54 protein-coding genes and 3 pseudogenes (2 of these 57 cut by a window edge) are annotated in these 56,495 nt (G+C 65.2%); 14 read left to right on the top strand and 43 right to left on the bottom strand.

The features are described 5' to 3' along the window. The 6 genes from ACO055_RS15485 to ACO055_RS15510 all read right to left on the bottom strand — a co-directional run. Positions 1-860 carry the 5' portion of an APC family permease gene (locus ACO055_RS15485; protein WP_422059734.1) on the bottom strand. 490 nt of this gene lie to the left of the window's left edge, so the window shows 860 of its 1,350 coding nt (coding positions 1-860); its start codon is at positions 858-860; the stop codon falls past the left edge of the window. Positions 861-864: 4 nt separating this feature from the next. After that, the gene (locus tag ACO055_RS15490; RefSeq protein ID WP_422059735.1) at positions 865-3,321 is read right to left on the bottom strand and encodes a TonB-dependent receptor; all 2,457 of its coding nucleotides are present in this window, start codon (positions 3,319-3,321) and stop codon (positions 865-867) included. Between the two features lie 152 nt (positions 3,322-3,473). After that, positions 3,474-5,069 (bottom strand): sulfotransferase, encoded by a 1,596-nt coding sequence (locus ACO055_RS15495; RefSeq protein WP_422059736.1) that lies wholly within the window; start codon positions 5,067-5,069, stop codon positions 3,474-3,476. Positions 5,070-5,071: 2 nt separating this feature from the next. Then, positions 5,072-6,652 (bottom strand): DsbA family protein, encoded by a 1,581-nt coding sequence (locus ACO055_RS15500; protein ID WP_422059737.1) that lies wholly within the window; start codon positions 6,650-6,652, stop codon positions 5,072-5,074. Between the two features lie 55 nt (positions 6,653-6,707). After that, the gene (locus ACO055_RS15505; protein WP_422062482.1) at positions 6,708-8,111 is read right to left on the bottom strand and encodes a M48 family metalloprotease; all 1,404 of its coding nucleotides are present in this window, start codon (positions 8,109-8,111) and stop codon (positions 6,708-6,710) included. A gap of 116 nt (positions 8,112-8,227) precedes the next feature. Continuing rightward, positions 8,228-10,882 carry an Rne/Rng family ribonuclease gene (locus ACO055_RS15510; protein ID WP_422059738.1) on the bottom strand — a complete coding sequence of 885 codons (2,655 nt, stop codon included), beginning with the start codon at positions 10,880-10,882 and terminating at the stop codon, positions 8,228-8,230. A 613-nt stretch (positions 10,883-11,495) separates the two neighbouring features. Here ACO055_RS15510 and ACO055_RS15515 point away from each other — a divergent pair. From ACO055_RS15515 to ACO055_RS15540, 6 genes are all read left to right on the top strand, one after another. Continuing rightward, entirely contained in the window at positions 11,496-12,500 is a 1,005-nt protein-coding gene (locus ACO055_RS15515) for an N-acetylmuramoyl-L-alanine amidase family protein (protein ID WP_422059739.1), read from the top strand. 55 nt (positions 12,501-12,555) lie between these two features. Continuing rightward, entirely contained in the window at positions 12,556-13,809 is a 1,254-nt protein-coding gene (locus ACO055_RS15520; RefSeq protein WP_422059740.1) for a D-arabinono-1,4-lactone oxidase, read from the top strand. Then, a complete protein-coding gene (locus tag ACO055_RS15525) occupies positions 13,806-14,951 on the top strand; it encodes a DSD1 family PLP-dependent enzyme (RefSeq protein WP_422059741.1) in 1,146 nt (381 codons plus the stop codon). The genes ACO055_RS15520 and ACO055_RS15525 overlap by 4 nt, the downstream gene beginning before the upstream one ends. A 59-nt stretch (positions 14,952-15,010) precedes the next feature. After that, positions 15,011-17,527 (top strand): penicillin-binding protein 1A, encoded by a 2,517-nt coding sequence (locus ACO055_RS15530; RefSeq protein ID WP_422059742.1) that lies wholly within the window; start codon positions 15,011-15,013, stop codon positions 17,525-17,527. Between the two features lie 76 nt (positions 17,528-17,603). Beyond that, positions 17,604-18,731: a peptide chain release factor 2 gene (gene prfB / locus ACO055_RS15535; protein WP_422059743.1), complete on the top strand. Its 1,128-nt coding sequence runs from the start codon at positions 17,604-17,606 to the stop codon at positions 18,729-18,731. Further along, positions 18,731-19,453: a class I SAM-dependent methyltransferase gene (locus ACO055_RS15540; RefSeq protein WP_422059744.1), complete on the top strand. Its 723-nt coding sequence runs from the start codon at positions 18,731-18,733 to the stop codon at positions 19,451-19,453. Before prfB ends, ACO055_RS15540 begins: the two co-directional genes overlap by 1 nt. Here the strand turns inward: ACO055_RS15540 and ACO055_RS15545 are convergent. The 8 genes and pseudogenes from ACO055_RS15545 to ACO055_RS15580 form a co-directional block, all read right to left on the bottom strand. Next, positions 19,450-19,824 carry a DsrE family protein gene (locus ACO055_RS15545; protein ID WP_422059745.1) on the bottom strand — a complete coding sequence of 125 codons (375 nt, stop codon included), beginning with the start codon at positions 19,822-19,824 and terminating at the stop codon, positions 19,450-19,452. The genes ACO055_RS15540 and ACO055_RS15545 overlap by 4 nt on opposite strands. Then, the gene (locus ACO055_RS15550; protein WP_422059746.1) at positions 19,803-20,552 is read right to left on the bottom strand and encodes a HesA/MoeB/ThiF family protein; all 750 of its coding nucleotides are present in this window, start codon (positions 20,550-20,552) and stop codon (positions 19,803-19,805) included. Before ACO055_RS15550 ends, ACO055_RS15545 begins: the two co-directional genes overlap by 22 nt. Before the next feature lie 102 nt (positions 20,553-20,654). Continuing rightward, a pseudogene (gene dut, locus ACO055_RS15555) lies at positions 20,655-21,116 on the bottom strand (dUTP diphosphatase); the annotation flags it as partial. Beyond that, positions 21,079-22,359 (bottom strand): bifunctional phosphopantothenoylcysteine decarboxylase/phosphopantothenate--cysteine ligase CoaBC, encoded by a 1,281-nt coding sequence (coaBC, locus tag ACO055_RS15560; RefSeq protein ID WP_422059747.1) that lies wholly within the window; start codon positions 22,357-22,359, stop codon positions 21,079-21,081. The gene coaBC and the pseudogene dut, both read right to left, overlap by 38 nt. Positions 22,360-22,410: 51 nt before the next feature. Further along, entirely contained in the window at positions 22,411-23,520 is a 1,110-nt protein-coding gene (locus ACO055_RS15565; protein ID WP_422059748.1) for a hypothetical protein, read from the bottom strand. Further along, positions 23,517-24,644 carry a glycosyltransferase gene (locus tag ACO055_RS15570; RefSeq protein WP_422059749.1) on the bottom strand — a complete coding sequence of 376 codons (1,128 nt, stop codon included), beginning with the start codon at positions 24,642-24,644 and terminating at the stop codon, positions 23,517-23,519. Before ACO055_RS15570 ends, ACO055_RS15565 begins: the two co-directional genes overlap by 4 nt. Positions 24,645-24,744: 100 nt before the next feature. After that, positions 24,745-26,289 carry a 2-polyprenylphenol 6-hydroxylase gene (gene ubiB / locus ACO055_RS15575; RefSeq protein ID WP_422059750.1) on the bottom strand — a complete coding sequence of 515 codons (1,545 nt, stop codon included), beginning with the start codon at positions 26,287-26,289 and terminating at the stop codon, positions 24,745-24,747. A gap of 109 nt (positions 26,290-26,398) precedes the next feature. Next, the gene (locus tag ACO055_RS15580; RefSeq protein ID WP_422062483.1) at positions 26,399-27,136 is read right to left on the bottom strand and encodes a class I SAM-dependent methyltransferase; all 738 of its coding nucleotides are present in this window, start codon (positions 27,134-27,136) and stop codon (positions 26,399-26,401) included. A gap of 93 nt (positions 27,137-27,229) precedes the next feature. Between ACO055_RS15580 and mutM the strand changes: the two genes are divergently transcribed. The 3 genes from mutM (at position 27,230) to dnaA (ending at position 30,355) form a co-directional block, all read left to right on the top strand. Further along, the gene (mutM, locus tag ACO055_RS15585) at positions 27,230-28,042 is read left to right on the top strand and encodes a bifunctional DNA-formamidopyrimidine glycosylase/DNA-(apurinic or apyrimidinic site) lyase (protein ID WP_422062484.1); all 813 of its coding nucleotides are present in this window, start codon (positions 27,230-27,232) and stop codon (positions 28,040-28,042) included. A gap of 188 nt (positions 28,043-28,230) precedes the next feature. Beyond that, positions 28,231-28,494, top strand: coding sequence for a 30S ribosomal protein S20 (gene rpsT / locus ACO055_RS15590; protein ID WP_422059751.1), 264 nt, complete (start codon positions 28,231-28,233; stop codon positions 28,492-28,494). A 502-nt stretch (positions 28,495-28,996) separates the two neighbouring features. Continuing rightward, positions 28,997-30,355: a chromosomal replication initiator protein DnaA gene (dnaA, locus tag ACO055_RS15595; protein WP_422059752.1), complete on the top strand. Its 1,359-nt coding sequence runs from the start codon at positions 28,997-28,999 to the stop codon at positions 30,353-30,355. 990 nt (positions 30,356-31,345) lie between these two features. On the opposite strand, the gene ACO055_RS15600 is transcribed toward dnaA, so the two are convergent. The 4 genes from ACO055_RS15600 to secB all read right to left on the bottom strand — a co-directional run bounded on the left by ACO055_RS15600 (position 31,346) and on the right by secB (position 35,347). After that, complete coding sequence (locus tag ACO055_RS15600; RefSeq protein ID WP_422059753.1) at positions 31,346-32,044, bottom strand: DUF4136 domain-containing protein; 699 nt, start codon at positions 32,042-32,044, stop codon at positions 31,346-31,348. A 165-nt stretch (positions 32,045-32,209) separates the two neighbouring features. Continuing rightward, positions 32,210-33,208, bottom strand: coding sequence for a tryptophan--tRNA ligase (gene trpS, locus ACO055_RS15605; RefSeq protein WP_422059754.1), 999 nt, complete (start codon positions 33,206-33,208; stop codon positions 32,210-32,212). 3 nt (positions 33,209-33,211) lie between these two features. Then, on the bottom strand, positions 33,212-34,759 hold the full coding sequence (murJ, locus tag ACO055_RS15610) for a murein biosynthesis integral membrane protein MurJ (RefSeq protein WP_422062485.1): 1,548 nt from the start codon (positions 34,757-34,759) through the stop codon (positions 33,212-33,214). A gap of 72 nt (positions 34,760-34,831) precedes the next feature. Beyond that, a complete protein-coding gene (secB, locus tag ACO055_RS15615) occupies positions 34,832-35,347 on the bottom strand; it encodes a protein-export chaperone SecB (protein WP_422059755.1) in 516 nt (171 codons plus the stop codon). A 229-nt stretch (positions 35,348-35,576) separates the two neighbouring features. On the opposite strand from secB, the gene ACO055_RS15620 reads away from it, so the two are divergent. The 3 genes from ACO055_RS15620 to ACO055_RS15630 are packed head-to-tail and all read left to right on the top strand — an operon-like array spanning position 35,577 to position 38,167. Next, positions 35,577-36,248, top strand: a complete 672-nt coding sequence (locus ACO055_RS15620; RefSeq protein ID WP_422059756.1) for a Tim44/TimA family putative adaptor protein — start codon at positions 35,577-35,579, stop codon at positions 36,246-36,248. A gap of 4 nt (positions 36,249-36,252) precedes the next feature. After that, a complete protein-coding gene (locus ACO055_RS15625) occupies positions 36,253-37,584 on the top strand; it encodes a murein transglycosylase A (protein WP_422059757.1) in 1,332 nt (443 codons plus the stop codon). A 4-nt stretch (positions 37,585-37,588) separates the two neighbouring features. Then, positions 37,589-38,167, top strand: coding sequence for a Smr/MutS family protein (locus ACO055_RS15630; protein ID WP_422059758.1), 579 nt, complete (start codon positions 37,589-37,591; stop codon positions 38,165-38,167). Here ACO055_RS15630 and dapE read toward each other — a convergent pair. Further along, positions 38,164-39,297: a succinyl-diaminopimelate desuccinylase gene (dapE, locus tag ACO055_RS15635; RefSeq protein WP_422059759.1), complete on the bottom strand. Its 1,134-nt coding sequence runs from the start codon at positions 39,295-39,297 to the stop codon at positions 38,164-38,166. The two genes, ACO055_RS15630 and dapE, sit on opposite strands and share 4 nt — an antisense overlap. Positions 39,298-39,480: 183 nt before the next feature. Here dapE and ACO055_RS15640 point away from each other — a divergent pair, with 183 nt between their 5' ends. After that, a complete protein-coding gene (locus ACO055_RS15640) occupies positions 39,481-39,948 on the top strand; it encodes a cupin domain-containing protein (protein ID WP_422059760.1) in 468 nt (155 codons plus the stop codon). Here the strand turns inward: ACO055_RS15640 and ACO055_RS15645 are convergent. The 22 genes and pseudogenes from ACO055_RS15645 to ACO055_RS15750 form a co-directional block, all read right to left on the bottom strand. Then, positions 39,945-40,619, bottom strand: coding sequence for a glutathione S-transferase family protein (locus tag ACO055_RS15645; RefSeq protein ID WP_422059761.1), 675 nt, complete (start codon positions 40,617-40,619; stop codon positions 39,945-39,947). The genes ACO055_RS15640 and ACO055_RS15645 overlap by 4 nt on opposite strands. Positions 40,620-40,662: 43 nt before the next feature. Then, positions 40,663-41,316: a ribosome biogenesis GTP-binding protein YihA/YsxC gene (gene yihA, locus ACO055_RS15650; protein ID WP_422059762.1), complete on the bottom strand. Its 654-nt coding sequence runs from the start codon at positions 41,314-41,316 to the stop codon at positions 40,663-40,665. Between the two features lie 103 nt (positions 41,317-41,419). After that, positions 41,420-43,156 (bottom strand): membrane protein insertase YidC, encoded by a 1,737-nt coding sequence (gene yidC / locus ACO055_RS15655; protein WP_422059763.1) that lies wholly within the window; start codon positions 43,154-43,156, stop codon positions 41,420-41,422. 44 nt (positions 43,157-43,200) lie between these two features. After that, on the bottom strand, positions 43,201-43,413 hold the full coding sequence (gene yidD / locus ACO055_RS15660) for a membrane protein insertion efficiency factor YidD (RefSeq protein ID WP_054586362.1): 213 nt from the start codon (positions 43,411-43,413) through the stop codon (positions 43,201-43,203). 142 nt (positions 43,414-43,555) lie between these two features. After that, positions 43,556-43,843: a ribonuclease P protein component gene (gene rnpA / locus ACO055_RS15665; protein WP_422059764.1), complete on the bottom strand. Its 288-nt coding sequence runs from the start codon at positions 43,841-43,843 to the stop codon at positions 43,556-43,558. 89 nt (positions 43,844-43,932) lie between these two features. Continuing rightward, entirely contained in the window at positions 43,933-44,067 is a 135-nt protein-coding gene (rpmH, locus tag ACO055_RS15670; RefSeq protein WP_058808820.1) for a 50S ribosomal protein L34, read from the bottom strand. Positions 44,068-44,195: 128 nt separating this feature from the next. Next, positions 44,196-44,504, bottom strand: a complete 309-nt coding sequence (locus ACO055_RS15675; RefSeq protein WP_422059765.1) for a hypothetical protein — start codon at positions 44,502-44,504, stop codon at positions 44,196-44,198. Positions 44,505-44,860: 356 nt separating this feature from the next. Then, positions 44,861-45,679, bottom strand: a complete 819-nt coding sequence (locus ACO055_RS15680) for an alpha/beta hydrolase (protein ID WP_422059766.1) — start codon at positions 45,677-45,679, stop codon at positions 44,861-44,863. Positions 45,680-45,812: 133 nt separating this feature from the next. After that, positions 45,813-46,274 (bottom strand): SRPBCC domain-containing protein, encoded by a 462-nt coding sequence (locus tag ACO055_RS15685; RefSeq protein ID WP_422059767.1) that lies wholly within the window; start codon positions 46,272-46,274, stop codon positions 45,813-45,815. Between the two features lie 17 nt (positions 46,275-46,291). Next, positions 46,292-46,945 (bottom strand): glutathione S-transferase family protein, encoded by a 654-nt coding sequence (locus tag ACO055_RS15690; RefSeq protein WP_422059768.1) that lies wholly within the window; start codon positions 46,943-46,945, stop codon positions 46,292-46,294. Then, positions 46,945-47,397: a hypothetical protein gene (locus ACO055_RS15695; protein ID WP_422059769.1), complete on the bottom strand. Its 453-nt coding sequence runs from the start codon at positions 47,395-47,397 to the stop codon at positions 46,945-46,947. Before ACO055_RS15695 ends, ACO055_RS15690 begins: the two co-directional genes overlap by 1 nt. Continuing rightward, positions 47,384-47,881: a VOC family protein gene (locus tag ACO055_RS15700; RefSeq protein WP_422059770.1), complete on the bottom strand. Its 498-nt coding sequence runs from the start codon at positions 47,879-47,881 to the stop codon at positions 47,384-47,386. The genes ACO055_RS15695 and ACO055_RS15700 overlap by 14 nt, the downstream gene beginning before the upstream one ends. Next, positions 47,881-48,303, bottom strand: a complete 423-nt coding sequence (locus tag ACO055_RS15705) for a VOC family protein (RefSeq protein ID WP_422059771.1) — start codon at positions 48,301-48,303, stop codon at positions 47,881-47,883. The genes ACO055_RS15700 and ACO055_RS15705 overlap by 1 nt, the downstream gene beginning before the upstream one ends. Positions 48,304-48,316: 13 nt before the next feature. Next, on the bottom strand, positions 48,317-49,105 hold the full coding sequence (locus ACO055_RS15710; protein ID WP_422059772.1) for a VOC family protein: 789 nt from the start codon (positions 49,103-49,105) through the stop codon (positions 48,317-48,319). Positions 49,106-49,148: 43 nt separating this feature from the next. After that, positions 49,149-49,502 (bottom strand): DUF1428 domain-containing protein, encoded by a 354-nt coding sequence (locus tag ACO055_RS15715; protein WP_422062486.1) that lies wholly within the window; start codon positions 49,500-49,502, stop codon positions 49,149-49,151. 117 nt (positions 49,503-49,619) lie between these two features. Continuing rightward, positions 49,620-49,868, bottom strand: a pseudogene (locus ACO055_RS15720) (DUF1428 domain-containing protein); the annotation flags it as partial. Between the two features lie 34 nt (positions 49,869-49,902). Beyond that, positions 49,903-50,577: a glutathione S-transferase family protein gene (locus ACO055_RS15725; RefSeq protein WP_422059773.1), complete on the bottom strand. Its 675-nt coding sequence runs from the start codon at positions 50,575-50,577 to the stop codon at positions 49,903-49,905. 3 nt (positions 50,578-50,580) lie between these two features. Continuing rightward, complete coding sequence (locus tag ACO055_RS15730) at positions 50,581-50,799, bottom strand: DUF4287 domain-containing protein (RefSeq protein WP_422059774.1); 219 nt, start codon at positions 50,797-50,799, stop codon at positions 50,581-50,583. Next, positions 50,796-51,212, bottom strand: a complete 417-nt coding sequence (locus ACO055_RS15735; RefSeq protein WP_422059775.1) for a DoxX family protein — start codon at positions 51,210-51,212, stop codon at positions 50,796-50,798. Before ACO055_RS15735 ends, ACO055_RS15730 begins: the two co-directional genes overlap by 4 nt. A 26-nt stretch (positions 51,213-51,238) precedes the next feature. After that, a complete protein-coding gene (locus ACO055_RS15740; RefSeq protein WP_422059776.1) occupies positions 51,239-51,670 on the bottom strand; it encodes a VOC family protein in 432 nt (143 codons plus the stop codon). A gap of 42 nt (positions 51,671-51,712) precedes the next feature. After that, entirely contained in the window at positions 51,713-52,153 is a 441-nt protein-coding gene (locus ACO055_RS15745; protein ID WP_422059777.1) for a VOC family protein, read from the bottom strand. A gap of 29 nt (positions 52,154-52,182) precedes the next feature. Further along, positions 52,183-52,821, bottom strand: coding sequence for a TetR/AcrR family transcriptional regulator (locus ACO055_RS15750; RefSeq protein WP_422059778.1), 639 nt, complete (start codon positions 52,819-52,821; stop codon positions 52,183-52,185). A 127-nt stretch (positions 52,822-52,948) separates the two neighbouring features. Between ACO055_RS15750 and ACO055_RS15755 the strand changes: the two are divergent. Beyond that, a pseudogene (locus ACO055_RS15755) lies at positions 52,949-53,587 on the top strand (magnesium chelatase domain-containing protein); the annotation flags it as partial. Between the two features lie 731 nt (positions 53,588-54,318). Here the strand turns inward: ACO055_RS15755 and istB are convergent. Both istB and istA read right to left on the bottom strand, forming a co-directional pair. Beyond that, the gene (gene istB / locus ACO055_RS15760; RefSeq protein ID WP_095385564.1) at positions 54,319-55,047 is read right to left on the bottom strand and encodes an IS21-like element helper ATPase IstB; all 729 of its coding nucleotides are present in this window, start codon (positions 55,045-55,047) and stop codon (positions 54,319-54,321) included. Beyond that, on the bottom strand, positions 55,034-56,495 hold the 3' portion of the coding sequence (gene istA, locus ACO055_RS15765; protein WP_422059577.1) for an IS21 family transposase. 53 nt of this gene lie beyond the right edge of the window; the window shows 1,462 of its 1,515 coding nt (coding positions 54-1,515); its start codon lies off the right edge, out of view; its stop codon occupies positions 55,034-55,036. Before istA ends, istB begins: the two co-directional genes overlap by 14 nt.

Genomic DNA, 56,495 nt, shown 5'->3' on the forward strand with positions numbered 1-56,495 from the left:
AGCGCGACGACCTGACCCGCCTCGGGGCTGACGAGCCGCGAAAAGAAGGTCGCATAGGCGGCGTTCGATGCCTGGAGCGTTTCGAGCGGCACCATCAGCGTCACCGTCGTGCACGACAGCAGATAGAGCAGCCCGACCGCTGCGGCGGCAATGACCGTCGCGCGCGGGATCGTGCGCTCGGGATCCTCGACGCGATCGCTGACGACGCAGGCGCTTTCAAAGCCGAGCAGCGCGAACAAGGTGAGGGTCGCCGCCGAACTGACGCCCGACAGGGTGACCGGCTCGGTGCCCGTCATCGTCGGCGGCGGTGCTGCGCCGGTGCCCAGCGCCCAGACGCCGACGATCACCGCGCCAATGACGGGGATCAGCTTGAGTCCGAGTGTCAGCAACTGCGCGCCGCCTGCGCGGCGAACGCCGGCGAGGTTGACGAGCGTGAAGAGCCAGATGCAACCGATCGCGATCCACGCGGGCAAGGAACCCGCATCGGCGAGCCAGGGCATCAGGATCGACAGATTGCTGATCGCTGCGACCGCGAGCGTCGCGACCACGGTCCAGCAGCTGATCCAGTAGCTCCACGCGACGATGAAGCCGGTGCCGGGGCCGAAGGCCGCGGCGCCATAGGTGAAGGCGGCGCAGCCTTCAGGCAATCGTTTGGCAAGTCGCGCGAACACGATGGCAAGACACAGGGTCCCCGCGATCGAGACGAACCAGCCGATCACCGCGTTCCAGCCGAGCGGAGCGAGGTCGCGCGGGAGCAGGAACACCCCCGACCCGATCATGTTGCCCATGCCGAGCGCGATGCACATCAAAAGGCCGAGCTTTTGGCCCGGCCTTTCGCTGTTGTTGACGATGTCGGTCACCCGATCAGAACTTGGCGCCCAGGCGCGCCCCGATCGTCTGGGGCTGGCTCACCAATATCTGGACGCGGTCGTTGCACTGTCCGCAGTTGGAGAAGCGCGACAATTGGCCGCGCTCGTCGAAGGCATTCTGCAGGAATATCTCGAAGCTGTAGCGGCTCCAGTCGAACCCGAGCGCAAAATCGACGGTCGTCGACCCCTTGATCATGCCGAGCTGGGTCGCCGTAACGGTGCGGATGTCCGCGCTGGCCGAGCTGCGATGCGCGATGACCGATTGCAGATGGAATTCGCCCGGCCCGATCGGGAAAGCATAGCGTACCGTCGCATTGCCGTTGAACTTGGGCGTCACCGGCAGTCGCGTCCCCTTGGCCGCGGCGACCGAATTGCCCGCACCGGTGCAGGTATAGGTCGGGTCGTCGATCGCGCAGAGGTTATTCTTGGTCTTGGCATCGGTATAGGACGCCGCCGCCGTAATCGTGAGGCCGTCGGTCGGCCGGATGTTCACGTCGGCCTCGATCCCGCGAATGCGGGCGTTCGGCCCGTTGTGGATCTCGGTAAAGCTGTTCGCGCCGAGGAACGAGAATTGGAAGCGTTTCCATTCCTGCTGATAGATGGCGGCGTTGAGCCGGACCATGCCGTCGGCAAGCGTCGTCTTGATCCCCAGTTCGTAGTTGGTGAGGAAATCGGCATCATAGGGCGCGATCGTCGCGCGCCGGTTGATGCCGCCGGGACGGAACCCGCGCGACCAGGTCGCATAGGTCAATATGTCGTCGCTCGGTTTCCAGGTCAGGTTCAGGCGGTGGGTAAAGCCCGAATCCTTTGTCCGCTTGGGAACCAGCCCGCCGCCCACGAAATCGGCCAGGTTGGTGCAAGGGCCGCCCGGTACCGCCGCGGGTAGCAGCGTGCCGCCCGGATTGTCGCGCAGGATGGCGCCCGTCGTCGTGTAACATCCCGCGACGCCGGTGCGCGAACTGCCCGCGCCGTTGAAGGGCGCGCCGGCAGGATTGCGGCCGAAGCCGAAGAAGCCGATCAGGCTGTTGTCATATTTATAATAGCGCCCGCCGCCGGTGACCGTGATGGTCGGGGTAATGTCGAAGCTCGCTTCGCCGAACGCGGCATAATCCTTGTCGATGCGCTTTTGCTCGGTCAGCCACAAGGTTCCGGGCAGGCCGTTGACCGATAGCGCGCCAGACAGGCCGGGAACGCGATAATCCTGGTGGATTTCATTGCTCTGGCGCTGGAAGAACAACCCGCCAACGACGCGGAAGCGCGAATCCTGCGGCGAAGAAATGCGCAGTTCCTGGCTCAGCTTGCGGAAATGGTCGGTGCCGATGATGAACTGGCGCGGGTCGATATCGTTGCCGGCATTGTCCTCGAGATAGAAATATCCGGCCAGTCCGCCGTAGGACGAATAGAGCGCGTCATACGCCTCGGCATAATCGGTATAGTCGCTGATCTGGTACGTCTTGCGATCGAGATAGGCGCCGGCATAGGTGAGGTCGAAATTGCCGATCTTGCCTTCGATCGTCAACGCCGCCTGGATGAACTTGTCGCTGCGATGATCGGGATAGAAGCGCTGGACCTGCAGGTCGCCGACCTTCGGATCCATCGCGAAGGTGCCGTTGCTCGTCTGCTTCTGATAGAGAACGGTCGGCGTGATCGTCCAATTGTCGTCGAGATCGACTTTCAGCGCGGCGCGGCCGCCATAGACTTCGGCATCGTTGAAATTGTTTTCGACGAAATCATCATTGTCGACGGTGATGCCGCCGGGGGTCGGCAGGAACGTGCGCGTGCCGGGGACATTGTCGATGTAGCCGGCATCCTTCTGATACCAGCCGACGAAGCGCACCGCCGCCATGTCGCTGATCGGCGCGTTGATCATGCCTTCGAGCCGGCCGCCCATGCCGCCATGCTTGATGCTGTTCAGTTCGCCGTCGACGCGGCCTTCGAACCCGGCCGTGCTTGGCTTGTTGGTGATGATGCGGATCGTGCCTGCCTGCGACGAGGCGCCATAAAGCGTGCCTTGCGGCCCGGCCAGCGATTCGATGCGGGCAATGTCATAGACATGGATGTCAAGCGTCCCGCCGATCGTGGTGACCGGCTGTTCGTCGAGATAGACGCCGACGCTGGGCAGCGATCCCGAATGGTTGCCGTCGCCGCCGCTCGCGACGCCGCGCATATAGACGGTGGTGACGCCCGGCTGGCTCGACTGGAACGAGACGCTGGGCAGCAGCTTGGAGAAGTCCTGGAAATTGGCGACGTTCAGCTGATCGAGCTTCCGCGTCCCGAGCGCCTGGATGCTGATCGGAACATCCTGCAGATTTTCCTCTCGCTTTTGGGCGGTGACGACAATCTCGTCATCGTTCTTGTCCGCAGCCTCCTGCGCCAGTGCAGCCCCCGACGACAGGATCGTCGAAGACAAGGATGCCAGAAGTAGCGCGCGGCGAGAAAATTGGACCCGCATGAAAGACCCCCCTTTTTATGCTGGCGCTGCCGTTGTTGCAGCGCAACGCGAAGGGTGTCGCAACTTGGGTGTGATCGTCAATCGGGGTACGCCAAATTGGCCCTTCCCGACCGCAGTTTCGGGAGCAGTATGACAAAATTGCAACAATCGGATCAGGCGCGCGCGGGATATTGCGTCAGGACCGGACCCAGCGCATCGACCAGCGGGCCGAGCCATGGTTCCATCGCGCGCCATTGATCGACACCGTCGCGGTTGATCGGTCGCCGCACCTGTTCGGAACTGGCGGTGCGAACCGCGCGGTCGTTGGCATGAAAATCGAGGCAGGCCTGCTCGAACGGCAGGCCGAGCCAGGCGAGCATCGCCCGCACTTCGCCTTCCAGATCCGCGATCACCCGTTCGTGGAAGACGCGGTGGACATGCGCCGGCACGACATGATCGAAATGGTCCATCAGATCGACATAGTCGGCATAATAGCGCCCCATGTCGGACAGGCTGTAGCTGAACGCCTGTCCGCGCGCGAAATGCTGTTTGAAATTGGAGAAACAGCAATCCATCGGATGGCGCCGGGCATCGATGATCCTGGCTTGCGGCAGGATCAGCCGGATGAAGCCGACGTGCAGCCAGTTGTTCGGCAGCTTGTCGATATAGAAGGGCTTGTCGCTTTTGCGCTGTACCCGGGTATCGCGCAGATATTGTTCGCCGAGTTCGCGGGCGTCGGCGGGCGACAGCTGGGCGATGCCGCCCATATTGCGCGCTTTCGCATAGAGCTTGGGAATATCGGGCAACTCCATCGTGCCCTCGACCATCGAGTGGCTCGACAGGATCTGTTCGATCAGCGTCGATCCCGCGCGCGGCATGCCGACGATGAAAATCGGATCGGGCGCGTCGGCGCCATGACCGGTTCGGGCGGCGAAAAAGTCGGGTGTGTACAGTGATTTGGCGTGATCGACGGCGGCCCGCGTCTGCTCTGCGTCATAGTCGAGCAGCGCCTTGCGCAGCGCGTTGCCCCGGTCGTAGTGCCCAAAGGCGACCTCGGCCTCGCGCCGGTCCTCATGCGCCTTGCCGAGCGCGAAATGGAGATGAAAGCGGTCTTCGGCCGAGATGTCGCCGCGATCGAGCGCCGCCTGCATCGCGGACAGATCGTCGTCGCCGAATTGCAGCGTCTTCAAATTGGCGAGGCTCCACCACACTTCGCCGAGCGCGGGATGGAGGTCGAGCGCTTTGCGATAGGCGGCGATCGCGTCGGCCTGACGCCCGACGGTCTTCAGCATATGCCCATAGGACATCCAGATTTTCGGCTGTTTGCCAAAGCTCTGCAGCACCTGTTCGTAGAGTTCGAGTGCTTCGTCGAATTCGCCGACGCGGCCAAGAGCTGCCGCTTTCAGATTGGCGTTCATCAGATTGTCGGGGTCGACCCGCTGGAGTTTGGCCAGCTCTTCGACGGCTTCGGCCGAGCGGCCCTGGCGATGCAGCACCGTCGCGAGGTTCGACCGTGCGGCCAGAAAGTCCGGCGCGAGTTCGAGCGCACGGCGCAGCAGCGTTTCGGCATCGCGGTACCGTTCGATCCGCGCGGCAAGTTCGGCGAGCATACGGATCGCCGCGACGTCGAACGGATCGCGCTTCAGATGGGCCTTGAGCACGGGCTCGGCGTCGTGGAGCCGTCCCTCGAACAGAGCAAGGGCGGCGGCCATCAGTTCGGGGTTGCGGACGCCCCGATCGATCGACAGCTGCGCGCGATCCGCCGTCATGCTCAGCCTTCCTTGCGCGCCTTGGCGATCGCCTGCTTCAGCGCGTCATAGCCAACCTGGCCCTGGAACATCTGATCGCCCACGACCCAGGTCGGCGTGGCGTTCAGTTGCAGCTGGGTCGCGAGCGCGAGGTTCGCGTCGAGTTCGCGCTGGAACACCGCCTCGTTCACGGTCGCATCGGCGCTGCCGTCGGTGACGACGCCTGCGCGTTCGGCGGCGGCGGCGATGGCCGACGGGTCGAGCGAGCTGGCCGCGAACATCGCATGATGGAAAGCGTCATACTTGCCCTGCCGCGCCGCTGCGAGCGCCATGATCGCGGCATCGCGGCTCTGCGGCGAAATGATCGGCAGCTCGCGGAAGACGACCTTCAGCCGCTTGTCTTCGCGGATCAGCCGATCGACGTCGGGCACGCTCGCGCGGCAGAAGCCGCAGGCATAATCGGTGAAGACGACGAGCGTAACGTCGCCGTCGGCGTTGCCGGCCCAGGCGCCGGCATAGGGTTTTTCGAGCGCCGGGCGTACCGCCGCGACGGCCTTTGCCATTTCCTTGTTGCGCTGCGCCTCGAACGCTTCGGGGACGATCTCGGGATGCGTGCGGATATAGTCGGCGACGATCGTTTCGACCTCGCTCTTGCTCATCCCGCCGCCGAAGCGGCCGCCGAGCCAGAAAGTCGCACCGAGCAGCAGGATAGCGCCGAGCGCGATCGTCCACAGCGGTGCCGGGAAGGCAGACCCAGCGGCACTGCGCGGCGCCGGCGCCGGGCGGTGCGGCATGCGGTCGTCGTCGGCAGGCGCCGAAACCGAAGGCGGCGGCGTCGCGCTCGCGGCTCTGGTTTTCGCGGGCTTGACGGTGGGCGCGGGCGCGGCGGCGGGCTCGCCTGCAAAGAGCGGCAGATCGGGCGTGGCGACCTGCGGCGGCGCAGCGCGTACTTCGGCCTCCTCGCGCGCCAGCAATTGCTCGAGCCCCGATGGCGGCGGTGCCGGCTCTTCGCGGGCGGCGGGGCGCAGCCTGGTTGCCGCTTCGCCGATGCTGTCCTTGCCTGCCTTGGCGGCGTTGCCGATGCCGGCTTTGGTCTTTCCTGCGACTTCGCCGATCCCGCGGCCGGCATCGCTCGACAGTTTCGAGACCTTCTCGGCGAGCGCCATTTTCTCCCAGGCGTCGCCGCTGGCTTTCGCCGCCGCACGGCCGGCTTTCGCCGAACCACGCCCGGCCGCGCGTGCGGCGAGTGCGGTCAGTGCGCCGGTCCGGGTCGCGAGGTCGCGCGAGCGGCGCGGAATTTCCATCGCTTCGACGCGCGCCGGAATATCGGCGCGTTCGCCGACGTCGATCGTCCAGTCGGCAAAGGCTTCGGCGCCGTCGCGGATGCGATCCCACAGATTTGCGGCGCCGGCCTTGATCGCTTCGGGTTTGACCAGCGGATCGCGCGGCGTTTCCGCCGCCTTGTAACGCGCCAGATCGATCCCGACCGGCGGCTCGTCCGCCGGCTTCGCCAGCCCCTCGTCGCGCGCAGGCGCGGACGCCGTGGGCGTCGGGGCCGTATCGCGCAGCCACGGCTGATAATAATCGTCTTTCTTGTCTGTCACTTGTCGCCCTTATGCATCGCGATCGCGATGCGTCCCCATCGTTATGCGCGTGAATCTAACGCCGTTTGCGTGTCTGTTCCACCTCGGCGCGAGCCACCAGCGCAATATCCTGTGCACGAATCCAGTCGGGCGAGCCTTCGGGCAGGCCCTGCATCGCCGTTTCGGCATTACGCAGCGCGAGCGCGGCCTGTCCACCCTCAAGGCTGTAGCGTTCCGCCGAGGCGAGCGAGGCGCGCGCCTGATCGCCCTTGTTCGCATAGACGATGCCGAGCTGGTACCAGGCAAAGGGATTTTCATTGTCGAGCGCGACGGCGGTCTTCAGCACCTTTTCGGCTTCGGCGAAATTGGCCTGGTCTTCGGTCGCGATCAGCGCGTGGCCCAGCGTCGCCGCGATCAGCGGCTGCGAGCGCGAATTGGTGACCGCTTCGCGCAGCGGCGGGATCGCTTCTGTCGGCCGTCCCGATTCGAGCAGCACCTGGCCTTCGAGTTCGAGGAAATAGGGGTCGTGCGGATTGGTCTTGAGCAGCCCCTCGACCTCGCCCAGCGCCTTTTCGGGATAGGCGCTCTTGTGCCAGGCATAAGCGCGGGCATAGCGCGCCGGAATGCTCGTGTCGCTTTCGGGATATTTGCGCAGCGTGCGGGCCGGGTCGGCAATATAGCCCGACAATTTGGCCTTGATGCGCTGAAAACGCGCTTCGATCGCCGGGTCGGCCGGCTTTTCCCACGCAGGATCGATGACATAGACTTCGCGCAGCGTCTGGATGCGGTCGCCCGACATCGGGTGCGTGCGGCCATAGGCCTGATCATCGTCCTGGTCGACGCCATAGCGGAATTCCAGATTCTGCAACTTCTTGAAGAAGGCCAGGCTGCCGCGCCCGCTGATCCCCGCTTTGGAAAGATATTGGGCGCCGGCGGCGTCGGCGGTCGATTCCTGCACGCGGTTGAAGGCCAGATATTTGCCGAGCGCGGCTTGCTGGCCCGCCATCAATATGCCCATGCCGGCGTCGCCGCCGCCCGCGGCAATCGCCGCCGCGCCAAGGAGCAGGCTGAGTATCGAAATGCCGGTCGCGGCCTTCGCGCCTTCGCTCGCGCGGATCGCGTGGCCGCCCATCACATGTCCGAGTTCGTGCGCGAGCACGCCCTGCACTTCTTCGGCGTTGTCGGCGGCCTCGATCAGCCCGCTGAACACATAAATGTCCTGGCTGCCCGCGACGAAGGCGTTGATGCTGCGGTCGCCGAGCAGATGGACGCGCACCTGCCCCGGCTGGAGTCCCGCCGCGACGAGCAGCGGGTCCATCATGTCCTGGAACAAGGCCTCGGTCTCGGCATCGCGCAGGATGGACTGCGCCGCGGCCGGACGCACCGTCACTGCGACCATCGCGATCAGCGTCAGCACGACACGAAAAAGGGCGCGCCAGCGATGCGCGCCGGACAGGCTGAACGGCGGGAAAGCGATCATCGCCGCCTGTCTTGCGCCGCGCGCCTGAACCTCGAGTGAAGCCATGGGGGCTTATTGGGGTTCGTCGCGCGCGGACGCAAGGTCAGGCTGCGGTTTCTGCGGCGAGTTGCCGCGGGTCAGTTGCCAAAGGTTCGCTGCCACCAGCCGCGGCGCGGTTCGCCGTCGGGGCCCACGCCTTCGCCGTCGGTATCGGCGTCGGCGGAAACCGGCTCGGCCTCGCCCGCGGTCGCGGGTTCGGAGGCCGCTTCAGCAGCGACGGCCTTTTTGGCACGGCTCGGACGCTTCTTCGGCGCCGGCTTGGCCGCTTCGGGTTCTGCAGGCGCTTCGGGGACGGGCGCTTCGACGGTCTCGGCAACTTCAGCGGCTTCGGCCTCGGCTGCCGCAGCGGCCTTGGTCTTGCGCGGAGCGCGGGCACGCTTCGGCTTTTCCTCGGCGGCAGGCGCTTCCTCGGCTACCGGCTCGGGAGCGACTTCGACGGGCGCAGCCTCTTCTGCCGCAGCGTCGGTCTCGGCGCCCTCGGGCTTCTTGCGACCACGGCCACCGCGGCGACGACGCGGCTTTGCTTCGGCCTCGTCGGTCGCGGCTTCTACCGGCGCAACGGCGTCGGCCGGCGCATCGCCGTCGGCGTCGTCGTTACCCTCTTCGCCCGAGCCTTCGCCTTCGGGGATCTCATTGCCTTCCTCGTCGCGACGACCGCGGCGGCCACGGCGGCGGCGGCGGCGGCGCTTGCGGCCTTCGCCGTCTTCGCCGTCCTGGCTTTCCTGGCGCTCGCGGCGCGCGGGACGCTCGGTTGCCGTTTCTTCCTCGGCCTCTTCTTCCTCGTCCTCTTCGACGAAGTCGTCTTCGTCATCCTCGATCTCGACGATCGGGGCGAAGCTGCGGCGCGCGACCGGCGGCGGCCCGCCGACCTCGATTGCCATCCGAGCGCCCTCGGTCTCGCCGTCGGGCAGAATTTCGACATTGACGCCGTAAAGCTCTTCGATCTCGCGCAGTTCGCGGCGCTTTTCGTTGAGGAGATAGAAGGTCGCTTCCTGGCTCGCGCGCAGGATGATCTTGCTGCCCTTGCCGCGTGCGGCTTCCTCTTCGATCAGGCGCAGCGCGCTGAGGCCCGCCGACGAAGCGGTGCGGACGAGGCCGGTGCCTTCGCAATGCGGGCACGGACGCGTCGATGCTTCGAGCACACCGGTGCGCAGGCGCTGACGGCTCATCTCCATCAGGCCAAAGCCCGAAATGCGGCCGACCTGGATGCGCGCGCGATCGTTCTTCAGCGCATCCTTCATCGCGCGTTCGACCTTACGGACGTTCGAGCCATGATCCATGTCGATGAAGTCGATCACGACGAGCCCGGCCATATCGCGCAGGCGGAGCTGGCGGGCGATTTCGTGCGCGGCTTCGAGGTTGGTGCTGAGCGCGGTCTGCTCGATATTATGCTCGCGCGTCGAGCGGCCCGAGTTGATGTCGATCGACACCAGCGCCTCGGTCGGGTTGATCACCAGATAACCGCCCGATTTCAACTGGACGACGGGATTGAGCATCCCGGCGAGCTGGTCCTCGACGCCGTAGCGCTGATAGAGCGACACGGGGTCGGCATATTGCTTCACGCGCCGCGCGTGGCTTGGCATCAGCAGCTTCATGAACTGCTTTGCCGCCTTATAGCCCTCGTCGCCTTCGACGAACACTTCCTCGATATCCTTGTGATAGATATCGCGGATCGCGCGCTTGACGAGGTCGCTGTCCGAATGGATCAGCGCCGGTGCGCTGGACCCGAGCGTATTCTCGCGGATCTCGTCCCACAGGCGGGCGAGATAGTCGAAGTCGCGCTTGATCTCGACCTTGGTGCGGCTCATCCCGGCGGTGCGGACGATGCAGCCCATCGTCGGCGGCAGGTTGAGCTCGTCGATCATCGCCTTCAGCTTGCGACGATCGGCACCGTTCGAAATCTTGCGGCTGATGCCGCCGCCGTGCATCGTGTTCGGCATCAGCACGCAATAGCGGCCGGCGAGCGACAGATAGGTGGTCAGCGCCGCGCCCTTGTTGCCGCGTTCTTCCTTGACGACCTGAACCAGCATCACCTGGCGGCGACGGATGACGTCCTGGATCTTGTAGCGGCGGCGCAGCGACATGCGGTTTTCAGCATCTTCGTCGTCGCCCCGACGGCTGCGGCTGCGGCCGCCGCCCTTGCGGTTGTTGTTGCCGCGCCCGCGTCCGCGCCCACGGCGGTCGCCGCGGCCGTCACCGGTTGCTTCGGCGCCTTCTTCGGAGCCTTCGCCGCCTTCTTCGCCATCGCCGTTTCCGGCGTCATCATGGTCGTCGCCGTCGTCATCACGGTCGTCACGGTCGTCACGGTCGTCGCGATCATCGCGGTCGTCATCACGATCGGCGCGACTGTCGCCATTCTCGTCTTCGTCGTGATAGTCGACGTCGGCGACATCGCCTTCGAGCTCGTCGAGGTCTTCCTCGGCGCGCTGCGCCGCGGCGGCGGCGTGCTCTGCCTCTTCGCGCAGCAGCGCTTCGCGGTCTTCCTTCGGAATCTGGTAATAGTCGGGATGGATTTCGCTGAACGCCAGGAATCCGTGGCGGTTGCCGCCATATTCGACGAACGCCGCCTGCAGCGACGGTTCGACGCGGGTTACTTTGGCCAGATAGATATTGCCCTTGAGCTGCTTGTGCTCAGCGGACTCGAAATCAAACTCCTCGATGCGGTTTCCCTTGGTGACGGCGACCCGGGTTTCTTCCCGGTGCCGCGCGTCGATCAACATGCGCGTGGTCATTAGTTACACTCCAGGCGCGCCGCGGCGCGCCAACAAAAAAGGCCGCGTCCATCCCGAACGGAAGGCTGCGGTCGATACGGTTCAAAGAAAAAATAACGTTATTGCCGCGCGCGGCTCGCGTCCGGTCCTGGACGCGCATGCGGTCCTCCGCCGCGACAGATGCAGGGGCGAAACCGCCTGCGTCGCGATCAGAAGAGGGCATGGCAAGCCTCATGCAGCATCAACCTGTTACAGGGTGAGCGGGAAGGGCTGAGCGGCAATTTTTTAACAATGCCGCGTCGGCCGCCCGATCATCCGGGTGGACTGACGGCACTATGTCTTTCCCCGCATGTCCGGCGCCGGAGCGGCCTTGATCCGCGATTCGCGAGACCAGGCCTTTTCCCCTCAAAAGGCCGGACGGCGCCGGGAAGGACACCGTCAGTGTGCGGGGTGCTAGCATCGGCATGGGCCCACGGCAACCTTCGCTACCCAACAAAGATAGGAAGTTGGCCTTTTGTTGCAAATATATCCGCACCGCCGCTGCACCGAATTGGTCGTTAACCCAGCCAATTGGCGGCAATTCGATGCGCTTTGGCGGGCAGGCGGTCCACGGCGTTCGGTCGCGGGGGTCTCCATGCCCTCGAATAAGCGCTGGACCATCGCTCTCTCGCAACGGCATAATCGCGGCATGAAACTCTTGTTCGTCCTGCTGGCGATGGCCGTCGGCCCGGTGTCTGCTTCGGCCGCGCCGGCCGGCCTCGCTGCAATCGGGCCGATATCACAGAGCGCTTTCGATCATGCTGTGCGCACCCCGCGCATCGAGCCGAACGCGCCGGTCGGGTTTCGCGCCAAGCGTCCCGGAAAGCGGTACAGCGTTACGGTTCCGATCGGAAAACCGAAGCCCGCGCTGCCGCTCCCCGTGATTCAGGGGCCGAACAATCCGGGCCTGCCGCTCGTCGTGATCGACGCTGGTCATGGCGGGCATGATCCGGGCGCGCATTCGCCGCACAACGGGAAGCGCGAGAAGGATATCACGCTGGCGCTGGCCAAGGCCATCCGCGACGATCTGGTCGCATCGGGCCGCGTCCGCGTCGCGCTCACCCGCGCGGACGACCGGTTTCTGGTACTGGAGGAGCGCTATGGCATCGCGCGGCGCCTGAAGGCCGACCTCTTCATCTCGATCCACGCCGACGCGGCCGAGACCGAAACGGCCAGCGGCGCCTCGGTCTATACGCTCTCTGAAGTCGCGTCCGACCGCGAAGCGTCGCGGCTCGCGGCGCGCGAGAACAAGGCGAATATCATCAACGGCATCGACCTGGGCGCGCACAGCAGCGAGGTATCGTCGATCCTTCTCGACCTGACGCAGCGGGAGACGATGAATGTCGCGTCCGACTTCGCCCGCCTGCTCCAGCGCGAAGCAGGCGACGACGTCAAATTCCGCACGACGGCGCACCGTTTCGCTTCGTTCGTGGTGCTGAAGGCGCCCGATACACCGTCGGTGCTGTTCGAAACGGGCTTCATATCGAACAAGGGGGACGCCGAATTCCTGGCCTCGGCAGCGGGGCAGAGGAAGGTTGCGCGCGGCGTGCGCGACGCGGTGCAAATCCATTTCGCCCGCCAAATCGAGTACCGACCCTAAACGGCCTTGACCATCCCGCGCGTCGCCGACAGCTTGCCAGCGACGGGAGGGGCGCATGGCGTGGAGCAACTGGTCGGGCAGCGTCACGGCGCCGGCCGAGGTCACAAGGCCGCAAAGCGAGGATGAACTCGCCGCGCTGATCCGCGGTGCGCGCAAGGTTCGGGCAACGGGCGCCGGGCACAGCTTCATGCCGCTCTGCCAGTCCGACGAGCTGATTCTGGGTCTCGACCGGATCGGCGACGCGATTCGCATTTCGCCCGACCGCAAGACCGCCCGCATCCCTGCGGGCTGGAGCATCAAGCGGCTGACGGCCGCGCTGTGGCACGAAGGCCTGGCGCTCGCCAATCAGGGCGACGTCAATCCGCAATCGCTCGCCGGCGCGATGGCGACGGGGACGCACGGGACCGGCGTCGACCTGGGCTCGCTCGCGACGATGGCACGCGGCTTTCGGCTGATCGGTGCGGACGGCGAGGCGCGCTGGTGCGACGCTGCGACCGACCCCGATCTCTATCAGGCGCAGCGGCTTTCGCTGGGGATGTTTGGCATCGCGACCGAAATCGAGGTCGCCGTCGTTCCCGCCTTTCACCTAGCCGAGCGGATCGAAAAGCGGCGGTGGGAGGAAATCCGCGAAAGCTATGACGCGCTGGCCGGGCAGCATCGCCACATCGAATTCTGGTTCTTCCCGCACGCCGATCATGTGATCCTGAAGACACTCGACCCTTGCGATCCGTGCGACCCGCCGCCATCGACGACCGATATGGAAGAGACGGCGTTCCGCCGCGTGCTGGATATTGCGGCGAAACTGCCGTTCCTGACGCCCTGGCTTCAGCGCGGCATGATGAAGACACGCTTCGACGGGCATCGCCGTGGTCCCGCACATGCGATCTTTCCTTCGGATCGCACGATCCGCTTTGAGGAAATGGAATATGAAATGCCGCGCGCGCTGGGACTCGAAGCGTTGAGCGAAGTCGTCGGCTGGATCCGCAAGAAGCGGTTGCCGGTGACCTTTCCCTTTGAATATCGCACCGTCGCCGCCGACGACATCTGGATGAGCGCGATGAATGCGGGACCGGTCGCCGCGATCTCGATGCACCAATATCACGCGATGCCCTGGGCGGGTCATTTCGCCGAAGCGGAGGCGATCTTTCGCGCGCATGGCGGGCGCCCACACTGGGCGAAGCGTCATACGCTGACGCGCGGCGACGTCGATACGCTGTACCCGATGGCCGAGCGCTACCGCGTCGTGCGCCGCGCGGCCGACCCGCAGGGCAAATTTCTCAATCGGCATCTGGAGGCGCTGTTTTCATGAGCGACGATCTGACCCTGCACGCGCATCTGATTGGTCGGCAGGGCTCGCGCGCCGACCTCAACACCCCGGTACTCGTGCTTGATCGGGATGCGCTCGACCGCAACATCGCGGCGCTGGCGGCGCTGACGGCGCGACATGGCGTCGGCCTTCGCCCCCATGCCAAGACGCACAAAAGCGTCGATATCGCGAAGTGCCAACTTGCCGCCGGCGCGCTCGGGGTCTGCTGCGCCAAGATCGGCGAGGCCGAAGCGCTGGTCGAAGGCGGCGTCACCGGCATCCTGATCACGTCGCCCGTCGCCGCGCTGCGCGCGATCGAACGTCTTGCGGCGCTGGCGAAGCGCGCCGGGGGATTGATGGCGGTCGTCGATCATCCCGCCGTCGCCGAACGGATTGACGCTGCCCTGGACGCGGAGGGCGCCGCCCTCGACGTCATCATCGACATCGACCCCGGTATCGCGCGCACCGGCGTCGCATCGCCCGAGGCGGCGGTCGATCTTGCGCGGACGATCGCGACGCTGCCCCGCCTCACGTTTCGCGGCGTTCAATTCTATTGCGGTTCGCAGCAGCATATCGAAGATTTTGCCGAACGCCGCGCGGCCATCGTCGAGCGCACGGCCTATCTGCAAAGCGCTATCGATGCGCTCGCCGGCGCAGGCTTCCGTCCCGAAATCGTCACCGGATCGGGGACCGGAACCCACCGGATCGATCTCGATCTCGGCGTCTTCACCGAACTCCAGGCGGGTTCCTATATCTTCATGGACAAGCAATATCTCGATTGCGACCTGACGGGCGAGCGTGACGTGCCGTTTGAAACCGCGCTCGGGGTCGATGCCCGTGTCGTGAGCGCCAATCATTCGGGGCTCGTCACGATCGACGCGGGCATCAAGTCGCTTTCGAGCGATGGCGGGGCGGCGGTCGTGCGGCGCGGTGCTCCCGAATCCGCTTTCTTCGCGTTCATGGGCGACGAGCATTCGGCGCTGATCGCGCCCGACATCGGCAAGCAACTCGCGCCCGGCGATCCGGTGACGCTGACGGTGCCGCACTGCGACCCCACGGTGAATCTCTACGACCATTATCATGTCGTGTCGGGCGACACGCTGGTCGCAATCTGGCCGGTCAGCGCGCGCGGCCGCGCGCGCTAGGACATGCTGCCGCAACCATGCTTCCCTTTCCGCCGCGCAGGCTTTAGAGGCTTGGCCATATGGCTTCCGATACCGTGTCCCATTTCCGCTTGCGCCTGCGCCGCGACAGCAATGCCGTCATCGCCTGGTTCCGCGAGATGTGGACGCGGCGCTGGTTCCGCATCCTTGGCTATCTGGGCGGTGCCGGGCTCCTCGCTATCCTGCTCATCTGGGCAGTGTTCGCCCGCAACCTGCCGTCGGTCGACCAGCTCCGCGATTATCAGTCACCGCTGCCGACAATGGTGCGCGATGCCGAAGGCAAGCCCGTGCACAGCTATGCGCGCGAGCGCCGTGTCCAGCTGGAATATGCCGAATATCCGCAGCTGCTGGTCCGCGCCTATCTCGCGGCGGAAGACCGCACCTTCTTCGAGCATGGCGGGATCGACTATCCGGGTATCGCGACCGCGGTCATCACCAACCTGAGCAGCAGCGGGCGCCCGGTCGGCGCGTCGACGATCACGCAGCAGGTCGCGAAGAATCTGCTGTTGACCAACGAAGTCAGCTATCGGCGCAAGATCCGCGAGCTGATCCTGGCGAAACGCATCGAAGGGGCGCTCACCAAGGAGCAGATCCTCGAACTCTATCTCAACGAAATCCCGCTCGGCCGCCGCAGTTTCGGGGTACAGGCGGCGGCGCGGGCCTATTTCGACAAGGACGTCGACCAGCTCGCGCTTCACGAAATGGCGTTCCTTGCGATCCTGCCCAAGGCGCCCGAAACCTATGGCCGCGCGCGCAACGCCGACAAGGCGATGGCGCGCCGCAATTTCGTGCTGTCGGAGATGTTCCGCAACGGATGGATCAGTGCCGCGCAGCGCGACGCCGCGCAGGCGATGCCGCTCGGCCTGACCAACAGCGGCAACACGGCGATCGCGCAGGTCGGCGGCTATTACATGGAAGAGGTGCGGCGCCAGCTGATCGACCAGTTCGGCGAAACATCCGAAGATGGTCCGCTATCGGTCTATGGCGGCGGACTCTGGGTGCGCACGGCGTATGACGGCAAGATGCAGGCCGCGACGACCATGGCGCTGCGCAAGGGGTTGCAGCGCTACGATGCGGGCAAGGGCTGGTCGGGCCCGATCGCGACGATCGAGGCCGACGACCAGTGGCAGAGCCGCCTTGCGTCGAGTTTCGTCGGGATCGATTACGATAATTGGCGGATTGCCGCCGTGCTGTCGAAATCGCCCGGCGAAGTCCGGATCGGTTTCGCCAAGGGCGATACCGGACGTCTGCCTGCCGATGCCGCGACGCAGGGCTATCGCAAGACCGGCGGCAGCGCCTTTTCGGCGATGCGCCCGGGCGACCTGATCGCGGTCAAGGCGACTGCGCCGGGCATCTACGCGCTGAAGAACATCCCCGAAGTGTCGGGCGGCATGATCGTCGAAAGCCCGCATTCGGGACGCATCTACGCCATGCAGGGCGGCTTTGACGTGCGGCTGTCGCCGTTCAACCGCGCCACCCAGGCCGAGCGCCAGCCCGGATCGACGATCAAGCCCTTCGTCTATGCCACGGCGCTCGACAACGGCATGACCCCCGCGACGATGATCGTCGACGGGCCGTTCTGCGTCTATCAGGGCGCACGTTTCGGCAACAAATGCTTCCGCAACTTCGGCGGCGGCGGCGGGTCGGGCGAGCATACGATGCGCTGGGGCCTGGAGCAGTCGCGCAACCTGATGACGGTCCGCACCGCAAGCCAGGTCGGCATGGAGCCGATCGTCGACACGATCCAGCGCATGGGGATCGGCAAGCACGAGCCCTATCTGTCGACGGCACTCGGTGCGGGTACGACCACGGTCGAAAAGATCACCAACGCCTATGCGATGCTCGCCAATCATGGCCGCGAACTGAAACCGCGCCTGATCGATTATGCGCAGGATCGCCGCGGCAAGGTGATCTTTCCGAAGAATTGGCGGCCGTGCGACGGCTGCAACATGTCGGACTGGGACGGCAAGCCGATGCCGCGCTTTGCCAAGACCGGCAAGCAGCTGCTGGACCCGATGACCGCCTATCAGGTCGTCCATATGCTCGAAGGCGTCGTCCAGCGCGGCACCGCGGTGCGGCTGCGCGACCTGGGCGTGCCGCTGTTCGGCAAGACGGGCACGACCTCGGGTCCCAAGGACGTCTGGTTCGTCGGCGGCAGCCCCGACGTCATCGCGGGGGTCTATATCGGGTTCGACCAGCCGCGGAACATGGGCGGATATGCGCAAGGCGGCAGCCTGGCCGCGCCGATCTTCAAGGATTTTTACGAGGCATCGCTGACCGACGCGCCGCCGGTGCCTTTCACCGCGCCGCGAGGCGTCCGCATGGTGCGTATCGACCGCCAGTCGGGTCGCCGCGTCTATGGCAGCTGGCCGGGGACCGACCCGAAGGCGGCGATCATCTGGGAAGCCTTCAAGCCCGAAAGCGAGCCGCGCCGCACGATCCGCGAGGAAGAAATCAAGCCGATCAAGACGCAGAAGCGGACGACCGGGCCGGCACAAAAGGGTTCGACCGGCCGCAGCGACAGCGACTTCATCGACGACCGCGGCGGCATCATCTGACGCCGGGAATCTGATCCTTGCCACCGGCGCCCCAGCCTCTATGGCCGGTGCCCAACCGAATTTCAGGAGCAAAACCATGCGCGCCGAAGCGCTGGATCATGTTGACACCATCAATGCCGCGCTGGCCCTGCTGCGCCGGTTCCTCGATTGGGACCGGGCGGTACGCCGCCTCGACGAATTGAACGCGAAGGTCGAAGACCCGACGCTGTGGGACAGCCCGAAGGCGGCGCAGGAAGTGATGCGCGAACGCCGCCGCCTCGACGAGGCGATCGCCGCGACGCGCTCGATCGAGAAGGAAATGGGCGACACGGTCGAACTGATCGAGCTTGCCGAGATGGAAGGCGACGAGGCGCTGATCGATGATGCCGTCGCCTCGCTCGCCGTGCTGGCGGCGCGCGCCGACGAAGACAAGATCAGGGCGCTTCTCGCCGGCGAAGCCGACGCCAACGACGCCTATATCGAAGTCCATGCCGGCGCGGGCGGCACCGAAAGCCAGGACTGGGCCGAAATGCTCCAGCGCATGTACAGCCGCTGGGCCGAAAAGCGCGGAATGAAGGTCGAGCTCGTCGAATATCAGGCAGGCGAGCAGGCAGGCATCAAGTCGGCGACGATGCTGGTGAAGGGCGAGAATGCCTATGGCTATGCCAAGACCGAAAGCGGCGTCCACCGCCTCGTCCGTATCTCGCCCTATGACAGCTCGGCGCGGCGCCACACCAGCTTCTCGTCGGTCTGGGTCTATCCGGTGATCGACGACAATATCGAGATCGAGATCAACGAAGGCGACCTCAAGATCGACACCTATCGCGCCTCGGGCGCGGGCGGACAGCACATCAACACGACCGATTCGGCGGTGCGTATCACGCACATCCCGACCGGGATCGTCGTCGCGAGCCAGAATGACCGGTCGCAGCACAAGAACCGCGCGACCGCGATGGGGATGCTGAAAGCACGCATGTACGAGGCCGAGTTGCAGAAGCGCGAAGCCGCGGCGTCGGGCGAATATCAGGCCAAGACCGAAATCGGCTGGGGCCACCAGATCCGCTCCTATGTCCTCCAGCCCTATCAGCTGGTGAAGGATCTGCGCACCGGGGTGACCTCGACGGCGCCCGGCGACGTGCTCGACGGGGCGCTCGACCCCTTCATGGCCGCGGCGCTGTCGCAGAAGGTGACGGGCGAAAAGGTCGAGGTCGAGGACATCGATTGATGAAGGTTCCGGCCGCCCTCGCCGCGCTGGCTCTGGTGCCGCTGCTCGGCGGATGCGACGGCCCGTGGAACGAGGATAGCGACCGGATCGGAACGGCGCGCGAATTTCCGCCGGCCGATCGCCCCGTCGCGCCGATCACGTCGACCAAATGGTCGACCGAGGAAGCGCGCGACCGCGTCAACGAAGCCGACGACGTGATGGATTCGGCCGACGTCCGCACGGGCATGACCGTCGCCGACATCGGTGCGGGCGACGGCTATTATACGGTGCGCCTGGCGCCGCGCGTCGGCGCCACCGGCCGCGTCCTTGCACAGGATATTCAGCCCGAAGTGATCGAGCGCCTGGCCGACCGCGTGGCGCGCGAGCGGCTCGACAATGTGTCGCTGAAGCTGGGCGCCGTCGACGATCCGCGCTTGCCGGCCGGCAGTTTCGACCGTGTCTTCATGGTCCATATGTACCATGAGATCGGTGAGCCTTATGCCTTTCTGTGGCGGCTGCGTCCGGCGCTCCGCGCGGGCGGACAGGTGATCGTCGTCGACGGCGATCGTCCGATCGCGCAGCATGGCACGCCCTTTCGCCTGCTCGTCTGCGAGTTCGAGGCGGTCGGCTACAAGCTGGTGTCGTTCGACGACAAGGCGCACGCCGGGGGCTATCTCGCGCGCTTCGTCCCCGATGGAAAACGGCCAGCGCCCGACGCGATCACGGTCTGCAAAACCCCCTAATAGACGATCAGCTGGTCGTCCGGCCCGACGTCGGCGAGGAAGCTGACCAGACCGCCGGCGCGCACTTGCGGGACGAGCTCGCTCGCGCTCATGCCGACGAGCGCCATGCCCGACTGGCAGACGATCAGCCGCACATCCATCGCCATCGCCTCGGCGATCAGCGAGACGAGGTCGGGCTGCCCCGCGCCGCGGCGCGCCTCGTCGCCGTCGAACGACACGGGGGTGCGCAGCAGCGCTGCCGCCGCGCCCTGCAGAAAGATACGCGACGGGCGCCCGAGCGCTGCCGCCGCCGCAGCGGCTTCGAGCGCCGCATAGAGGCGCTCGCCATCGGCCGCGGCAATGATGATGCTCAGCCCCGGCAAATCGGACACTCCGGATCCTTTGCCACCGCGACCTCGCGCCAGCGCCGGTCGAGCATGTCGACGATCGCCAGCTTGCCGGCGAGCGGCTGCCCCCAGCCGGTCAGCGCGCGCACCGCTTCGAGCGCGGCCATCGTGCCGATCATGCCGGCGAGCGCACCCATCACGCCCTGCTCGGCGCAATTGATGCCGGGGCGGTCGGGGTCGTCGCCGACAAGGCACGCATAGCAGGGACTGTCCGCGCGCCACCCTTCGTAAAGCGCGACCTGCCCCTCGAACGCCCCGATCGCGGCCGAGAGTAGAGGGATTTCGAGAGTGGACGCGGCGCGGTTGACGGCAAGCCGCGTTTCGAAATTGTCGCAGCCATCCAGGATCAGGCTGGCGCCCGCGAGCAGCTTTTCCGCATTTTCGGCGTCGAGCCGCTGGTCCACCGCGAAGGCCGTGACATGCGGATTGATCCGGCGCGCGGCGTTGGCGGCGACCGCAGCCTTGAGCGATCCCACGTCGGCGTCGGTAAACAGCGGCTGACGTTGGAGGTTCGACAGTTCGACCGCGTCATGGTCGATGATCGTCAGCGTCTCTACGCCCGCCGCTGCCAGATAGGTGATCGCCGGACATCCGATCCCGCCCGCGCCGATGATGGCGACATGGCTGTCCTTCAGCTTCGCCTGACCCGCGCCGCCGAAGGCCGGAAGGATGATCTGGCGGGCATAACGATCAAGTTCGGCGTCGCTCAGCAACGCCTACTCGCCCGACCGCCGCGTCTTGATGCCCGACAGCGAGCCGACATTGTCGGGGATATTGTCGTCCTCGATCGTCTCGTCGCTGTTCTCGCTTGCAACCCCGGTCGATCCGAAGCCGCCCGCACCGCGCGCGGTTTCATCGAGCGTTTCGACTTCGGCGAAGGCGGCACGCTGGACCGGCGCGGGGACGATCTGCGCGATCCGGTCGCCGCGCTTGATCTCGAACGGCTCGTCGCCGAGATTGGCAAGGATCACCTTCACTTCGCCGCGATAGTCGCTGTCGATCGTGCCCGGCGTGTTGAGGCAGGTAATGCCGTGCTTGAGCGCGAGGCCCGATCGCGGGCGCACCTGCACTTCATACCCCGGCGGGATCGCCATGGCGAAGCCGGTCGCAACCGCGTGCCGTCCGCCGGGGCGCAAGGTCAGCGTCTCCGCCGCGACGACGTCCATGCCCGCCGCGCCATCGCTCGCATAGGCGGGCAAGGGCAGGCCGCCGCCATTCGGCAACCGCTGGATGGCGATCTTAATCTCTTTCAAGGGGTGCGCGGATTTCGAGCTCATCGGCGATCTTTTCCATCAATTTGCGGGCAACGGCACCCTTGGGCAGCCGGTCCCAACTGTCTACCCCAGCATTGCTAACGATATGTACGCGGTTCGTCTCGCCCCCCATCGGGTCGGCGGACACGTCATTGGCGACGATCCAGTCGCAGCCCTTGCGCGCGAGCTTTGCTTCGGCATGCGCGATGACATCGTTGGTTTCGGCAGCGAAGCCGATGAGCAGGCCGGGCCGCGCGGGCGATTTGGCCAAGCCTGCGAGAATGTCGGGATTTTCGGCGAGCGCGAGCGGGGGCACGGCGCCGCTACCGTCCTTCTTGATCTTCTGCTGCGCGGTGTCGGCGGCGCGCCAGTCGGCCACCGCGGCGACCATGATCGCGACATCGACGGGCAGGCCCTGATCGACTTCGTCCGCCATTTCGCGCGCGGTCTGGACGTCGACGCGGATCACGCCGGGCGGGGTCGGCAGATCGACCGGTCCGGCAATCAACAGCACCTCGGCGCCGGCTTCGGCAGCGGCAGCGGCGATCGCGAAGCCCTGCTTCCCGCTCGATCGGTTGGCGATGTAGCGCACGGGATCGATCGGCTCGTGCGTCGGGCCTGCGGTGACGAGGATGCGGCGGCCATAGAGCGGACGGCGGTTGGCGGGCGCAAAGTCGGGCTGGTCCGCGAGAGTTGCGGGCGCGGTCAGCACCGCTGGCACCGGCGCGTTGGCGAGAGCGGCGTCGATCGCTGCCTTGATCGTAGTAGGTTCGGGCAGGCGTCCGGGGCCATATTCGCCGCACGCCATTTCGCCCTCGTCGGGCTCCATCACGGTCACGCCATCGCCGCGCAGTGTTGCGATGTTGCGCCGCGTCGCCGCGTGCAGCCACATCCGGACATTCATTGCGGGCGCGGCAAGCACCGGCTTGTCGGTCGCAAGCAGCAAGGTCGTCGCCAGATCGTCGGCGATGCCCGCCGCCATCTTCGCCAGCAGGTCGGCGGTCGCGGGGGCGACAACCACCAGGTCGGCTTCGCGGCTGAGCTGGATATGCCCCATCTCGACCTCGTCCTTCAGGTCGAAAAGATTTGTATATACTTTATTCTCGCTCAGCGCGGCGAGGGTCAACGGGGTCACGAACTGCTCGCCGGCGCGCGTCAGGATGCAGCGCACGACCATGCCCGATTTGCGGAGCAGGCGGACGAGCTCGATCGCCTTATAGGCTGCGATCCCGCCGCCGATGATCAGCAATATGCGCGGAGCAGCCATGCGGGTCCATTCTGTCCACGGAACCGGACACCCGATTCCCTCGCCTGCTAGTTATGCCGAGCGGGGCGCCGGTTCAAGCGATGCCGGACGAAGCGCACGGACAAGCGACGCCAAAGCGGCGGGCGCAAAGATCAGCCCGATAAACACAGTCGGGACGACAAGCATGCCCCAATAGTCATTGTCGGGTCGCGCGAAGAGCATGAAAGCGGCGGCATAGATCAGCTGGACAGCGAAGCCGAGCGTGCCCAGGCGCGACCGCCAGGCAAGCCAGCCGAGCAGGGCAAGCGGGGTCAGGATGGCGGCCACCCATTGCGGCGCGCCGAAACGCAGCGCCGAGCTATTGTGGATGAAGCCGATATAATTGTTCCAGCCGTTCATCCCAAGCCATCCCGCGCCGCCGATGTCATCGGGTCGGACGACGGCGGCGACCGCTGCGGCGTGGACAGCTAGTCCACCGGCGAAAGCGATCCCGACGGCGACCCATGAGGCGGCGACTTTCCAGTTGCGATCGATCAGCGCCACCAGGCCAAACAGCATTGCGACCGGCAGCACCGTCTCGCGGATGGTGAGCGCGGCGGCGATCACCGCCATAGCGGCCCACGGTCGTTCGGGGCGGTAAAGTGCAAGCGCGATCGCGATCAGCACGCCCGCGACCACTTCGTGGATCAGCACCCATTGGCCCGACATGACCTGGCCCAGATTGATGGCCATCAACAAGACGGCAAAGCGGGCATAGGCGGGGAGGCCAGGCTCGCTTGTCAGCCGTTGACGCCAGAGGAACAGCGCAAGGAGCCCCAGGATACTGGCGATGAGCGTGCCCGCCGGGAGGCCGATCTTGCCGAGCGCAGTCTCGAGCGTCGGGAGCCGCACGGCGATGAAGGGGCGAAGCGGATAACCGTAAAGGCGATGTTCCTGGGCGACCGCGTCATAATAGGGCGTGCCCGTTTCCATCTTGCGCAAGATCTTGAGGTAGAGCGCATGATCGCCAATCATCCCCTCTTCCCTGGCGAGCAAAGGCGAGGCGGTATTGACCTCGCGCGGTGCCTGCCGTTCGACGGTTCCGAGCAGCATCAGCGCCGCGAGCAGCACGAGCAGCAGTGCCGCGACCGGACGCGAAACGCCCTCGAGACGGTTCCAGCCGGTGGTTTGAGCTCCGGTCATTTCCGCCAGGTGAGCGCCGAGGACATGGCGAAATTCCAGACGGCGCCGACAAGGACGCCGGCGACGCCCGCGACCCACCAGCGTTCGTCATGCCCTGCCATCCACGTACCGATGCCGATATTGGCGACCGCGCCGAGCGCCGAGATGGCGTAGAAGCTCGCAAGGCCGCCGAGCAGCCGCCAGCCCTTGAGCTTGCGGTCGGCATAGGTGAAACTGTTGTTGAGGAAGAAGTTGAACGCGATGGCGACCATGACCGCGCCGGTCTGCGCAGTCAGGAAACTGTCGCCGAAGCCGAGCAGCGCGCGCAGCACCGCGAGGTGGACGAACACCCCGATCCCGCCGACCATCAGGAATTTGAGCAGACGGACGGGGACGAAGCGGCCGATCGTCTTGTCGGCGATCAATTCGGCATATTCGGCGATCACGCGCACGCCGATCTTGCTTTCGCCGGCCTCGCGGCTGCGGAACGTGTAGGGGACTTCGGCTACCTTCAAAGCGGTCGGGCTCGACGCCAATATGTCGAGCAATATCTTGAAGCCGATCGCCGACAGGCGTGGCAGCGCGCGTTCGAAGGCGTCGCGGCGTACCGCGAAAAATCCGCTCATCGGGTCGCTGACATCGGTGCCGAGCGCGATCTGTCCGGCGCGGGTGGCGAGACGGCTCATGCGGACGCGGCCCTGATCCCAGTCGCCGGTGCCGCCGCCCGCGACATAGCGCGTGCCGACGGCGATTTCGGCGCCATCCTTTTCGATCGCGTCGATCAGGCGCGGCAGCGCGTCTTCGCTATGCTGGAGGTCGCCGTCCATCACCGCGACGATCGGCGCCGCCGTCGCCAATATACCTTCGATTACCGCCGATGACAGGCCGCGGCGGCCGACGCGCTCGACGACGCGGACATGGCGCGAAGTGCGGCCGATGCGGCGCACCAGGGCGCTCGTGCCGTCGGGCGAATTATCGTCGACGAACACCACTTCCCAGCCGCGCCCGGCCAGCACGACCGAGAGTTTTTCGATCAGCCGTTCGACATTGGCGGCTTCGTTGAGCGTCGGCACCACGACCGCGACCTCAAGAGGAAGCGTATCGACCGAGATTAGAGGGTCGGCAAGAAAGCTGTCGTGGCGCATGAAACCTCGGTCTTTTCCGGATGACGATCCGGGGTTGGTCGAGGGTCGGGCCTAGGGAATTAAGGTAAATATCCAGTAACCAGCGGCGCGAAAGTGCCGCTTAGCCGAGCCATTGCAGCAGGCCGGCACCCGCCGCTGCGCCAAGGATCGCGGTCAGGGCATAGCGCCACCAACGGCGCTTCTCGCCCTTATCCCACATCAGCGGAATCTCGGGCAGTGGCGGCGCTGGCGGTGCAGCGCCCTTTTTGGGTAGCTGCGCATCGAGGCGGCGGATGATGTCGGGGATCAGCGCCAGCGTCTTTCCCTGTTCGCGCAGGCCGTCGGCGAGAGCGGCTTCGGGGCCGAGCTCGTCGCGGATCCATTCGCGCACGAAGGGTCCCGACACGTCCCACATATTGATCTTCGGGTTCAGCATCGTCGCGACGCCCTCGACCATCACCATCGTCTTCTGAAGCAGCAGCAGGTGCGGCTGGGTCTGCATGTCGAAATCGCGCGTGATCGCGAACAGCCCGTCGAGCATCTGTCCGACGCTGAGTTCGCTCACCGGCTTGCCGCGCATCGGCTCGCCGACCGCACGGAGCGCCGTCGCGAATTCCTCGACGCTGTGATAGTCGGGCACATATTGCGCCTCGAAATGGATTTCGGCGACTCGTCGGTAGTTTCCCGTCGTCAGGCCATAGAGGATTTCGGCGAGCCAGTAGCGCGCCTGCCGGTTGATCCGCCCCATGATCCCGAAATCGACCGCGGCGATCGTCCCGTCGGCCTTCACGAACAAATTGCCCTGGTGCATGTCGGCGTGGAAGAATCCCTCGGCGATCGCCTGGCGCAGGAACGCGTTCACGAGGTTCGCCGACAGCTTTTCCATGTCGTGCCCCGCGGCGACCAGGGCGTCGCGGTGCGAGATCTTGATGCCGTCGATCCAGTCGAGCGTCATCACCCGGCTCGCGGTGCGGTCCCAGTCGATCGCGGGAACTTCATAGGTGGGCACGCCGACCATCGCGTCGGCGAGCTCGGACGCCGAGGCGGCTTCGCGGCGCAGATCGAGTTCGCGCAGCGTCCAGCGGCGGAAATTGGCGATCACTTGCCGCGGGCGCAGGCGCGTCGCTTCGCCGCCAAAGGCTTCGAGATGCGCCGCGGCCCATTCATAGGTTTCGATGTCGCGCGCGAATTGCTTGTCGATGCCGGGACGGCGGACCTTGACCGCGACGTGACGACCCTCGGTCGTTACCGCCCGGTGGACCTGCGCAATCGAGGCCGAGCCGACGGGTTCGCGGTCGAATTCGGCGTAGAGGCTTTCGAGCGGCACTTCGAACGTCGCTTCGATCTCCTGCCGGATGCGGTCGAACGCGACCGGCGCGAGCGCATCCTGGAGGCTCAGCAGGTTGCGCGCCGCTTCTTCTCCGACGATGTCGGGGCGTGTAGCGAGCGTCTGGCCAAGCTTGACCGCTGCGGGGCCGATGGCCTGAAAGGCGGCGGCATAGTCGGGCGTTTTCGGCTGAATCGTGCCAAAGCGCGCAATCCGGCACAGGCGCTTGACGCCCGGCGGCGTCGTCGGGGCGCTTTCGATTCCGCGCAGCGCCCCGTGGCGCGCCAGGATGCGGCCCCATTTCAGCAGGCGCGCAATATGGGTGATGGGTCGGGTCACTCGGCGACCGCTCCCCACTTCGTCATTCCCGTGAAAGCGGGAACCCCGTTTACGCCGGCGCCGCCGTGGGCCCCCGCCTGCACGGGTACGCTCACATGCTTTCGCATGCTCACGCCTTCCACCCGCTGTGGATCGCGACGAGCCCGCCCATGATCGGTTCGACCTTGACCGCGGTGAAGCCGGCTTCGCGGATCATTCGCGCGAATGCGGGCATCGGCGGGAAGCGGCGAATCGATTCGATCAGATAACGATAGCTGTCCTCGTCGTCGGCGATCAACTTGCCGAGCTTGGGGACAAGACGATGCGAATAGGCGTCATAGGCCTGCGCAAAACCCGGCCATTCGTTGGTCGAGAATTCGAGGCAGAAGAAACGCCCGCCGTACCGCAGCACGCGGTGCGCTTCCTGGAGTGCCGCAGCGATGTCGGTGACGTTGCGGATACCGAAAGCGATCGTATAGGCGTCGAAGAATTGGCCCGGAAAGCTCAGCTTCTCGGCATTCTGCTCGCTCCATACGAGGCTGTCGATGCCGCGCTCGGCGGCGCGTTCCATGCCCACGCCCAGCATGTCGGGATTGATGTCGGCAACGGTGATGCACGCGCCCGAGCGCTCCATGCGAAAGGCGATGTCGCCGGTGCCGCCCGCCATGTCGAGGATCGTCTCGCCCTCGCGCGGCTTTACGCGGCGGACGAAGCGATCCTTCCACAGGCGGTGCATGCCGCCCGACATCGCGTCGTTCATGATGTCATATTTGCGCGCGACGCGACTGAACACCTCGCCCACCATCGCGGTTTTCTCGCCGGCGGGAACCTGTTCGTAACCGAAGCTGACGGTTTCGGGGGTGGTCATGAGTCGCGCTTTCATGCGGGGAGAAGCAAAGTCTGACCGGCCTTTAGCCAAGGGTTGAAGCGCAAGCAAATGGCGCGTAGCCGCATGGACGATATGCCAGAGCTACCCGAAGTCGAAACCACGGTCCGCGGCCTAGCGCCCTTCCTCGAGGGGCAGCGTCTGACAGCCGTCACCACCTTTCGTCCGGATCTGCGCCGACCCTTTCCCGTCGACCTTGCGCAGCGGCTGACCGGCGCGACGGTGACCGCGCTGTCGCGCCGCGCCAAATATGGGATCGTGTCGACCGACCGCGACGATCATCTGATCTTTCATCTGGGGATGTCGGGGCGCTGGCGGACCGAGGGCGGCGAAGCGGGAAAGCACGACCATCTGCTGTTGGAAACCGGAGCGGGGCACCGGCTTTTCCTGCACGACCCGCGGCGCTTCGGGTCGGTTGATCTGGTCGCGGGCGATCCGTTGACGCTGTTTCCCGCTTTCGTGACCCTGGGCCCCGAGCCGCTGTCGGACGCTTTCGACGCCGCCTGTCTCGCCCGAGCGCTTGCGGGGCGGCGTGCGCCGATCAAGGCGATGCTGCTCGACCAGACGGTCGTCGCGGGGCTCGGCAATATCTATGTCTGCGAAGCGCTCAACATGGCGAAGATTTCGCCGCTGAGGCCTGCCGCGGATGTTTCGAAGGCGAAGCTCGCGGCGCTGGTGCCTGCGATCAAGGACGTGCTGACGGCGGCGATCGCGGCGGGCGGATCGACGCTTCGCGACTTCCTGAGTCCCGACGGCGACCTTGGCTATTTCGCCAAGGACTGGCGGGTTTATGGGCGCGAGGGCGAAGCGTGCGAATGCGGCGGGACGATTGTCCGCGTCGTGCAGAGCGGCCGATCGACCTTCTATTGCCCGAAATGCCAGCGCTGATGCGGCAGAATTACCGCAAAAACCATTGACCAAAGGGGGCATGCTGGCTATGGGCGCACCCTTCGAGCAGGGTCCGGCGTTCCGGAACCGGCCGCATCCGGACATTGATTCGCTGCTATCGCGCGATTCGGCTGCTCCGCTGAGGCTGTGCTCCGACCGTTGAGACCGTTTGAGAAACTGAGGAATTTATGGCCAATACGCCGCAGGCAAAAAAGCGCATCCGCCGCAACACCGCGCGCACCGTCGTGAACAAGAATCGCGTCTCGCGCATTCGCACCCTGGTGAAGAAGGTTGAGAATGCCGTCGCCGCTGGCGACAAGGACGCTGCAGCGACCGCACTGAAGGCGGCGCAGCCTGAAATGGCACGCGGCGTGGCCAAGGGCGTGCTCCACAAGAATACGGTCGCTCGCAAATATGCGCGCCTCACCAAGAGCGTGAACGCGATCGCCTGATTCGATTGTCCCGAAAGGGCACAAAAAAGGACCCGCCGGCATCGAGCCTGCGGGTCCTTTTTTGTGCCTCCGTTTGTGACTGTGCGATGGCAATAGTGTTGCAGCGCGGTAAGTGACGGAATTACTGCGATTCGCTGACGCCGCAATTTTCTTTGCGAATAAAATACTGAAAAATATGGCGAAAAACTGCGGCTGACGCGTTTCCAGCCCCCCTTGTGAGTCAAGATTTTTATTTCAGTATTTTTACACCCCCCGGTCTTGATCGACTCGCCACGCCCTGCCTAGACAGAGGGGTCGTCGGCCTTCGTCGGCGGTCGCCACATCGACATGATTCGCACTCTTTCGGACTGATTGTCCGGGACAGGATGCTTGCGCCTTCTTGCGGGTGCGAGGGAATCGGCGTGTGAGCAGGCCGCGCCAGGGTTGAACGGTGGGGGATTTGGGGGCGATACGGGTGATACAAGGCGGAAATCGGAATGGCGTGGACGCAAGGGATGGAGCGATGAGCGGCGACGCCGCTGCACTCTGGCCGCGCGTCGCGGAAGGATTGCGGCGCGATCTTGGCGCGCGCACCTTCGACCATTGGCTGAAGCCCGTCCGCTTTGCCGAATATTGCACGCTGTCGGGCGTGGTCACGCTCGAGACGGCGAGCCGCTTTTCGGCCAACTGGATCAACGAACGCTTCGGCGACCGGCTCGAACTGGCCTGGCGGCAGCATCTGAACGATGTGCGCGGCGTGACCGTGCGCGGTGGTGCCGCCGCCACCGACCGGACCGCGATTCTGTCGGCGCAGCCGCTGCCCGCCTTTGAGGCGTCGCAGCCCGTGGCCAACCCCGCGCTTCTCGGCTTCGATCCGCGCCTGTCGTTCGATCGCTTCGTCGTCGCGCGCTCGAACATTCTCGCGGCCAATGCCGCACGCCGCATGGCGATGCTCGAAGCGCCGCAGTTCAACCCGCTCTATCTCTGCTCGGGCACCGGCCAGGGCAAGACCCACCTGATCCAGGCGATAGCGCAGGATTATGCCAGGGCGCACCCCACCGCGAACATCATCCTGATGTCGGCGGAAAAATTCATGCTGGAATTCGTCGGTGCAATGCGCGGCGGTGACATGATGGCCTTCAAGGCGCGGCTGCGCGCGGCCGACCTGTTGCTGCTCGATGACCTTCAGTTCGTGATCGGCAAAAATTCGACACAGGAAGAGTTGCTCCACACGATCGACGACCTGATGACGGCGGGTAAGCGCCTGGTGGTTACCGCCGATCGCCCGCCCGCGATGCTCGACGGGGTCGAGGCCAGGCTGCTGTCGCGGCTGTCGGGCGGGTTGGTCGCCGATATCGAGGCGCCCGAAGATGACCTGCGCGAGCGCATCATCCGCCAGCGGCTCGCCGCGATGCCGATGGTCGAGGTGCCCGACGCGGTCGTCGCCTATCTGGTCAAGCATTTCACCCGCAACATCCGCGAACTCGAAGGTGCGCTCAACAAGCTGCTTGCTTATGCTGCGCTCACCGGGACGACGGTCGACCTTGCGCTCGCCGAGGACCGGCTGGCCGAGAATGTCCGCAGTGCCCGCCCGCGGATCACGATCGACGAGATCCAGCGCGCGGTTTGTGCGCACTACCGGCTCGACAAATCGGAAATGGCGTCGAAACGCCGCGTCCGCGCCGTCGCGCGCCCGCGCCAGGTCGCGATGTATCTGGCGAAAGAGATGACCCCGCGTTCCTATCCCGAGATCGGCCGCCGCTTTGGCGGGCGCGATCATTCGACGGTGATCCATGCGGTCCGCACCGTCGAGGCGCTGCGCGTCGCGGACAGTGAACTCGATGCCGAAATCGCGGCGATCCGGCGCAGTCTCAACAGCTGATCCCCAGGCTTATACCGGATTTATCCCCGGATTTGTCCACAGCCTGCGCGTCGCTCGAACGGCCGTATCGGGCGGGGCGCGGTCGGTACCTCAGTCCAAAGTTCAGGAAAGTTCAGCCCTGTGCGCTCCCGATCCTGTGCGCTCCCGATCGGGACCGTCCAATGTGCCGGACACACCCGGTCGTAACGCGCGCCGCGGACCGCTTTTATCCACCGATTGAAAGAGCCAGAATCGACGGTCGCATAGCCGGATATTGTAGGAAAGGCCTTTTTTGGCGTCGGCGGTTTTGGGGTGGGAAGCGGATGTTCGCCCGAGCCGTCGTGCTCCCCGGCGAAGGCCGGGGCCCAGGGCGTTGCAGAGCCGGCGTTGCGTGCGCACGCTGTGGGCCCCGGCCTTCGCCGGGGAACACGCTGGGTCGTCCGCGATGGGCCGTTGCTCGCTGTTCCGCTCGGACCAGCAGCGGGAGGTCGAAGCGAATGGAGAGCGATCGTCTTCTCCTTCGTCACCCCGGACTTGATCCGGGGTCCATAGCTGCCGTGGCGCTCATGGATCCCGGATCAAGTCCGGGATGACGAGGAAGGAGAATGTCCGCAATTGGTCGAAAGCGGTCATCGCGCTCTTCGTCATTCCCGCGAAAGCGGGACCTAGCGACCCGTCGTGTTCCCCGGCGAAGGCCGGGGTCCAGGGCGTTCGAGAGCAGAGGTTGCGTGCGCACGCTCTGGACCCCGGCTTTCGCCGGGGAGCACGTCTCGATCGTCCGCAATGAGTCGTTAGCGCCCGCCATGCTGAACTTGTTTCAGCATCCATGGCCTGAGCTCGAATGTAGCGCATTGCTGAAGGAAACGGCAGCCCATGGATCCTGAAACGAGTTCAGGATGACGATGCTATAAATGTTGCGTTCTGGTCGAAAGCCGACAACGCTTTCTCAAGACCAAGAAGGCCCGCCTTTCTTGTGAAAGACGGGCCCCCTGTCGTGGCGTGTCGGACAGCTCAGCCCTTTTCGGGCGGTGCCACCGTAATCCGTACCCGCTCGCCCGAATTGCCGGGAAAGCCGGTGAACATCGCTTCGACGAGGTTCGGGACGATCGCTTGCAGATTATTGTCACGCGACTGCGCTTCGGCATGGCCCTCGAACAGACGCGAGCCGTCGGCAGCGCGGTTGATCTGCAGGTCCAGCCCGCTCGTATAGACGGTATAGCTGGTGACATCCGAACCGCCCCAGCCGGGCCCGAAACCGCCCCACAGGAACGGGTCGCGATAGCCATAGATATACCGGCGACCGCCGCGGCCGCTTACGACGACCGGGGGATAAAAGCCGCGGCCATAATAGCCGCCATAGCCACCGTACCAGGGATCGCCAAAGCCGGGGCTGGAGACGACCCGCTCGCGACCCTTGTCGACGCCATAGTCTATCCGCACCACCAGATCGGGGCGCTCGCCTGCCGCGACGGGGCGATAGCCATACCGCGTCAGCTCGCCGGCGACGAGATTGGCATATTGCCCGAACTCGATGCCACCCTGTAGCGCCGGGTTGCCCGCTTCGATGGCGAAGCTCTGGCCCTGCGGCGCAGGAAGTTGCGTCTGGAAGCGCGCGACGTCGGCCTTGAAGGGCGTCGCGCAGCCGGCCAGCGCCAGCGCGGCGCCCGCCATGGCAGCGAAACCAAGCCGCTTAAGAATGATCTTGCTCATATTCATGCTCCGTGATTCGGATCGGCACGCACCGCGTCTCTTATACCATGACTAGGCCGCCGCGACTTAACCTTGGTTGAACTCGCTTCGTCGTACAGCGGTTCCACCTCCCGATATGGGACGGCGCAGCGCGCAAACAAGATTTTTTGATGGCGACCCCAAGGTTTAGCGGCAAAGCCCGAGCGCGGTGTAAGCGGCGTCGAGCGTGGGCCGGGCCAACGCCGTGGCACGGGCCGCACCCGATTCCAGGGCGGCGTCGATGGCGGCGGGATCGGCTTTGAGCGCAGTCAGGCGGGTCGCGATCGGGCGCAGCGTCTCGACGAGCAATTCGCCGAGCGCGGGTTTGAACGCGCCGAAACCCTGTCCCGCGAAACGCGCGAGCACCTCGTCGATGCTCTCGTCGGACATCGCAGCGTAAATCGAGACGAGATTCTTTGCTTCGGTGCGGCCTTCGAGCCCCGCGGCCTCCGACGGCAAAGGCTCCGGATCGGTCTTTGCCTTGCGGATCTTCGCCATGATCGTGTCGGGATCGTCGACCAGGTTGATGCGGCTCGCATCGCTCGGGTCCGATTTCGACATCTTGGCATTGCCGTCGCGCAGGCTCATGATCCGCGCCGCGGTCGGCGGGATCGTCGGCTCGGGGAGCGTGAAGGTCTCGGTCCCGGTGTCGAGGTTGAACTTGGTCGCAATATCGCGCGCGAGCTCGAGATGCTGTTTCTGGTCGTCGCCGACCGGAACATGCGTCGTCTGGTAGAGCAGCACGTCGGCGGCCTGCAGGACCGGATAGGCATAGAGGCCGACGCTTGCGCCTTCGCGGTTCTTCCCCGATTTTTCCTTGAACTGCGTCATGCGGTTCAGCCAGCCGATGCGCGCGGTGCAGAACAGCAGCCACGCCAGTTCGGCGTGCGCGGGGACGCGTGCCTGGTTGAAGAGGATCGCCTTTTCGGGGTCGATCCCCGCCGCCATCAGGGCCGCCGCCATCTCGCGCGTGTTGGCGGTGAGTTCGGCGCGGTCGTTGTGGACGGTGATCGCGTGAAGGTCGGCCAGGAAATAGAGCTTATCGCCCGGCATCTCGTCCTGCATGCGCACCCAGTTGCGGATCGCGCCCAGATAATTGCCAAGATGCAAATTTCCGGTGGGCTGGATGCCCGATAGCGTCCGCATGTCCTACTCCTGAATTTCGGCAGGTTTGCCGCGCCGCCGCGTCAGCATGGCGACCAGATCCTTGTCAAGCGCGCCCACGATGAATGCGGCGATGAAAAAGACCGCGCCGCCCGCTCCGCAGAGCAGCGCCAGCGACCAGATCCGTTCAAAGGCATTGCCGCTGTAATAGGGTTCCATCAGCGGCATCAGGACCCACAGAAGTGCCGCCATCGCCGCGACCGCGATCAGCTGGCGCGCAATCTTCCCAGCGAGCTTGCCCGTAAAATGGAACCAGCCGCGGCGGTGCAGCACGATGTAGAGCAGGATGCAGTTGATCGACGCCGACACGGCGGTCGCAGCTGCCAGCCCGACGATGCCATAGCGCTCGACCACATAGAGGTTGATCGCGATATTGACGGTCAGCGACGCGAGCGCCGTCCACACCGGGGTTTTCGTGTCTTCGCGCGCGAAAAAGCCGGGGTTGAGGATTTTCACGATCACATAAGCCGGAAGGCCCGCGATCAGCGCGACCACGATCTGCGCCATGATCAGCCCGTCGGCGTCGGTGAATTTGCCGCCGACGAAAAAGGCGGTAACGAACGCGGGGGCGCAGATAGCGAGCGCGGCGGCGGCGGGAAGCGTCAGCAACGTCGCAATCTCGAAGGCATTCGCCTGCAATCGCTGCGCTTCGGCTGAATCGCCGCCGTGAATGTGCCGCGACAGCATCGGCAGGATCGCGGTGCCGAGCGCAATACCCACAATGCCGAGAGGCAGCTGGTTCAGCCGGTCGGCCAGCTTGAGCAAGGTCAGCGATCCCTGCGGCAGGGATGTCGCAAAGAAGGTGTCGACGAACTGGCTGATTTGATAAATTCCCGCGCCGAAGGTCGCGGGCAGGATCAATGTGCCGAGCCGTCGCACTTCGGGCGTGAGTTTGGGGAGCCGCCAATGCAGTTTCAGCCCGGCGCGGCGCACGGCCCACCACATATAGGCGAGCTGGACCACGCCCGCGATGCTGACCGCGGCGGCGAGCGCTTCGGCGACGATGCGATCGTCACCGCCGGGACCGCGAAGCCACCATCCGGTGACGATCCCGCCGATCAGCACGATATTGAGCAGGACGGGAGCGAAGGCCCCTGGCGCGAAGCGCGAGCGCGCATTGAGCAGCCCCGACAGCATCGCGACGAGGCTGATGAGCGCGAGATAGGGAAAGGTGACGCGGCTCAGAAAGACGGCAAAGTCGAACTTGCCCGGCACGTGCTGGAAATCGCGCGCCAGAATCCAGACAATCCCCGGCATCACGATCATCATGATCGCGGAAAAGACGAGAAGTACCCATAGAAAGACCGAGAGAACGTCGTCGGCGAATTTTGCCGCCGCCGCCTCGCCGCCCTCCCCATGCAGCGCGCGGCTGTACATGGGAACAAAGGCGACCGAGAACGCCCCTTCGGCGAACAGGCGGCGAAAGGTATTGGGGAGCGTGAAGGCGAGCTGGAACGCGTCGGCGGCGAGTCCCGCGCCAAGGATGCGGGCCAGCAGCATGTCGCGCGCGAAGCCGAATATGCGGCTGACCATCGTCAGGCCGCCGATCGTCCCCACGCTTTTGACGAGGCTGCTCAACCTTTCGGCCTGCCCCCCAAGCCGGGCTTAGGCCTGGCCGACCGGCGCGACGTCGCCCGCCTGCTCGGCCTGGATCTGCTGCGCCTGCTGCATGAACAGGCCGTGGAAATCGATCGGTTCGAGCAGCAGCGGCGGGAAGCCGCCGTCGCGCACGACGTCGGCGACGACGCGGCGTGCAAAGGGGAAGAGGATACGCGGCGCTTCGGCGAGGAAGAAGGGCTGCAACTGGTCATCGGGGACGTTGCGGACGCCGAACAGGCCGGCATATTTGATGTCGACGATGAACTGCGTGCCTTCGTCCGACTTCGACGAAATATCGATCTTCAGCGAGACTTCGTACAGGCTGTCGCCGACATTGTCGGCGCCGATGTTGAACTGCACGTCGATCTGCGGGGCCGACTGCCACTGGTAAACCGCGGGCGCGTTCGGATTTTCGAACGACAGATCCTTCACATATTGCGAGATCAGGCCGATCGCGGGGCCGGTATCTTCGCCGTTCGGCAGCGCGGTGGGAGTGAATTCGGTGCTGGTCTCGTCGGCCATGATGTCTGCTTTCGTAGAAACGGATGGGATGGTTCCGCCGTAAGGCGGAGCGTTGCGGCGGCGCTTAGCAGCGGCGAACCGCCAGCACAATGGCCGGTGCCGATGGAACGGCCGGGGGCGCGAATCGTTGACCTGCTGCGCTCGCGGCGCCATGATAGTTTGAATCGCGACCGCCTATACCCTATGTTAGGGTTGACGCTTCATCATTGCCCGCAATGGAAAACTGCCTGTGACCGCTTTCTCGATCGTACTGCTCGCCATGATTGCCGCGTTTCTCGGCATGCGGCTCTATTCGGTGCTCGGCAAGCGGACCGGGCATGAACAGGAGCCCGTCCTGCCGCGCCGCGACGACCGCCCGGCTTCGCCCGCTCCGGTTCGCCTTGACGAGACCGAGACGATTTCCGCGCCGCAATCGACGGTGCCGAGCGGTGCGGGGCTTGTCTATGAGCCTGCCGCCGAAATCGGGCTTCGCCAGTTGCTCGCGACCGACCGTCAATTCGACGCCGGTCGCTTCATGGAAGGCGCCGAGGCGGCGTACCGCATGATTCTGGAGGCTTTCTGGTCGGGCGACCGCGATACGCTTCGCGACCTTTGCGACGACGACAGCTATGAAGGCTTCGTCGAAGCGATGGATGCGCGCGCGGCGCGCGGCGAGACGCTGGAAAACCGGCTGATCGGTATCGATTCGGCCAAGATCACTGCGGTCGAGCTGAGCCGCAGCGAAGCGCGTATCACCGTTCGGTATCGCGCCGATATCAGCGCCATCACCCGCGATGCCGACGGCAAGCTGATCGCCGGATCGATGAGCGATGCGTCGCAGACCGACGATCACTGGACCTTCCGCCGCCAGGTCGGAAGCAGCGATCCAAACTGGTTGCTCGACGAAGCCGAAGCTGCCTGAACCCATGCGGCGGGGCGGGCCGCGCGCACGCGCGCTGGGATTCGCGCTTCTTGCGGTTGGGCCTTTGCTTGCATCCTGTTCGTCGGTGATCCCTGAAGCCGGGGGCCCGCGGCCCGCGGCCAGTTTCCCCGCTCCCGCTCCGTCGCCAGCGCCCATCGGTGCGCCGCGGCCCTACACACCGCGCCCGTCCGAATCGGGAAGCGTGGTCGCAGCGACGCCGATTCCGGCGACGCCCAATTCGCCGCTTCCGGCGCCGCCCGTTCCGGCCACTGCGACCACCGCGGCCGAGGCCGGTATCGTCGCGGGGCCCGAATATAACGAGCTCGGCGTCCTGGCCGATCAGGCAACCGCGGCGCTCAAGGCGTTCCGGCTCAGCTGCCCGTCGCTGCTCCGCCGCGCCGACGCGAGCGGGCTGACGCAAAATGCCGAATGGGCCGAAAGCTGCAACGCAGCGAAGGACTGGGCAGACCGCGATGCGACCAATTTCTTCAGTCGCTTTTTCGGGACCGTCCAGATCGGCGCGGGCAGCGCTTTCGTCACCGGCTATTATGAGCCCGAGATCGCGGCGTCGCGCACGCAGCGACCCGGTTATGACGTTCCGATCTATCGTCGCCCTGCGGATCTGGTCGACGTCGACCTCGGCCTCTTTTCGACCGAGCTGAAGGGCAAGAAAATCCGCGGCCGCGTCGATGGCAGCAATTTCGTGCCCTATCACGACCGCGGGGCGATCGAGCGCGGCGCGCTCGCGAACCGCGGGCTCGAGATCGCCTGGGCAGCCGACGCCGCCGAATTCTTCTTCCTGCAGGTGCAGGGTTCGGGCCGCCTGCGCCTGCCCGACGGCGGGATCATGCGAATCGGCTATGACAGCCAGAACGGCCGCGACTATGTCGGCATCGGCAAGCTGCTGCTCGACCGCGGCGAGCTTCAGCGCGGCCAGGCGTCGATGCAGGGCATCCTCGATTACCTCCGCGCCGACCCCGTGCGCGGCGCCGCGGTGATGAACGAAAACCCCAGCTGGGTCTTCTTCCGCGAGCTGACCGGTGCCGGGCCGCTGGGAGCGCTGGGCGTCCCGGTCACCGGCCGGTCGAGCGTTGCCGCCGATCCCAAATATGTGCCGCTCGGCGCGCCGGTATTCCTGTCGCTCGACCGCGCCGAACCCAATGGGCTGTGGGTGGCGCAAGATACCGGCGGGGCGATCAAGGGTGCGAACCGCTTCGACAGCTTCTGGGGTGCCGGCACCGGCGCGCGCGCGATCGCGGGCGGGATGGCGGCGCGCGGATCGGCGCTGATCCTGCTCCCGCGCGCCAGCGTCGCGCGGCTCGCGCCGCGTCCCTGACGCGATGGGACGGCGGCTCGCCCCCGACGAAACGGCGCTCTGGAAGAAGGTAGCAGCGACCGTCGAACCGATCGCCAAACGGCCAGCGCCGCTCGAACCCCAGGCACCACCAACCATCAAGCCGCCCAAGGCGTCACCGCGCAGCGTCGCGGCGCCGGCGACGGCGGCGTCGCGCGCTCCGGCCTCGCTCCCGCCGCCGCGCCGGACCTGGGCGACATCGACGCTCGATGGCCATTGGGACCGGCGGCTGCGCAAAGGCCTGGTCCGTCCGGACATGAGCATCGACCTGCATGGCCATAGCCTCGTCTCGGCGCAGGCTTTGCTCGACGATGCGATCGGCCGCGCGCTGCTGCGCGGCGCCCGCGTGCTGCTCGTCGTCGCGGGGCGGCTGCGTCCGGGGGCGGACAGGCTGCCGTTGATGCACGGCGATCCGCGCCCGCGCGGCGCGATCCGCGCCTCGCTGCCCGACTGGCTTTCAGTGTCTGCTCATGCCGATCAGATCGTCGCGCTGCGCCCCGCACATATCAGCCACGGCGGTGGCGGTGCGGTTTATGTGATCCTGCGGCGCGCGCGCGACGATTAGAGGAAGGCGCGCACCAAGATGCCGCGATAGATGGCGGCGAGCTTGTGCAGATCGTCGACCGCCACCGCTTCGTCGAGCTTGTGCATCGTCGCGTTGATGAGGCCGAATTCGACCACGGGACAAAGCGCGTGCAGGAAGCGGGCGTCCGATGTCCCGCCCGTCGTCGACATTTCGGGCTGAAGATCGGTCTCGGCGTGGATCGCCTCGGCGACCAGTCCCGACAGGTCGCCCGGCGGGGTCAGAAAGGCCTCGCCCGAAATCTTGCCCAGCACCTTTGCGCGCGGTTCGACATCGTGCGCGAGCCGCTCGATCATCGCGACCAGGTCCGCGCCGCGGTGCCGGTCGTTGAAGCGGATCGACAGCCGCGCGCGCGCCGAGGCGGGGATGACATTGGTCGCGCCGTTGCCGACCTCGATATCGGTGAACTCGATGTTCGACGGCTGGAACCAGTCGGTCCCGGCATCGAGGTCGACGGCGTCGATCGCCGCCAATATCTTCACCAGCTTGGGAATCGGATTATCGGCGAGGTGCGGGTAGGCGACATGGCCTTGCGTCCCGGGAACGTCGATCCAGATATTGACCGAGCCGCGCCGTCCGATCTTCACCATGTCGCCAAGCTGGTTCACCGACGTCGGCTCGCCGACGACGATCATGTCGGGGCGAATGCCGCGGCCTTCCATATGCTCCATCAGCGCGCGGGTGCCGAAGATTGCGGGGCCTTCCTCGTCGCCGGTGATGATCAGGCTGATCGTTCCCGCTTCGGGGGGCGTCGCGGCGGCAGCGGCGATGAACGAAGCGATCGCTCCCTTCATGTCGACCGCGCCGCGGCCATAGAGCAAGTCGCCGCGAATCTGGGGAGCAAAGGCGTCGCTCGTCCAGCCGACGCCCGGTGGCACGACGTCGAGATGGCCGGCGAAACCGAAATGCCGGGGTCCTTTACCCTTGCGGACGGCGAGCAGGTTTTCGACCGGGCCATCGGGCTCGATCCCGTCGATGAAGCGCTCGACGGTGAAACCGAGCGGGGTCAGCGCCGTTTCCAGCACGTCGAACACGCTGCCGGTGGCGGGCGAGATGCTCGGCGCGGCGATCAGCGCCTGGGTGAGTTCGACGGGGTCGATGCTGTGGGTCATGGCTTCCCCTTTATCCGTTCGTGTCGAGCGAAGTCGAGACACCAATCGTCCTGGGGGCCTGCCCCTGGCGCTTCACCGACGGGCATCTCGACTTCGGCGAAGCCGAAGTTTATCCAGAGCGCCGTCGCAGGTGGCGTCGAAGGGCCCGACGCGAACGGCACAAGAGGGAAGGGAGACGTCACTATGCCGAAGCTCGATCTCGACACCATCCCGCAGACAAATGCCACCGGCTATCCACCGCCCTATGACGCCCCCGTGCAGGGCCGCTGGTATCGACGCCTCGCGCCGCCCACCGGCATCAGCGACTTCGCGGCAAGCCATGTCGTGCTCCGGCCCGGCGCGATGTCGTCGCAGCGCCATTGGCACGACGGCGAGGACGAAATGCTGGTGATGATTTCGGGCGAAGCGACGCTCGTCGAAGATGACGGCCGCTGGCCGATGCGGCCGGGCGACCTTGCGGTGTGGCCAAAGGGCAGCACCAACGGCCATCACCTGGTCAATGAATCGGATGCCGACTGCGTCTTTGTCGCGCTCGGCGGGGGCAAGAAACATGATACCGGCGGCGGGTATTCGGACATCGACATGCTGTTCACGCCCGACGGCTATTTCCACAAGGACGGCACGCCCTATCCGACGCAGCGGATTCCTTAGCCGTCCTGCGCCGCGCCCTCGAATTTCTCGATGATCCAATCCTCGGCCTGCGCGCCGCCGATCCATTCCTGCATGCACGGATGGCTGATCACCGCCTGGCAATAGGGGACGGCGAAGCGCGGCAGCGGGATCGAGTAGGTGACGAAGCGGGTGACGACGGGCGCAAACATCATGTCGACCGCCGACCATTCGCCAAAGAGAAAATCGCCTTCACCGCCAAAGCGCGCGCGCGCCTCGGCCCAGATCTGGACGATACGCACGACGTCGGCCTGCACTTCGGGGAGCAGTTCGGCGGCCGGATAGATACGGCGGATGTTCATGCTGTGGTTGCGGCGGAGCGCCGCGAAGCTGGAATGCATTTCGGCGGCCATCGACCGCGCCATCGCACGCGCCGCCATATCCTCTGGCCAATAGCCCTTCGTCCCGCCGGTCTTTTCGTTGAGATAGTCGATGATCGCCAGACTGTCCCAGACGACGATATCCTCGCCGTCCCACAGGATCGGTACCTTGCCCCCCGACGGTGCGAACTCGTCGCCTTCGCGCCGGTTCGACCAGTCTTCGTCATAGAGCGGGACGGTGACTTCCTCGAAGGGAAGGCCGCTATGCTTGGTCGCGAGCCAGCCGCGCAGGCTCCAGCTGGAATAGGCCTTGTTGCCGATGAACAGTTTCATGGTGTCTCCCTGACCCCGACTTTCACGGGCAGGACGGCAAAGGTCAACTCTCGACCGCCTCCAGCACCGCGGCGCGCAGTTCGGCGATGCCGAGGCCCTTTTCGCTGCTCGTCGCGATCACCTGCGGGTGCGCGGCGGGGTGCTTGCGGGCTTCGGCCTCGGTCGCGGCCTGGACCGCTTCGAGCTCGGTCGCCTTGATCTTATCGGCCTTGGTCAGGACGATGCGATAGCTGACCGCGGCGACGTCGAGCATCTCGAGGAATTCGCGGTCGACATCCTTGATCCCGTGGCGGCTGTCGATCAGCACCAGCGTGCGCTTGAGCACCGCGCGGCCGCGAAGATAATCATTGATCAGAAAGCGCCATTTCTTGACCACATCCTTCGGCGCCTTGGCAAAGCCATAACCCGGCATGTCGACGAGCCGGAAGTTGAGCGGTTCGCCGACGTCGAAATAGTTGAGCTCCTGCGTCCGCCCCGGCGTCACCGAGGTGCGCGCGAGCCCGTTGCGATTCGTCAGCGCATTGAGCAGCGACGATTTGCCGACGTTCGAGCGCCCCGCAAATGCGATCTCGGGCATGCTTGGCGGCGGCAGATGCTGGAGCGCGGGCGCCGATTTCAGAAAGGCGATCGGCCCCGAAAACAGCTTGCGCGCGCGTTCGGACAGGGTGGGGTCGGTTTCGTGGTCAGTATCGGTCATGGCCGTGTTCCCCCGCGAAGGCGGGGGTCCATCTCCTATTGTCTAATTCCGGACCCGTCGAGATGGGTCCCCGCCTTCGCGGAGACACACCAAGGAGGGCGGTCTATTTCGTCGGCGCGGCGCGAAGCTGCGGGAACTTGCGATACATGAACTGCTGCTGCGCGATCGACAGGCAGTTGTTCGTGATCCAGTAGAGCAGCAGGCCCGCCGCGAAGGGCGCCATGATGAACATGAACATCCACGGCATGATCTTGAACACCTGCTGCTGGACCGGATCGGTCGCTTGCGGGTTCAGGCGGAATTGCAGGAACATGGTGATGCCCAGGACCAGCGCGAGCGGCCCGATGGCGAGCAGCGACGGCGGCGTGAAGTTCAGCAGGCCGAACAGGTTCAGGAAGTGCAGCGGATCGGGTGCCGACAAATCCCTGATCCACAGCGCAAAGGGCTGGTGGCGCATTTCGATCGTCAGCATCAGCACCTTGTAGAGCGCATAGAAGATCGGGATCTGGATCACGATCGGCAGGCAGCCCGCGAGCGGATTGATCTTCTCGTCCTTATAAAGCTTCATCAGCTCCTGCTGCTGGCGCGGCTTGTCGTCCTTGTAGCGTTCCTGCAGCGCCTTCATCTTGGGCTGGACGAGGCGCATCTGCGCCATCGAATGAAACTGACGGTTGGCGATCGGGAACATCAGCGCGCGGATGATCACGGTAAGCAGCATGATCGCGACGCCGAAATTGCCGACCTGGTTGAACAGCCAGTCGAGCAGCTTGAAGATCGGTTTTTCGAAAAATTCGAACCAGCCCCAGTCGATTGCGTTCGAAAGGCGCGGAATGCCCAGATTGTCCTGATAGTCCGACAGGATGCTGACTTCCTTGGCACCGGCGAAGATGCGGCTGTTCGTCGTGATCTGCTTGCCGGGCGCGACCGCCGTATAGGGACGCGCGAAGAGCGTCTGATATTTGTCGGCGGCAGGCGCGGTGATCGAGGCGGTGACGCGCTCGCCCTTTGCCGGGATGATCGCCGCGAGCCAATATTTGTCGGTGAAGCCCAGCCAGCCGGCCGAGCCATATTTGAACGTCTCGCCGTTATCGAGATTCTTGTAGTCGACGCCGAACTCGGACTTGCCGTCCACCATGCCGGTCGGGCCGATGTGGTTCGTCCAGCTGGTCTGCTCGTGCGGATCGGTCGGCTTGCCGAGGCGATCGATCAGCGCAAAGCTGCTCGCATTGACGGGCGCGGTGCCGGCGTTGGTGATCGTCTGTTTCGCCGTGATCAGATAATGGGCATCGATGCTATATTCGATGCGAAAGCTCTGCCCCGTCGCGTTCGCCCAGCTGAGCACCACCGGCGTCGTCGGCGTGAGCCTGGTGCCCGTTGCGGTCCAGACCGTGTTCGGACCCGGAGCCTCGAAGCCCTGTGCCGCCCAGCCGACGCTCGCGAAATAGGCGGCCTTGGTGTTGCCCGGCGCGAACAGGCGGACGGGGGGTGCGTTCTTCTTGATCGTCTGGCGATATTTGGTGAGCGTGATGTCGTCGATGCGCGCGCCGACGAGATTGATCGAGCCCGAGAGCGCGGGGGTTTCGATCGCGACCCGGCTGCCCGAGGCCAGCGCGGCTTCCACCGGCAGGATCGTCTGCCCGGCCGGTGCCGTCGCGCCCGGCGCGGCCGGGATGCCCGACGGGGCGGTTCCCGCAGGCGTGGCCGAGGGCGCGCCCGCAACCGTCGTCGTGACGTCGGGCTTCTTTGGCGTCGGGAAGAATTTCTGGGAAACGAAGTTCCAGCCCAGGAGGATGGCAGCCGACAGCAAGATTGCCGTGATCCAGTTACGCTTGTCGTCCACGCTCGTTGGTCTCTCTTCGTGTCAAAATGTCGGGATAGGCCGCACTAAGGTACGGGGTCATAGCCGTGACCGCCCCAAGGATGGCAGCGCAATAGCCGCTTTGTCGCCAGCCAGCCACCCTTGATCGCACCATGGCGTTTCAGCGCGACGATCGCATATTCGCTGCACGACGGGGCATAGCGGCACGTCGGCGGCAGGATGCGCGACGGGCCGAGTTGCCAGCCGCGCGCGATCAGGATGAGCAGGCGGGCGATCATGCCGAAAGCGCCGAAAACTGCGTAACTTCACGCGCGATTGCCCCCATTGCGTCACCCCCGACTTGATCCGGGGTCCCTGCAGCGCCGGCAGCGATGGACCCCGGATCAACTCGGGGGTGACGATGGGAGAGAGGGGCCATGGTCACGGCGCCTTTGCCGCCAGCTTTTTCGCCGCGCGTTTCAGCGCCGAATCGAGATGGTCGCCAAGCTCCGCAAAGACGATGTCGTTGCCGCCCGGTCGGCCGATCAGCACATGGTCGGCACCGGCAATTCCCGAATCGGGGAGCGCGGCGCGCGCCAGTTCGCGCAGCCGCCGCTTCATGCGGTTGCGGGTGACCGAATTGCCGACCTTCTTGCTGACGGTATAGCCGATGCCCCGAACATCGTCGCCGTCACCGCGCGGGCGGACGAGCAGGACGAAGCCAGGCATGGGAAAGCGAAGGCCGCGGTTGGCGGCCAGAAATTCGCTGCGTTTTGAAAGCGTTCGCACCAGCGGGGCTGGCAGCGAAGCGTCAGCGGTCAGGCCGACAGCTTCTTGCGGCCCTGGGCACGGCGGTTGGCGAGAACCTTGCGGCCGCCGACGGTCGCCTTGCGGGCGCGGAAACCATGGCGACGCTTGCGCACGAGGCGGCTCGGTTGAAAGGTACGCTTCATCGCGGTATCCCCAAATTCTCTTCAAAGGCTCTAACAGAAAAGGGCCGCCAAACGTGGGCGGCCACTGATGGAGGCGCGGATAAGCGAGAGTCGGCGGAAAGTCAATCGTCTCCGACCAGGTTCCGCGATCATTCGCCATCGAGCGTTTCCAGTGCGGCACGGGCGCGGCGGCGCGAGGCGCTGACGCGCCGCATGATCCGGTCGGCGCGCTCGCCATAGCGCGGATGCTGCCGCTTGAAGCGGACATAGCGGCGTTTCGCCCAGGCGCTGTTCTGAAGGCAGAGCATCAGTCCGACAGGGAAGAGGATGATGAAGCCGGGGCCGGGCAGCACGCCGACGATCGGCGACGCGACGATCAGCAGCACGCCAAGGACGAACAGCGCGAGCCGTACCTGCGCGTTCCGTCGCAATCGCTGATAGAGGCTGCGCCTTGCCATGGAAGACGATGTGGGGAGGGGGCGGCGTGTTACAAGGCTAGTACGGCGGATATCGGACGCGCGCTTCTCATTTCTCGTCACCCCGAACGTGTTTGGCGATGATCCCACGGGGACAAGAAAGAGGTGCTCCCCCGCGAAGGCGGGGACCTAGCGACAAGGAAAGACGCGCCGCAGCGCGCCCTTCGACGCTTCGCGTCGAAGCTGGACCCCCGCCTTCGCGGGGGAGCACATACTGGCTCCAATGGAATATATCCGGACGTGTTTCAGGGTCCATCGCCCGCGGTTTCGTTCGGCGCGGCGTAGCGTGGGGGTCAGGCAATGGATGCCGACACATGGTCAGCAGGACGAACGGATTGTCAGTTGAGGGTGACGAAGCGCGCCATATCGTCGCGCGTCAGATAGCGGACGTCGTCGAACGGGGTGCTGTTGGTCAGCGCATAGAAAGCGCGTGCCTTGGCAGCGTCCATGCCCATCTCGCGATAATAGCTCAAATATTCGGCATGCACCGGATCGTTCGCGGGATAGTCGTTCGCTTCGCGGCCGGTGTCGTCGGCCCAGCTATGGACGCCGAATTCGGCGTCGGAAGCGGCGCGGCGGGTGTTACCGGCGAGCCAGAGCTCGACCGCACCCGACCGCACCGAGCCGCCGCTCGGGACGACGGTTTCCAGGCCTGCCCGGCGAATCGCGCGGGCCAGAATCAGATTGGCTTCCTCGTCGAGACTGCCGGGGCAGTCGACCATTTCGAGGCGCCTCAGCGTCGGATAGGCCGCGAGCATCGCGGCGAACTGGCGCGGCGTGGCCGAGGTGACGTCGCCCGACATGCGGATCGTCGTGTCGTCGACCACCGCGAAGGGGCCGAAATGCGCCTTGGCGCGGCCAAGGGTCGCGAGCGTGCCCGACGGCGCATAGCGGCGCGTTGCGCCCAGGCTGGCATCGTCGGCCAGGCGCTCGTCACCGGCCAGGCTCTCGTCGCCAGCGAGACCTTCGTCGTCGAGAAGCGCTGCATTCTCGTCGATATAGTCGCTGCCGCCGGCTTGATCGACATCGTCATAGGTCCAGGTCACCGTCGTCGTGGTGACGGTGACCTGCTGCTGCGCCTGCGCGGGCGCGAACGCCAGTATCGCCGCGAGCGCGGCGACGATCAGGGTGCGGACGAAGGCAGTCGGCGAAACCATGGGTCCGCCTTCGCGCGTGCGCTATGACCAAATGGCAAAGCGGCAGGGTCAGCGCGCTGTTAACCGCATTTCGGGACGGGTTTCGCTTCGCTATTCGTCATCCGGGCTTCGCCGGGATGACGGGACCGTGCGTTCAGCCTTCTTCGCAAAGCGCCTTCAATTGTTCGGCAACCGCGCCCCAGCCAGCGGTGAAGCCCATGTCCTCATGTTGTTTCAGCGCTTCGTCGGTCCAGTGGCGCGCCCAGCCGGTGTAGCGTGTGCCGTCGCCCTCGGGCGCGATTTCCCAGCCGCCGATCATGAAGGGCGTCGCCGGCGCCATCCGGCCGTCGGCGCCGATCGTCACGGCGTCGCTCGTGACATAGCGCACGCCGGGAACGACCTCGAGAAAGATACCGTCGCTGGGATGGGCTTCGCCGTCGGGGCCGTGCATCGTCATCGCGCAGCGGCCGCCGCTGCGCCAGTCCTGCTCGACGATCTGGGTCGTCCAGGGTTTCGGGCACCACCATTCGGTGATGCGGTTCGTCATCACGTCCCACACTTTTGCGGGGGTCGCATCGATATAGATGGTGACGGACAGTTCGCGGGGTTCGGTCATGGGTCTCTCCGGATGGTTCAGTCGCGATCGGGGGCGCCGAGCGGGAAATAATGGCGATAGGGGCGGCCGCCATCGACCGCGCGCGCGACCGAGGGATGCGCCAGCAGGCGGGCGCGATAGGCGCGCAGATTTTCATATGCCTCGGGAATCGGATGTACCCAGTCGGCATAGAAGAGCGATGGCGCCGCGGCGCAATCGGCCAGCGTGAAGCCATGGGGCGTCGCCCAGCCGCCGCCCGCGAGTTCCTTGTCGAGCCAGGCGTAGATGATGTCGAGTTTCGCCTTCGCCCCATCGACGATCGACTGCATATGGCCGTCCGGACCCCGGATCGCGTCGTTCACGACCTCCTGCATCTGCCCCATCACATGATTGTCGAAGATGCGGTCGAACAGCCGGACCTTCAGCGCGGCGTCGAAATCCTGGGGGATCAGCCGCGGTTCGGGGACGAGATGGTCGAGATATTCGATGATGATCGATGCTTCGAAATAGGGCGTGCCGTCGTGGACGATCAGCGGAAATTTGCCGAGCGCCCAATGCGCGCGCAGTTCCGGACCATGCTCCGGAAATTCGGGATCGACGTTGCGATACTCGAAATCGATGCCCTTTTCATAGAGCGCTATCTGCGCCTTCCAGCTGTAGGACGAGAAGGGATGGCCATAGAAAATCATCATCAAAGCGCTTCCTTGCGGGTCAGCCACGCGAGCGGCCAGCCGATGAAAAAGATATGCGGAAACAGCGCGACCGCACCCTTGACGAGGTCCGTCGGCGGGAAGGGCGCGCCAAAGCGGAGCGGCAGCACGATCGCGTTCATCACCAGATAAAGGCCGAAGCCATAGATGGTTCCGGTCAGCCACCAAGGTTGCCGGGCGAGGGCAGGCAGTTGCCGCACCGCAGCGAACCAGAACGCGACCATCGCGCCCATGATCGCATAATGCGTCGCAAGCCCGGCGATGTCGCCAACGAGGCCCCATTCGCGGGCGCCGTCGCCGAACGGTCCGCTGGCGACGGCGTGCAGCATGCTCGAGACGGTGCGGCCCTGCACCACGCTCGACACCGCCGCATAGACGATGTCGAGGGTGCCGCAGAGCAGCCAGGCGAACAGTGCGGGGCTACGCCGCGCCAACTTCTTCGCCCCTGATCGCGGCTTCGATCGCGGCGACGTCGATCTTCCTCATCGTCATCATCGCCTCGAACGCGCGCTTGGCGCTCGCCTGGTCGCCGCTCGTCATCACGTCGGTCAGCACGCGCGGGGTGATCTGCCACGAGATGCCCCATTTGTCCTTGCACCAGCCGCACATGCTTTCCTGTCCGCCATTGCCGACGATCGCGTTCCACAGCCGGTCGGTCTCCTCCTGCGTCTCTGTCGAAACCTGGAAGGAAAAGGCCTCGCTATGCTGGAAGGTCGAGCCGCCGTTGAGGCCGATGCACGGGAAACCGAGCACGGTGAAGTCGACGGTCAGCACATCGCCTTGCTTGCCGCTCGGATTGTCGCCGGGGGCGCGGTGGATGCCACCGACCTTGCTGTCGGGGAAGGTCGCGGCATAGAAGTTCGCCGCCTCTTCGGCGTCCTTGTCGTACCAGAGGCACAGAATGGCTTTGTTCGACATCATTTCTCTCCTTTGATCGGCCCGCCGATCGACCAGAGATGGCCGAACGGATCTTTCACCTGGGCATAGCGGTCCCCCCAGAAGGCATCGTGCGGTTCGAGCGTCGACGAGGCGCCCGCCGCGATCGCCCGGCCGTACCAGGCGTCGGTGTCGTCGACGTGCAGGTGCAGCGTCGTGCCGGTCGGTGCGCTCATCGCGCTGCCCGTATATTCGGGGAAGTCGTCGTGCATCATCAAGGACGCGCCATTGATGCGGACATGCGCATGCATGAAACGCACGCCATCCTGTGCCGGAACGCGGACCACTTCGGTCGCGCCGAACGCCTTCTTGTAGAAGTCGATCGCTTCGCTGCCGCGTTTGTCGGGAATCGCGATGTGCGGGGTCAGGCCGCCGGTCGGCGCTGTATTTGCGGGCGTATCCATCGTCTCTCTCCCTTCATTTCCTGGGGCCGACGAGGCCGAAGGAGGCGCCCTGCGGGTCGATGCCGTTCATCGCGAACTCGCCGCCGGGGATTTCCATCGGCTCGGTGATGATCTTGCCGCCGTTCGCGGTCACCGCCGCATAAGCGCGGTCGATATCATCGACGCCGATATAGAAACTCCACATCGATGCCGGCATGCCGGGCATCAGCGGCATCACCGCGCCGAGGCCGATGTCGCCGCGCTGGATGAAGCGGTAGGCGCCCATCTCGCCCATATCCATCTCGCCTTCCTGGCCCCAGCCGAAATGCCCGGTGTAGAAAGCGATCGCGGCGTCAGGGTCGCTCGTCGACAGTTCGTTCCAGCGGATGCGCTGCGCTTCGGTAACCGAAAAGACGTCGCTTTCGCCGCCGCCCTCGGGCGGGACGGGGTCCATGATGTAGAAGGGCGCGCCCTGCGGGTCGGTGACCATCGCGATGCGGCCGACGGGGATATCCATTGCCGGCATCTGGACGCTGCCTCCGTCGGCCTCGATCGCCTTGATCGCGGCATCGACGTCGGCAACATGGAGATATCCGATCCAGAAGGGCCGCGCCCCGCCGGCGAGCATGTCGGCGTTGAGCGCGAGCACTCCGCCGGCATTGCCGCCGTCGCTGCGCCCGATCATGCGATAGTCCATGTCGCCCGCGGCCGGATCGCGGTCGGTCGCGATCGTCCAGCCGACGACCGCGCCATAGAAGCGCGCCGCGCCCGCCGGATCGGGGGTCATCAGTTCGTACCAGATAAAGTTGGATGCTTCGGTCATCTTGTCTCTCCTCTCATTCGGTCGAGCCGCGCGCGGCCGACGGTCAGGCTTCCAGGATCGGCGCAAAGCCGCCGTAGATCATGCGTTTGCCGTCGAACGTCTGATCCGCGGGATCATGCTTCATCCGCTCGTCGGCCATCACGCTTTCCCAGCCGGCGACGCGCGCGTCCTTGCTCGGCCATTCGATCCAGCTGTAGACGACGGTCTCGCCATCCTGCTTGTGCGCGGCCCGGGCATAGTCGGTCACCTTGCCGTCGGGGACGTCGTCGCCCCACGCTTCGACGACGCGCGTCGCGCCATGCTCGATGAAGACCGCCGACGCCTTTTGCGCCATCGCACGATAGGCCTCCTTGTTGCCGTCGGGGACGGGAACGAGGAAGCCGTCGGCATAGCCCAGGCTGCCCTCGCCGCGATCATCGACGATCGCGTCGAAGCCCGCGAAAATCATCCGCTGGCCGTCGAACGGCATGGTCGCGCCGATCGCTTCCATGCGCGGATCGGCGATCATTTTCGCGTTCGCGGCATCGCGGGTGGCGCGGTCGGGATATTCGAACCAGCTGAAAACGACGGTCTCGTCGGGCTTTGCCTGCACGGCACCCTTGAAATCATTCACCTTGCCGTCGGGGACATCGTCGCCCCAGCATTCGATATAGCGCGTCGCGCCATATTCCTTGAACAGCGGCGCCGCGTCGGCGGCCTGTTTGCGATAGGCCTCCTTGTTCGCGGTGGGCACCGCAAGGACGAATCCTTCTATATAGGTCATGTCTCTCTCCTCGGGGGTTTGGAGTTCGGGGGATTCAGGTGGCGGGCGGTCCCGCTTCTTCGCTGAAGGCGTCGAGTTGTGCCGCCAGCGCGCGCTGGAAGGCCGGACGCGCGAGGCAGCGGTCGAGATAGGCCTGGAGCCGCGGCTGTTCGGCGACCAGCCCGGCTTCGACCGCCTCGCGCAGCACGGTCGCCATCGCGATGTCGGCGACGGTGAATTCGCCCGCAAGATAGTCCTTGTCGCCGATCGCGTCATTCAGCCGGCCAAGGCGGCCCTGGATGAATTCGATCAGGCCCGGGCGGCGAAGCTGTGCCCAGGGCTCGTCCTTTGCGAACAGATCGACATTGCCGAGTTCGAACAGCATCGGCTCGACGCTGTTATAGGCGGCGAACAGCCATGCGAGCGTGTTCGCGCGCTGCTGCGGGTCACGCGGCATCAGCCGCGCGTCCTTCTCGGCCAGGTGAAGCAGGATCGCGCCGCTTTCGAACAGGCGGATGCCGCCGTCGTTGAGCACCGGCACCTGACCCCATGGCTGGAACAGGAAATGGTCGGCGGGACGATTGATCGCGCTGATCAGATGCTCGGCATAGTCGAGGCCGATTTCCTCGCACGCCCAGCGCGGGCGCAGGTCGCGGACATATCCGCGGGCGAAATCGGGGACCCAGTCGAAGGCCGTGACTTCAATGCGGCTGTCGGGGTTTACGGGCATGATCTAGCTCCTCTTCCCTTTGATATAGGCGACGATCGCCATCGCATGGCCGTGGCCAAGGTCGTAGTCGGCCTTCAGCCAGTCGATGATCGCGGTGGCTTTCACACCCGGGGCGAGGCCGCTTTCATCGGCTAGCCCCTTTTCGATGGCGATGGCTTTCAGATTGTCGGCCGATTGGCCGGTCTTTGCCTCGACATTGTCGATATAGGCCTGGAAACTCATGCGCTCGCTCCGGCCCGGAGGGGGGTCAGCGCGCGGACGCGTGGATCGCGAAGCCACAGCCCGCCCCACAACATCACGCCCAGATAGACGCCGAACAGGCTGTGGCTGAACAGCGGGCTGCCGATCCGGACGTGGGTGGCGATCGCGCCGCCCAGATAGCCGGTGATCAGGATCGCGCCGAGGATGGCGGTTCGCGGCCAGATGTAGAGCAATGTCGGGACAAGCAGCAGCATGCCGAGCAGGCCCATCGTCGGACCATCGAGCGGCCATCCGAGGCCGGGCGGGCTGTATCGGATCGCGATTTGCGGCGCGATCAGCTTGAGTCCCGCATCGAAGAGCAGGAAGAGGATCACAAGCCCGCTCAAGGTGCGGCCGGCGTTCAACTGACCCTTTGGGATTGCCTGATCCGTCATCCTCTTCCTCCTCGCTTATTCTGTTGTCAGGCGGCCGCTTCGGCGGGCTCGCCGGCGGGAATGGCCGTCGGGTCCATCCACATCACTTCCCAGATATGGCCGTCGGGATCCTCGAAGCTGCGGCCGTACATGAAGCCATAGTCCTGCGTCGGGGTCGGGTCCGCCTTGCCGCCGGCCTTCACCGCCTTGTCGACCTGGCCATCCACGGCATCGCGGCTGTCGGCCGAGACGCAGAGCAACACCTGCGCGGTCGTGTGGGCGTCGGGGATCGCCTTCGACGTGAAGGTCGCCCATTTTTCATGCGTCAGCAGCATCGTGTGGATCACGTCGCTGAACACCATGCAGGCGGCCGTCTCGTCGGTGAAGGCGGGATTGTTCGCCGCGCCGACGGCTTCGTAAAAGGCCTTCGACCTGTCGAGGTCGCTGACGGGCAGGTTCACGAAAATCATCTGGGGCATTTCTTTTCTCCGTCTTTTGTTGGGGGGGGCAGGACGGCGCAGTCAGGCGCCGACGTCGGGGACCGGCGCCTCGCCATTGGCGACCGCAGGGTCCATCCAGAACGGTCCCCAGACATGGCCGTCGGGGTCCAGCAGGTCGCGGCCGTACATGAAGCCGTGATCCTGGATCGGGTTGATGTCGGCGGTGCCGCCGTTTGCGGCTCCCGCCTCGACCATCGCATCGACGGCTTCGCGGCTGTCCAGCGCCAGCGCGAGCGAGACTTCGCTCGACCCGCGGGCGGCGATCGGCCGGTCGGTGAAGCCTTTCCATTTGTCGTGGGTCAGGATCATCACGAAGATCGATTCTGACCACACCATCGCGGCAGCGGTGTCGTCGGAGAAACGCGGTTCGTTGGTGAAGCCGAGCGCTTCGTAGAACGCCTTCGATTGGGCGAGATCCGCGACCGGAAGGTTCACGAAGATCATTTTGGGGGACTCGGACATTGGGGGCACTCCTCTCCTGTGGAATATCGTCAAATTTTGCCGAACAGCATCCGTATGTAACGCTTCAGATGCGTGACGCTTTCCTGTGCAATCGCCGGATCGTTCGTCGTTTTGGCCAGGATGAAGCTGCCTTGCAGCACGGCCTGGACATGCTGGGCGAGGCCGATCGCGGTGACGCCTTCGGGTGTCCCATATTTCGCCATCGCCGCAGCGATGTCGGGGGCCAGCGCCTCGCAATAGGCGTTGATGCTTGCCTCGCACGCCGCGCGGATCGCGTCGCTCGTCGCAAAAGCCTCCTGCACCATCGTTCCGACGAAGCAGGTGAATTCCTCGACCGGCCCGTCGAGCATCGAGAAGCGGAAATCGACATGGCCGAGCAGCCGGTCGAGCGGGTCGGCAAGCCTTACATGGGGCAGCATCTCGAACATCGGCCGCGCGCGCTCGGTCCACGCCTCGGCCGCAGCAACGGCGAGCGCTTCCTTCGACACGAAATGGTGGAAGAAGGCGCCCTTCGTCACACCGGCTTCGGCGCAAATCTGGTCGACCGTCGTCGCAGCATAGCCCTGTCGCCGCACCGTGCGATGCGCGGCCTCGATCAGCGCGGCGCGCGCGCTGCCCCGCGGGGCGCGGGGCGAGGCTGGTTCGGGCAGGGCCTGATTCGGGTTCATGCGACTCGACATACCGACCAGTTGGTATGTTGTCAAACCGGTCACGGCGAACCGCGCCAATACGGCGCCAAAAAGACTCGACCTTACCGCTGCCTGGCCTAAGAGGACGAGAGAACAAAGGGGGATCATGGTCGCGATCGTTTCAACCGTTGCCTATCTTGGCATCGAAGCGCGCGGGGTCGAGGTGCAGTGCCAGATCACGCCGGGCATACCGCGCTTCGTCGTCGTCGGCCTGCCCGACAAGGCGGTCGGCGAGAGCCGCGAGCGCGTGCGCGCCGCGATCGCCGCGATCGGGCTGTCGCTGCCGCCCAAGGTCATCACCGTGAACCTGTCGCCCGCCGATCTGCCCAAGGAAGGGTCGCACTATGACCTGCCGATCGCGCTCGCGCTGCTGGGCGCGATGGGTGTGATCGACCCCGAGACGCTTGCGTCCTACGTGGTGGTCGGCGAGCTTGGCCTCGACGGGCGCGTTGCGCCGTCGCCGGGCGTGCTGCTCGCGGCGATTCACGCGGGCAGCGTCGAGCGCGGGTTGATCTGTCCGGCGGCGCAGGGCTCGGAGGCAGCGTGGGCCGGCAATGTCGAGGTGCTCGGCGCGCCCGACCTGTTGTCGCTGCTCAATCATTTCAAAGGCCATGCGATCCTGTCGCCGCCGGTGGCGGGCGAAGTCGAGGCGCCCGTGCGCAGCGTCGACCTTCGCCAGGTGAAGGGACAGGAAACGGCAAAGCGCGCGCTCGAGATTGCCGCAGCGGGAGCGCATAATCTGATCCCGTTGTGGACTTCAAGACCTCCTTGTCGATTCTAGTTTCGCGTTGTCGCGCACTGTGAGCGCCACTAGATTGATCGTGTGCGGAGGGACGTGTTGTTGATGGAACAGGAGCAACTGCTAGACGTTGCCGGGCTGGCTGCGGAACTGGAGGGGGTGGCAGCATACACGATAGTGTTGCGAAGGCTGCGCGCAGCGAAGAGCGCTCAATCGTGTGTGTCCGATCTGCGACTAGCCCAAGATCAAGTCGAGGCTTTGGAGCATTCGCTTAACGTCGGCGGCTCGACGGATGTAACTCGCCGAAGGTCAATCGAAACCGCGCTTAGCACCACCGGAGTGCTACTCTATGTACGCGCGACGGACGACGACGGGCGGGGAGGGGGACGCGGCTCGATCAAGGTCACCGCTAATCTATCCGATGAGGCCAAGGCAGCCCATGCCCGTCTGGTAAAACTACGCCACACGGCGATTGCCCATATCGACGACGAGAAGGCCCCCCCGGAGTACGCATGGAGAGAGACGCTCATCTTCGGAAGGTGGCGCGAGGGCTGGAACTTAGGTGTCAAACGGCGTTCAAACGGGACCCCCGATCGGCGTCGAAGAAGGACCCCCTTGCGGATATGATGGGGGTTTGTTGAGGTGAGCCTTGCGCTGCGTGCGGCGGAGGTCGGGCGTAGCCCGACCGGAGGCGCACGCAGCGCAAGATAGATTTTTGAAGGCGGCGAAGGTGGCGGTCAGCTGCGGTTTTTGAAGCGCCAGCTATCGTTGCCCGTCTCGACGATATCGCAGTGGTGGGTGACGCGGTCGAGCAGCGCCGTGGTCATCTTGGGATCGCCGAAGACGGTAGGCCACTCGCCGAACGCGAGGTTCGTGGTGATGATGACGCTGGTGCGCTCATAAAGCTTGCTGATGAGGTGGAACAGCAACTGCCCTCCCGAGCGTGCGAACGGCAGATATCCAAGCTCGTCGAGCACGATCAGGTCGAGCCGCGACAGCTGCGCCGCCAGGGTCCCGCCCTTGCCGATCCGGGTCTCCTCTTCGAGGCGTGTCACCAGATCGACGGTGTTGAAGTAGCGGGCGCGAGCGCCTCTTCGCACGACATTGGCGGTGATCGCGATGGCAAGGTGGGTCTTCCCCGTCCCCGTGCCGCCGACAAGCACGATATTGCGCCGGGATGGCAGGAAGGAGCCATCATGAAGGGACCGGATCATCTCCTCATTGATCGGAGTGCCGTCGAAGCTGAACCGCTCCAGATCCTTCACCACGGGTAGCCTGGCCGCCGTCATGCGATAACGGATCGAGGCTGCATCCCGGTGGGTCGCTTCAGCGCGGAGCAGGTCGGTCAGTATCTCCATAATGGTGCGCTTGCGTTGGAGGCCGGTGGTGACGGCCTCGTCGAACGCCGCAGCCATACCCTTGAGGCCAAGGCCACGCATCGTATCGATCATATCATGCCGCTGCATCATAGCCTCGCAGCAGATCATAGCGAGCGCAGTCGGCAACCGGAGGATGGCGCAGCATCCGGTCTTCCGAGGTGACGATGCTATGGGGCGTCGCCGGCTCGCTGTGCCGCGAGAGGATGTTGAGGATCAGCTCGTCGCTGGCCGTTCCGGTCGCCAGCGCTTCGCGCGTGGCAGCTTCGACCAACTCCAGACCATCGGTGAGCACCGCCGAGAGGACCCGCACGAACCTGCGATCTGCTTCGTCCCCGACGCCCAACCTTCGCCGTAATCGATGCAGCGCGGGCGGCAGATCCCAGTCCTGGAACGGCGCGCCATTACGGAGCGCGCCGGGCTTGTGCGCGAGGACCGGCAGATAATGCCAAGGATCGTAAATGGTGCGGTTCCGACCGAAGTGGCGCTCATGCTCCCCGACGATCTCTTCGCCGCAACGGATGACGATACGATCGGCATAGGCACGCACCTGCACGGTCCGGCGCGCGGCCGTCGACATGACCGAGTAGCGGTTCCGATCAAAGCTGATGAGGCAGGTTCCGGTGACGGCGTGCTCGCTCTCATGGAAGCCGTCGAACGGTGCCAGGATCGGCTGCAGGGCCGGTCGTTCCATCTCCAGCGCCTCGGCGACGGTGATGTCGCTGCGCTCGGGATGGGCGTGATGCTCGGCCCAGCGTCGGCACTCCGCCTCCAGCCACCCGTTGAGCTCGGCTAGGCTGGCGAACCGAAGCCGCGGCTGGAAGAAGCGGCCCCGGATCGTCTGGACTTGCTGCTCAACCTGGCCCTTCTCCCATCCCGCTGCTGGTGAGCAGGCCGTCGGCTCGACCATGTAATGATCGGTCATGATCAGGAAGCGGCGGTTGAACACGCGCTCCTTACCGGCGAACACGCTCGTCACCGCCGTCTTCATATTATCGTAGATACCGCGCCGGGGCACGCCGCCGAAGAAAGCGAACGCCCGAGCATGAGCATCGAACAGCATCTCCTGGCTCTCACGCGGATAGGCCCGGACGTAAGGTGTGCGCGATGCGCAGAGACGAGCGTGCGCAACCTTTACCCGCATCGGCTTGCCGGCGATCTCTACATCCTCGTGGCTCCAGTCGAACTGATAAGCCTCGCCAGGATGGAAGGTCATCGGGATGAAGGCCGGAGCACCTTCGCCCGCATCCTTCCGGCGCGTCACACGCCAGCGCGCCGCATAGCGGCGCACCGCATCATAAGAACCTTCGAACCCTTCGCGCGCAAGCAGATCATGGATACGCGTCATCCGCAGCCGGTCGCGGCGACCTCGCGCCTCGTTCTCCTCGAGAAGCACATCGAGCCGTTCCTGATAGGGGCCAATCCGCGGTAAAGGCTGGACTGTGCGCTGGTAGTTGAACACCGCCTCCGGCGACCGGATCGCCTTCCGGACCACCTTGCGCGATAACCGAAGATCACGGGCGATCGCCTTGATCGCC

The sequence above is a fragment of the Sphingopyxis sp. genome (assembly GCF_965227415.1).
In the GTDB taxonomy this organism is placed as follows: Bacteria; Pseudomonadota; Alphaproteobacteria; order Sphingomonadales; family Sphingomonadaceae; genus Sphingopyxis.

Coding starts and splice junctions, on each gene's coding strand:
- coaBC (WP_422059747.1), bottom strand. CDS start 22,359: ATGGCTGCTCCGCGCATATTGCTGATCATCGGCGGCGGGATCGCAGCC.
- ACO055_RS15730 (WP_422059774.1), bottom strand. CDS start 50,799: ATGAGTTTCCAGGCCTATATCGACAATGTCGAGGCAAAGACCGGCCAA.
- prfB (WP_422059743.1), top strand. CDS start 17,604: ATGCGCGCCGAAGCGCTGGATCATGTTGACACCATCAATGCCGCGCTG.
- ACO055_RS15515 (WP_422059739.1), top strand. CDS start 11,496: ATGCCCTCGAATAAGCGCTGGACCATCGCTCTCTCGCAACGGCATAAT.
- mutM (WP_422062484.1), top strand. CDS start 27,230: ATGCCAGAGCTACCCGAAGTCGAAACCACGGTCCGCGGCCTAGCGCCC.
- ACO055_RS15625 (WP_422059757.1), top strand. CDS start 36,253: ATGCGGCGGGGCGGGCCGCGCGCACGCGCGCTGGGATTCGCGCTTCTT.
- ACO055_RS15705 (WP_422059771.1), bottom strand. CDS start 48,303: ATGGATACGCCCGCAAATACAGCGCCGACCGGCGGCCTGACCCCGCAC.
- murJ (WP_422062485.1), bottom strand. CDS start 34,759: ATGGTCAGCCGCATATTCGGCTTCGCGCGCGACATGCTGCTGGCCCGC.
- ACO055_RS15540 (WP_422059744.1), top strand. CDS start 18,731: ATGAAGGTTCCGGCCGCCCTCGCCGCGCTGGCTCTGGTGCCGCTGCTC.
- istB (WP_095385564.1), bottom strand. CDS start 55,047: ATGCAGCGGCATGATATGATCGATACGATGCGTGGCCTTGGCCTCAAG.
- ACO055_RS15640 (WP_422059760.1), top strand. CDS start 39,481: ATGCCGAAGCTCGATCTCGACACCATCCCGCAGACAAATGCCACCGGC.
- ACO055_RS15675 (WP_422059765.1), bottom strand. CDS start 44,504: ATGGCAAGGCGCAGCCTCTATCAGCGATTGCGACGGAACGCGCAGGTA.
- ACO055_RS15565 (WP_422059748.1), bottom strand. CDS start 23,520: ATGACCGGAGCTCAAACCACCGGCTGGAACCGTCTCGAGGGCGTTTCG.
- ACO055_RS15725 (WP_422059773.1), bottom strand. CDS start 50,577: ATGCCCGTAAACCCCGACAGCCGCATTGAAGTCACGGCCTTCGACTGG.
- ACO055_RS15710 (WP_422059772.1), bottom strand. CDS start 49,105: ATGACCGAAGCATCCAACTTTATCTGGTACGAACTGATGACCCCCGAT.
- yidD (WP_054586362.1), bottom strand. CDS start 43,413: ATGATCGCCCGCCTGCTCATCCTGATCGCGCGCGGCTGGCAACTCGGC.
- ACO055_RS15510 (WP_422059738.1), bottom strand. CDS start 10,882: ATGACCACGCGCATGTTGATCGACGCGCGGCACCGGGAAGAAACCCGG.
- ACO055_RS15530 (WP_422059742.1), top strand. CDS start 15,011: ATGGCTTCCGATACCGTGTCCCATTTCCGCTTGCGCCTGCGCCGCGAC.
- ACO055_RS15505 (WP_422062482.1), bottom strand. CDS start 8,111: ATGATCGCTTTCCCGCCGTTCAGCCTGTCCGGCGCGCATCGCTGGCGC.
- ACO055_RS15645 (WP_422059761.1), bottom strand. CDS start 40,619: ATGAAACTGTTCATCGGCAACAAGGCCTATTCCAGCTGGAGCCTGCGC.
- ACO055_RS15740 (WP_422059776.1), bottom strand. CDS start 51,670: ATGCCCCAGATGATTTTCGTGAACCTGCCCGTCAGCGACCTCGACAGG.
- ACO055_RS15520 (WP_422059740.1), top strand. CDS start 12,556: ATGGCGTGGAGCAACTGGTCGGGCAGCGTCACGGCGCCGGCCGAGGTC.
- rpsT (WP_422059751.1), top strand. CDS start 28,231: ATGGCCAATACGCCGCAGGCAAAAAAGCGCATCCGCCGCAACACCGCG.
- dnaA (WP_422059752.1), top strand. CDS start 28,997: ATGAGCGGCGACGCCGCTGCACTCTGGCCGCGCGTCGCGGAAGGATTG.
- ACO055_RS15750 (WP_422059778.1), bottom strand. CDS start 52,821: ATGAACCCGAATCAGGCCCTGCCCGAACCAGCCTCGCCCCGCGCCCCG.
- rnpA (WP_422059764.1), bottom strand. CDS start 43,843: ATGCCTGGCTTCGTCCTGCTCGTCCGCCCGCGCGGTGACGGCGACGAT.
- ACO055_RS15630 (WP_422059758.1), top strand. CDS start 37,589: ATGGGACGGCGGCTCGCCCCCGACGAAACGGCGCTCTGGAAGAAGGTA.
- ACO055_RS15735 (WP_422059775.1), bottom strand. CDS start 51,212: ATGACGGATCAGGCAATCCCAAAGGGTCAGTTGAACGCCGGCCGCACC.
- ACO055_RS15490 (WP_422059735.1), bottom strand. CDS start 3,321: ATGCGGGTCCAATTTTCTCGCCGCGCGCTACTTCTGGCATCCTTGTCT.
- ACO055_RS15570 (WP_422059749.1), bottom strand. CDS start 24,644: ATGCGCCACGACAGCTTTCTTGCCGACCCTCTAATCTCGGTCGATACG.
- ACO055_RS15690 (WP_422059768.1), bottom strand. CDS start 46,945: ATGATGATTTTCTATGGCCATCCCTTCTCGTCCTACAGCTGGAAGGCG.
- ACO055_RS15525 (WP_422059741.1), top strand. CDS start 13,806: ATGAGCGACGATCTGACCCTGCACGCGCATCTGATTGGTCGGCAGGGC.
- ACO055_RS15600 (WP_422059753.1), bottom strand. CDS start 32,044: ATGAGCAAGATCATTCTTAAGCGGCTTGGTTTCGCTGCCATGGCGGGC.
- dapE (WP_422059759.1), bottom strand. CDS start 39,297: ATGACCCACAGCATCGACCCCGTCGAACTCACCCAGGCGCTGATCGCC.
- trpS (WP_422059754.1), bottom strand. CDS start 33,208: ATGCGGACGCTATCGGGCATCCAGCCCACCGGAAATTTGCATCTTGGC.
- rpmH (WP_058808820.1), bottom strand. CDS start 44,067: ATGAAGCGTACCTTTCAACCGAGCCGCCTCGTGCGCAAGCGTCGCCAT.
- ACO055_RS15495 (WP_422059736.1), bottom strand. CDS start 5,069: ATGACGGCGGATCGCGCGCAGCTGTCGATCGATCGGGGCGTCCGCAAC.
- yihA (WP_422059762.1), bottom strand. CDS start 41,316: ATGACCGATACTGACCACGAAACCGACCCCACCCTGTCCGAACGCGCG.
- ACO055_RS15680 (WP_422059766.1), bottom strand. CDS start 45,679: ATGGTTTCGCCGACTGCCTTCGTCCGCACCCTGATCGTCGCCGCGCTC.
- ACO055_RS15685 (WP_422059767.1), bottom strand. CDS start 46,274: ATGACCGAACCCCGCGAACTGTCCGTCACCATCTATATCGATGCGACC.
- secB (WP_422059755.1), bottom strand. CDS start 35,347: ATGGCCGACGAGACCAGCACCGAATTCACTCCCACCGCGCTGCCGAAC.
- ACO055_RS15580 (WP_422062483.1), bottom strand. CDS start 27,136: ATGACCACCCCCGAAACCGTCAGCTTCGGTTACGAACAGGTTCCCGCC.
- ACO055_RS15700 (WP_422059770.1), bottom strand. CDS start 47,881: ATGTCGAACAAAGCCATTCTGTGCCTCTGGTACGACAAGGACGCCGAA.
- ACO055_RS15745 (WP_422059777.1), bottom strand. CDS start 52,153: ATGTCCGAGTCCCCCAAAATGATCTTCGTGAACCTTCCGGTCGCGGAT.